18 protein-coding genes and 1 pseudogene are annotated in these 57,671 nt (G+C 73.8%); 3 read left to right on the top strand and 16 right to left on the bottom strand.

Translation table 11 applies throughout. From position 1 onward, the window contains the following. Positions 1–131 precede the first annotated feature (131 nt). The gene (locus ACFWZH_RS32645; RefSeq protein WP_384439554.1) at positions 132–2,246 is read left to right on the top strand and encodes a DUF2075 domain-containing protein; all 2,115 of its coding nucleotides are present in this window, start codon (positions 132–134) and stop codon (positions 2,244–2,246) included. Between the two features lie 56 nt (positions 2,247–2,302). Here the strand turns inward: ACFWZH_RS32645 and ACFWZH_RS32640 are convergent, their stop codons facing one another. From ACFWZH_RS32640 to ACFWZH_RS32595, 10 genes and pseudogenes are all read right to left on the bottom strand, one after another. Then, a complete protein-coding gene (locus tag ACFWZH_RS32640; protein ID WP_384439552.1) occupies positions 2,303–2,431 on the bottom strand; it encodes a DUF6408 family protein in 129 nt (42 codons plus the stop codon). A 282-nt stretch (positions 2,432–2,713) separates the two neighbouring features. Then, the gene (locus ACFWZH_RS32635) at positions 2,714–4,603 is read right to left on the bottom strand and encodes a DNA/RNA helicase domain-containing protein (protein ID WP_384439549.1); all 1,890 of its coding nucleotides are present in this window, start codon (positions 4,601–4,603) and stop codon (positions 2,714–2,716) included. Between the two features lie 335 nt (positions 4,604–4,938). Continuing rightward, entirely contained in the window at positions 4,939–6,318 is a 1,380-nt protein-coding gene (locus tag ACFWZH_RS32630; RefSeq protein WP_384439546.1) for a helix-turn-helix transcriptional regulator, read from the bottom strand. A gap of 712 nt (positions 6,319–7,030) precedes the next feature. Then, entirely contained in the window at positions 7,031–7,831 is an 801-nt protein-coding gene (locus tag ACFWZH_RS32625; RefSeq protein WP_384439543.1) for an oxidoreductase, read from the bottom strand. 71 nt (positions 7,832–7,902) lie between these two features. Then, entirely contained in the window at positions 7,903–8,367 is a 465-nt protein-coding gene (locus ACFWZH_RS32620; RefSeq protein WP_384439539.1) for a nuclear transport factor 2 family protein, read from the bottom strand. A 62-nt stretch (positions 8,368–8,429) separates the two neighbouring features. Continuing rightward, positions 8,430–9,650, bottom strand: a complete 1,221-nt coding sequence (locus tag ACFWZH_RS32615) for a cytochrome P450 (RefSeq protein ID WP_384439537.1) — start codon at positions 9,648–9,650, stop codon at positions 8,430–8,432. A gap of 56 nt (positions 9,651–9,706) precedes the next feature. Next, positions 9,707–15,895 carry a type I polyketide synthase gene (locus tag ACFWZH_RS32610; RefSeq protein ID WP_384439534.1) on the bottom strand — a complete coding sequence of 2,063 codons (6,189 nt, stop codon included), beginning with the start codon at positions 15,893–15,895 and terminating at the stop codon, positions 9,707–9,709. Between the two features lie 41 nt (positions 15,896–15,936). After that, a pseudogene (locus tag ACFWZH_RS32605) lies at positions 15,937–26,255 on the bottom strand (SDR family NAD(P)-dependent oxidoreductase); the annotation flags it as partial. A gap of 51 nt (positions 26,256–26,306) precedes the next feature. Further along, entirely contained in the window at positions 26,307–38,138 is an 11,832-nt protein-coding gene (locus tag ACFWZH_RS32600) for an SDR family NAD(P)-dependent oxidoreductase (protein WP_384439531.1), read from the bottom strand. 50 nt (positions 38,139–38,188) lie between these two features. Further along, complete coding sequence (locus ACFWZH_RS32595) at positions 38,189–45,958, bottom strand: type I polyketide synthase (RefSeq protein WP_384439528.1); 7,770 nt, start codon at positions 45,956–45,958, stop codon at positions 38,189–38,191. 545 nt (positions 45,959–46,503) lie between these two features. Between ACFWZH_RS32595 and ACFWZH_RS32590 the strand changes: the two genes are divergently transcribed. Next, entirely contained in the window at positions 46,504–47,331 is an 828-nt protein-coding gene (locus tag ACFWZH_RS32590; protein ID WP_384439525.1) for an SAM-dependent methyltransferase, read from the top strand. Between the two features lie 58 nt (positions 47,332–47,389). Here ACFWZH_RS32590 and ACFWZH_RS32585 read toward each other — a convergent pair whose 3' ends face one another. From ACFWZH_RS32585 to nadC, 6 genes are all read right to left on the bottom strand, one after another. Beyond that, positions 47,390–47,809, bottom strand: a complete 420-nt coding sequence (locus tag ACFWZH_RS32585) for a MarR family winged helix-turn-helix transcriptional regulator (RefSeq protein WP_384439522.1) — start codon at positions 47,807–47,809, stop codon at positions 47,390–47,392. 115 nt (positions 47,810–47,924) lie between these two features. After that, positions 47,925–49,013, bottom strand: coding sequence for a 3-deoxy-7-phosphoheptulonate synthase (locus ACFWZH_RS32580; protein WP_384439519.1), 1,089 nt, complete (start codon positions 49,011–49,013; stop codon positions 47,925–47,927). Further along, positions 49,010–50,971: an FAD/NAD(P)-binding protein gene (locus tag ACFWZH_RS32575; RefSeq protein ID WP_384439516.1), complete on the bottom strand. Its 1,962-nt coding sequence runs from the start codon at positions 50,969–50,971 to the stop codon at positions 49,010–49,012. Before ACFWZH_RS32575 ends, ACFWZH_RS32580 begins: the two co-directional genes overlap by 4 nt. Before the next feature lie 50 nt (positions 50,972–51,021). Beyond that, a complete protein-coding gene (locus ACFWZH_RS32570) occupies positions 51,022–53,247 on the bottom strand; it encodes an anthranilate synthase component I (protein WP_384439513.1) in 2,226 nt (741 codons plus the stop codon). A gap of 76 nt (positions 53,248–53,323) precedes the next feature. After that, on the bottom strand, positions 53,324–54,952 hold the full coding sequence (locus ACFWZH_RS32565) for an AMP-binding protein (protein WP_384439510.1): 1,629 nt from the start codon (positions 54,950–54,952) through the stop codon (positions 53,324–53,326). 268 nt (positions 54,953–55,220) lie between these two features. Continuing rightward, positions 55,221–56,150, bottom strand: a complete 930-nt coding sequence (gene nadC, locus ACFWZH_RS32560) for a carboxylating nicotinate-nucleotide diphosphorylase (protein WP_384439507.1) — start codon at positions 56,148–56,150, stop codon at positions 55,221–55,223. A gap of 386 nt (positions 56,151–56,536) precedes the next feature. Between nadC and ACFWZH_RS32555 the strand changes: the two genes are divergently transcribed. Continuing rightward, complete coding sequence (locus tag ACFWZH_RS32555) at positions 56,537–57,607, top strand: LLM class flavin-dependent oxidoreductase (protein WP_384439504.1); 1,071 nt, start codon at positions 56,537–56,539, stop codon at positions 57,605–57,607. Positions 57,608–57,671 lie beyond the last annotated feature (64 nt).

Raw genomic sequence — 57,671 nt, 5'->3', positions numbered from 1 at the left:
GCTGCAGTTTCTCGGTGAGCGGCCCTGTCCCTAAGATCTTCGTTATCGGTTGCGGCCCGACGGGCTTCCCCATGAGGACATGCCCCCACCCGCACGAGTCACTCGTGCCCAGGGGGAACTACGTCGTGTCCATGCTTCTGCTGAAGTTGGCAGCTCAGGATCTTCTTGACCTGAATTCGAGGCGTCGTATGGTGCCGCACCTCGCGGCCAGATGGCGACACTTCCGAGGAGCTGACGCATCGCTGACGGAACGTTCCGCATGGGCGGAAAGCCTGGTCAGCCTTGCAAACGACCTGGTTGCCGCCGATCGCGGGAACGTGGAGATGATCGTCGAGTGCGCCGCCACCCTCGACGAGACCGACCGGCCGGGTGACCCCAGACTCATCGATGTCGTTCTCGTGGGTCATCATCCGCAGGGGCGCCGATTGTCCGTCCAGCTCGTCGAGTTGAAGCGCTGGTCGACGGTGACCAGGGTGGAACGGGCAACCGCGGAGCTGGTGCACGTAGCGGGGATGGACAGCAAGAAGCACCCGGCTCTGCAACTACGCGACTACTACGAGGCGTTCACGAGCAGCAGGGGCCCGCTTCACGGGCTCGACTTCGAATGCGGTGGATTCGCCTACCTGCACAACGCCACCGAGGCGTCGGTGCAGGCGCTCATCGACGTGGACAGTCCGACGGGGCCGTACGCCCATGTGTACACGAACGACCGGCGCGAAAGGCTGCTGTCCGACCTCCGGCAGCATTTCACCGATGAAGGTGGCGCTTCAGCCGCCGAGATACTCCTGCGAAGCATGGGCTTGCGCAATACGCCGCTGCTCGACGCCATGATTTGGTCCCGCGGAGACGACACCGTCTTTACCCTGCGCGGCCGGCAGAAGGTGGTCGCCGACCAGATTCTGGAAACGGCTTCCAAGATCCTCCCGGATCCCCGGCGTCCTGCCCTTGTCCCGGACGAGCGGCGGGTGATCTTCCTGGTGACCGGTGGCGCCGGCACCGGCAAGAGCGCCATCGGCCTCCAGATCAAGGCGGAGCTGGAGGCCCAGGGCCGGACGGTCAAGTACGCCAGCGGTAGTCGGGCGTTCAACGGCGCTGTTCAGGAGCATGTCGGTTACGGGGACCGTGAGTTCCGGGAGACCTTCACCTATTTCAGCAGTTTCGTGACCCCGCCGGACCCACCGCTGGACGTGCTGATATGCGACGAGGCGCACCGCATTCGTGACCGCTCGACCAGCCGCTTCTGGAAGCCCGAACAGCAGGGCACACAGCCTCAGGTGGATGAGCTCCTCGACGCGTCCCGCCTGACGGTGTTCTTCCTCGACGAGGGGCAGTCCGTACGGCCGAACGAGGTGGGTACCGTCAGCCTGATCGAGGACGCAGCCAGGCGGCGCGAGGCCCATATCGCGCGATACGGCCTCCGGGAGCAGTTCCGGTGCGGCGGCAGCGACGCATACATCCGCTGGGTCCGCGCTGTGCTCGGCGTGACGGATGAGGCGCCGGAGCAGTGGACACCGGACGGACTCATGCACGTCGAGGTGGCGGACAATCCGGAGGAGCTCGAACGGATCATCCGCACCGAAGCCCTCGCCGGTGCATCCGCGCGCATGGTTGCGGGCTACTGCTGGCCATGGACCAAGCCACTGGGCAAGGACAAGCGGCTGGAGGCAGACGTCCGCATCGGCGACTGGCACAGGCCGTGGAACGCGGACAGCGAGACTTTCTGTGAGAACGAGGCGCCACCGTCGAAGATCTGGTCCGTGCACGAGAACGGCCTCGGCCAGATCGGCTGCGTATACACGGCGCAGGGTCTCGAATGGGACTGGTGCGGCGTGATCATGGGTGAGGACATGGTGCGCCGCGACGGCCGATGGGTGTTCCGTCGGGGCAAGGACCGCCAAGGCCCGGAGGCGGGCGTCAAGCGTGTGGCCGTCCCCGGATCGTTCGACCCGAAGGTGAAGGCCGGCAGCGTCGACGACGAGGAGTTCGCACGGCTCGTCCGCCATGCCTACCACGTGTTGATGACCCGGGCGAGCCGGGCGACGGTGCTCTACTCCGTGGACGAGGAGACGCGGGACTACCTGAAAGAGCAGGTCGGAGAGGTTCAGATCCACGGCCTGCGCCCCACCTGGGAGAACCTGCCGCAAGAGGCACGGGTACCGCACCTGCCCCGGCCCAGGCGAGGAAAGCGTCCCCGCCGGAACCGGAAGAGGCCTGATGCACAGGGGCCGGATCTGCGGCTCTTCTGACCGGCACTGCTGAACAAGGGGAGTGGCGGGCTCTCCGGGCCCGCCACATGCCTGCGTCAGAAGAGCAGGCGCGCTGCCGCGGTCAGCGCCGCCACCACGACATTGGCGGTGACGCCGATGGCGACGTCGACCAGGATCTCGCGAAGCCGGTTACGACGTGCAGGCTTGAACTCGACGGGGTTCATGCGTGACCACTCCTCGGTATGAGCTGGAAGTGGCAGGGATCGCCCTACCGGGCATCCGCACTCACACCACGTGCAGCACGCGATGGAAACCACTCGTCAGTCACAGCCGAGGACCGGCACTGAACTCCGCTGACGTACCCTCCGGGAAGATGCGCAGCGTCAACCACACTAGTACACCCCTGAGTTGGGCGTGTTCGACTTCCGGTCGCCGGGCTCAAGTCGTGTTGGCTGTTCAGGGGCCTGACCGTGCGGCGAGAAGCGTGCCGTTCCGCCGAGCGGACCTCATCCTCGGGCCGCACCGTCGCCGGTCGGTGGGATCAGGGAGCGGAGTTTCGCGCGGGTCTCCGGGTCCGTCGAGTAGACGATGGTCCCGATCATGCCCCGGGTCAGCAGCACCTTGTAGGTGTTGCGGACCAGCCGGTCGACGTCCTCGTCCGGGGTGGTCTTGGTGAAGGAAGGGTCCTTGGACGCGGTGCGATCCACGACCCAGCGGTCGGTCCGCCAGACGAGGTCCGGACCCATGATCACGCCCGACCAGTCGTACTCGAAGCCCTGCGCCGTGTACACACACCCGATCTGGCCGAACCCCGCGGGGTCGGTGGCCCAGAGCGGCGCCGGCGGCGCACCGAGGAGGGCGCGGTCGCCGTAGAGGTTCCACGGCCTCGCCCAGTCCCCGATGGTCACGTCGGTGGGCAGTGCGGTCATGCTCGGAGTGAGCTTCGTCGTCCACTTCCAGCAGTAGCCGGCGGACATGCGAGCGCCGAAGTCCTCGGCCCGACGCGCGGCCAGGAAGTCCTCCAACTCCTGGGGGGTGTCGGCGGTCAGCAGGTGCACCTTGGAGTCCGGCTCCCACAGCACGGGTCCGTCGCCTTCCAGCCCCAGCAGGCTGGTCACCCACCGCAGATAGGCGTCACTGCCACCGCACCGGAACTGGCTGTCCAGTTCCACCACCGTGCACTCCAGACCCTGCTCGGCCGCGGCCTGCCGGATCTGGTCCACCGTTCCCATCTCGCCGGGACGCACCACCTGGTGCTGGTCCAGCAGGAACACCGGTACCCGGGCGGCGTCGATCAGCTCGGCCACCTGCGGTCGTCCGGTGCGCAGCGCTGCCTTGGTGTAGCGATTGGCGGAGGTCTTGCGGAGGCGATGCGCCTCGTCGCAGACCAGCACGTCGAGATCGTTGGGCTCGGCCTCCATGAAGCTGTTGAAATACCGGAAGAGCTTTTGGACTTCGGGCTTGCGGGCGCCCGCGACCTTGCGCATCGTCTTGGTGAACGACTGCGATCCGGTGGCGTGCAGGGTCGGCACCCCGCGCCGGTAGAGATCGCCCAGCAGGGACAGGGCGATCACGCTCTTTCCGGAGCCCGGGCCGCCGGCCACGACCACGACCTGCTTGTGGTTGGATCGGCGCGCCTGCCGGACCGCGGACATCACCGTCTCGTAGGCGAGCCGCTGCTCGTCCAGCAGCACGAACTGCTCCCGGCCGCGGACCTCTTCGGCAGCAACGGCCATGAGCTGCTTGGACGGCCGGACCTTGCCCTGGAGCAGGGCGTCGGCGGCTTCGGCGCCGGGCTTGGCCGCCAGCCTCGAACGCAGATAGCTCAGGAAGGCGCCGCGCTGGTCACCCGTGAACATCCTGCCCCGATGGTCCTCGGTGACAGCCCGCAACCCCGCCACCCCGAACTCGGTCGCGTTGTGCAGGTAGGCCACCCCGGCGATCGACTCAGGGCTGTGCTCCAACGCCCCGTTGAACGACACCAGGTAGTCGCAGTAGCCACGTACCTGCTCGATCGGGTTCAGGACCGGCCCCGGGTAGGCGGGGATGCGGCAGCGCAGCGGGTCGTCGTCCTCCGGGTAGGCCTCGCTCCACTGCTTGAGTTCGACCACGACGTACGACGGCGCGCCAGTGGCGGGGTGTATGCCGGCGAGTATCACGTCCGCGCGCTTGCTGGTCAGTGGCAGCCCGTACTCCAGCAGCATCTCGACCTCGCCGAGTCCCGCTTCCACCAGCGCGTTGGTCAGCGCGGGGATACTGCGCTCCCAGGAACGGACCTCCGCCGGCTGGGGCCGATGGTGGTGTCTGTGCAGGAAGTTCTCGGTCAGGAGTTCCGCCAGCCGTCCTTCGAGGTAGGTGCGGTCGGCCAACGATGCCGCGGACTCACGGAACAGCAAGAAAATGCCCCCAGGCAGCACGAAGTGACTCGTGCGGGTGGGGGCATGTCCTTCTGTTCCGCGGAGGCGGAGCGGAAGCCCGTCGGGCCGCTGAGATGGTGCCAGCCATCCTAGAACAGGGGGTGGATCACGGTCCGGGCTGTGGATACCGCCGTCTGGCACGAGGACCCGTCGGGCTGAGGCCGTCGGCCGACAACGATTGCGTGCGTCGGGCCTGTGCCGTCTGACCCGCGATTCGAGTTCGGTATGTGCGGGGGCACCGTCGAGGCAGGCAGCCGTCGAAAGCCGCTTCGTTCAGTGGGAAAGGGGCGGCCTGTTCTGCGTCGGCGCAGCGGTCAGTTCGGCATGTCCCTCAGCAGTCTGAGGATTTTCGGGTGGTCGAAGGCGTTGCCGAGGGGGTCGGTGGGGGGGACCTGGTCGGGGTGTTGTTCGGTGAGTTCTTTTCGGATTTCGGTGAGGTGCTCTATTCGGGCCAGGTAGTCCGGGAGGAGGGTGTCGATGTGCTTTGCGGCTTCTTTTGGGTCGCTGGGCATCAGGGCGCGGACCAGGTGTTTGTATTCCTCGGGGGCTTCGAGGGGGGCGCGGCGGCGGGGGAGTTTTTTGATGACCGTGTACGGGTCGACTTCCTCGAAGGCCCAGGTTTCGTCGCTCTGTTCCGTGGCCCAGACGACGGTGCCCCGTTCGCGGGAGAGGGTCAGCTGGTGGCGCGGGCCGGCGAGGCGGCTGAGGAGGGGGAGCGGAACGGCGTGCGGGCCGGCCAGTTTGGCCGCATCCCGCAGGGAGGGGACGGAGAAGTACGCGCCGGCGGTGGGGTGCGGCTGGGAGGCGCCGCTTGCCGGCGCTGTGTCGTAGGGGGTGCTGAGGGTCGCGTCGTCGGTGGACTTCGGCTCGCATTCGTCCTTGAGCCAGGTGACGACGACCAGACGGGAGTTGGGGAGGCCCGCCGGGTAGAGGACGTTGCTCACCACGTGGATGATCTCGTAGTCGTGCCGGGGCAGGGCCTGGAAGAAGTGGCGGCCCTCACCGCTCTTGCGCACCTCGGAGCTCGCGTGCCACAGCCGTTCGCAGTCGGGGTCCTGGAGGATGTAGGCGAGCAGCTTTTGCAGTTCGGGGTTGTGGGGGTGCTCGGCGAGGGCGAAGCGGAGCTGTTCCAGGTAGATGGCGGCGTGGTGCTCCCAGTTGATGAACTGGCGGCGGGCTTCCTTGCTGCGCAGGGCCCAGCGCATCAGGTTCGCGCCCCGCTCCCGTACCCAGGGGTACCACTCGGCCATGGCGGTGTTGTAGCCGATGATGTCCCAGCTGAGGTCGCTGATGTACGCCGGGCTGGGCATCTGCTGGTCGAGCAGGAGCTGCAGCAGGGTCGCCGCTTCGGAGCTGAGGGCCGGGATGGTGGTGGTGACGGCGCCGCCCAGGGCGTAGAGGTGGAGGGTCGTCTCCTGGTCGGGGCCGAGCATCAGTTCCCGGGCGAGCGCGTCGAGGATGGCGCGCTCCAGGCGGGGCGTGGCGCCGCCTTCGAGGTCGATGTACCAGCGCACGCTGCGGCCGATGGCCTGGGCCACCTCTTTCTGGGTGAGCGGCCTGCCGAGTCCCCGCTTCTCGCCGGCGGCCGCGCGCCAGGCCCGTAGCAGACCGGCCAGGCCCATGAGTTCGAGGGGAGTGAGCGCCGCTTCCCGGTCGCCCGAGGAGTCGTGGGGTAGGGGTGCGGACTCGGGCATGCTCCTGTCCTCCGTAATTGGGAACGGGCCCCAGGGTGCGAAGTGGGGTCGGTAACCGCCTCCGCGGACTCGTTCTCCAGCGACGAATGCCAGGCCAACGCCTTCGAGGCGGGACAAGAGGTTGAAGCAAAAACCGGCCTGCCGGTCGGTAGATGCTCAATGGAGCGGGGGGCGCAACACTTTGTACACCGTTTTGCCGCAGCTGTAAAAAATTGCACCTCGGTGGCACCGGTAAGAATCCTCACCTTCCGCCCGGCGGGGTGAGTAATTTCGGCCAGTGAGGGGGCCGGGGAGATTGTCGGTCATGTTTTGGGAAAGTCCGCGGTGTGGTGGGGGTGGGGTGTGGTGGGGGTGCTCGGGGTGGTGGGGTGGGGTGCGGAAAGTGGGGCAAAGGGGGGTGAGTGGGGTGGGGAGGGGGGAGTTGGGCGGTGGAGAGGGGGGAGTTGGGTGGTCGGGTGTGGGGCGGAATCTTTGGTGGTGTGGGGGTGGGGGTGGTGTCGGGAGGGGTGGAATCCGGCCTGTTGTTCGATCGGGGGGTGCTCAGTGGTTCGGGCCGGCGTCAGGAATGAGACGCCGGCCCGAACGGTCCGTCAGGGGGAGGGGATGTCTGGTAGGGGGTGAGGGGAGAGGGGTGGGGTGGTGGGGAGGGGTGGTGGGGTGCGAAGGGTGTCCGGGCTGAGGTGGTGGCTTGTGTGGGGGGTGGGGGTGGGGTTTACACCTGCGGGAGGGCGCCGGCGTCGATCACGTAGCCGGCGCCGGTGATGCGCCGGGCGCGGTCCGAGGCCAGGAAGGCCACGAGGTCGGCCACGTCGGTCGGCTCGGTGATGCCCTCCATCGGGGCGCCTTCGGCCTCGACGATCATGTGGACGGCCGCATCGCCGTCCTGGCCGGTGGCCCCCATGATGTTCTCCGCGACCATGTCCATGGCGGGCGTTTTGACCAGGCCGGGGAGCACGCTGTTGACGCGTACGTTGTGCGGGGCGACCTCGGTCGCCAGCCCCTTGGCGTAGTTGATGAGCGCCGCCTTCGCCGCCCCGTAGTGCAGCAGGGCGCCGGCCGGACGGCGGGCGACGGTCGAGGCCACCTCGATGATCACCCCGCTGCGCCGTTCGATCATCGACGGCAGGACGGCCCGGTCCAGCCGTACCGCGGCGAGGTAGTTCGTCATCAGCGCCTCGACCCAGTCCTCGTCGGGGATCGAGGCGGAGCCGCCGAAGTGCGGCATGCCGCCGCTGCTCGCGCCGCCCGCGTTGTTGACGAGTATGTCGACCCCGCCGAGCAGTTCGAAGGCGGCGTCGGCCAGGTGCTCGACGCCTTCCCGGGTGCTCACGTCGGCGGTGACCAGCCGTACCGCATCCGGAAGTCCCGGCGCCTCTTTGCGCGCCGAGGTCACCACCGTCGCGCCCTCCTCGACCAGGCGCGAAACGATTGCCAGGCCGATACCGCGGGTGCCGCCCGTGACGAGTGCGCGCTTTCCCCGCAGGCCTGTCGATGTGCTGTTCCCCTGGGCCATGATGTGCTCCTGTCTTCGTAGCGGTGTGGTGGTGAAGGGGCCGGTGGGCTACGGGCGCGGGCTCGGCGCGCTCAGTTCGCTGCCTTTGCCCGTTGCCGTTCCGCGGCGATATCCGCGATGTTCTTGTTTCCTTCCGCCCAGAGAATCGACATCGCCAGCTCGTCGATCTTCCAGCTGCCGCCGGATCGCACGAGATGGAAGCGGTAGGTTCCGCCGATGCGCCACAAAGGGGAGCCCAGCGGGTTTTCCAGCCGGTGGGTCGCCTGGAAGGAGGCGGTGCACTCCGCGGTGTCGCCGTCCAGGGTCACCAGATGATTGGTCATCAGGTGCTGGGAGGCGTCGTAGCCGCCCAGCACCGCGACCCAGGAGTCGATGAGCTCCGTGGCCGTCAGCGTGACCGGCGTGCCGCCGAGCAGGCTGGTGTAGTCCAGGAGAACTTTGTGGGTGAACAGGGCGGTGGCCTTGTCCCATTCGTGGCGGTCGGTGTGCCAGCCCATGCGATCGCAGGTCTCGATGATCGCGTAGCGGTCGTCCATGCGTGCTTCCTTACCGGGAACGAGATGCGGGCGGAGGGAGGGGGCGCCTTGCGGGGTGGCCCCTACCAGGTGACGGGGAGGTCGTGCAGGCCCTCCAGCGTCATGCCGACCTTCATGGAGACCTGGTCCATCGGGACGGCCAGCCGGAGCGTGGGAATCCGCTTGAACAGGGTGCCGAAGAGGATCTCCAGCTCGGCCCTGGCCAGGTTCTCGCCCAGGCACCGGTGGGGTCCGTGGCCGAACGCCAGATGGCCCTGGGTGGAGCGGCGGATGTCGAAGGTGTCGGGGGCCTCGAAGGCGCTGGGGTCGCGGTTGGCCGCGGCGGTCGAGAGGATGACGCCGTCGCCCTCCTTGATCACCTGCCCGGCCACCTCCACGTCGGTGGTGGCGACGCGCAGCGTGGTCAGGTCGGCGATGGACAGAAAGCGCATCAGCTCCTCCACCGCGCCGGGCAGCAGCTCGGGGTCCTCGCGCAGCATCGCCAGCTGGTCCGGGTGCTCCAGCAGCGTCAGGGTGCCCAGACCGATCATGCTCGTGGTCGTCTCCTGACCGCCGATCAGCAGGGCGACCATGAGCTTCGACACCTCGATCGAGGTCAGCTCACCGGTGTTCAGCCGTTCCGTGATGAGCGTGCTGAGCAGGTCGTCGCCCAGGTTGGTCTGCTTGGCCTGTACGACCTTGACCAGGTAGTCGAGCAGCTCGCGGCCGGCCTCGACGGCCTTCTCCAGATCGGGGGCCTGCATGATGCCCTGGGCGTGCACCTCGAAGAGCTCGTGCTCCTCGTAGGAGATGCCGAGCATCTTGCAGATCACCCGCGAGGGCAGCGGCCGGCCCAGCACCGAGACCAGGTCGACCGGCCCCCCGTGCCGCAGCAGTTCGTCGATGAGCTCGTCGGCCACCTGCTGGATCATCGGCCGGAGCCGCTCCACCTGCTTGGCGGTGAAGCGCGGCAGCAGCATGCGCCGACGGGACTTGTGCGGCTCCCCGTCCAGGCCGAACAGCTCCTGGGTGAACTCGGGGAAGTTCTTCTCCCGTTCGGCCAGGATCGGGAAGGCCGGGTTGTCGTGGTCGGAGGAGAAGAGCTTGGCGTCGGCGAACATCTCGCGCGTCTCCTTGTGCTGGGTGACCAGCCACGCGGTCCGGCCGTCGTACAGCCGTACCTGGGAGAGCGGGCCCTCCTCGGCGAGTTCGGTGTACTCCGTCGGCGGGTGGTAGGGGCAGCCCCGCCGCATCGGGTACTCGTGCAGTTCCTCGCCGGTCGTCGCCGTCGATGTCTCGGTCATTTCGGTTCTCCTTCGTTCGGAGTGGACGGAGCGTTGGTCTCGGGGGCCGTGGTCTGTCACGGGCCGGGACGGTGGGAGGGGGCGGCGGTGAGCCAGGCGTGCACCGACCGTGCGACCGCTTCGGCGTCGTCCTCCACGATCGTGAAGTGGTCGCCGGGTACGCGCTCGACCGCCATGGGGAACGCCAGGGCGCGCTCCGTGGCCTGGGGCGCCGTCGCCGTGTCGCCGTCGGCGGGCATCGGGTCGGTGGCCTGGATCATGACGGTGGGTGCCTGGGTGGCGGCCGGCGTGAAGTCGGCGAACATCCGCAGATAGGCACCCATCGCGGTCCAGCGGACGTGGTCGATCCGGCCGAAGGTCTCCTCCCGGTCGAACATGCCCCGGGTCAGCGCCGGTTGGACCGACGGCAGGTTGTCGTCGACGAAGTAGGTGTCCAGCAGCACCACGGCCGACGGGCCGCGGCCGCGCCGCTCCAGACATCCGGCCACGGCGTTGGCGAGCCAGCCGCCGGAGGAGTATCCGGCCAGGGCGTACGGGGCGTCGCCCGCACAGCGCAGGACCGCATCGGCCTGGGTCTCCACCATGGTGGCGAAGTCGGCGGGCAGTAGCTCGCCCGCCACGAAGCCCGGCACCGGCAGCACCGACACCTCGCGGAGCCCGTCGAGAGCCGAGGCGAAGCGCGCGTACTGCAGCGGGCTCGACGACGCCCCGACGCTGGGGAAGCAGATCAGGGCGGGGCGCTCGGGGCCCTCGGACAACCGGAGCGGTTCCGCGGCGGCGCCCTCCTGGCCGGCCGTGAACGTCGGCCGCAGCCTGGAGGCGGCTGCCAGGAACTCGTTCGCCTCGCTGATCCTGTCCTCCCCGCAGGCCTGCCGGTACAGGGCGTCGATGGTGTCCTCCGGCTGGGCGCCGCCGCCCTGACCGGGCCGGTCGGCGGCCAGCAGTTCGCCCAGCCGTACGGCGAGCGCCGCCGGCGTGCCGCTGTCGAACACGACCGTGGCGGGCAGTCGCAGGCCGGTCGCCTCGCCGAGCGCGTTGCGCAGCTCCACCGCGGTCAGCGAGTCGAACCCCGACTCCAGGAACGGCCGGGAGTCGTCGAACTCCTCCGCCGCGGTGTGCCCCAGCACGCCGGCCGCCCGCGCGCGCACCAACTCGCGCAGCGCCGTGGCCAGTTCCTCCTCGCCGAGTTCGGTCAGCGGCCGGGCCGCCGGGGCCGGCTTCGGACGTGCCGCGGGGAGCAGTCCGCGCAGCGCGGCCGGTACGCCCGACCGGTCCGCCGTGCCGCGCAGCACCGCGGTGTCCAGGCGCATCGGGACGAGCAGCGGGTCGTCGCCCGCCCAGGCCGCGTCGAACAGGGCCAGGCCCTCCGCGGAGGTCAGCGCGACCACACCGGTGCGCGCGAGCCGGGCCAGGTCGTTGCGGTCCAGCGTGCCGGTCATGCCGCCCTGCCGCTGTTCCCACGGCCCCCAGGCCAGCGAGAGAGCGGGCAGCCCCTGGGCGGCCCGGTGCTGCGCCAGCGCGTCGAGGAAGGCGTTCGCCGCGGCGTAGTTGCCCTGGCCCGCGGCGCCCAGGACGCCGGCCGCCGAGGAGAACAGCACGAACGCCGACAGGTCGGCGTCGCGGGTCAGTTCGTGCAGGTGCGCCGCCGAGTCCATCTTGGCCCGCAGGACCGCGTCCACCCGCTGCGGTGTCAGCGACGTGAGCACGCCGTCGTCGATCACACCGGCCGTGTGCACCACGGCGGACAGCGGATGCGCGGCGGGGACGGCCGCCAGCAGCTCCGCCAGCGCGTCCCGGTCGGCCACGTCGCAGGCGGCGACGGTGACCTGGGCGCCGAGCCCGGCCAGTTCGGCGGTCAGCTCCGGGGCGCCGTCGGCCGCCCGGCCGCGGCGGCTCGCCAGGACCAGGTGCCGTACGCCGTGCCGTTCGACCAGCCATCGGGCGACCTGCGCACCGAGGCCTCCGGTGCCGCCGGTCACCAGTACGGTGCCGTCGGGGTCCAGCGAGAGGTCCTGCCGCCCGCCGGGCACCGCCACCCGGGCGAGCCGGGGGGCGAGGAGCTCGCCGGCCCGTATCGCCAGCTGCGGTTCGCCGGTGCCGAGCGCCGCGGCCAGTGCGCGCCGCGACTCCTGTGCCCCGTCGGTGTCGATCAGGACGAAGCGGTCCGGGTTCTCGGTCTGCGCGGAGCGGATCAGGCCCCACACGGGCGCCTGGGCGAGTGCCGGGCCGTCCTCGTCGGGGCCGGTGGCCACCGCGCCCCGGGTCACGAAGGCCAGCCGGGTTCCGGCGAAGCGCGGGTCGGCCAGCCACGACCGGGCCGCCGCCAGCGCCTCGTGGACGGCGCCGCGACCCGCCGCCGCGGCATCCGCGCCGTCGGCGGGCGCGCCGATGGCCAGCACCACCGCGTCCGGTACCGGCGCGCCCGCGGCGACCGCCTCGCCCAGTTCCGCCAGACCGGTGCCGCGCACGACCCGGACTCCGGCGGACGCAAGGCCCAGGGCCGGGTCGGCGCCGTCCGCGCCCACCACGGCGCATGTGCGCACCGGCGCCGCCTCGGGCACCTCGACCCGGGGCCAGTCGACGCGGAAGAGCGCATCGCGCCGGACGCCGCCCGCGGCCCGGATCTGCTCGCGGGTGACCGGCCGCAGCACGAGGGACCGCACCGAGGCCACCGGCCGGCCGTCCTCGTCCGCGGCCGCCACCGCCACGCTGTCGGGCCCGGCCGGCGCGAGCCTGACGCGCAGGGCCGAAGCCCCGGTGCGGTGCAGTGCCACGCCGTTCCAGGAGAACGGCACCCGGGCCCCGTCCTCGATCAGACCGCCCAGGCCGACGCCGTGCAGCGCGGCGTCCAGCAGCGCGGGGTGCACGCCGAAGTCGCCGGCCCCGCCCGTGTCCTGCTGCGGCAGCGCCACTTCGGCGAACAGTTCCGTGCCGCGCCGCCAGGCTGCCCCAAGGCCGCGGAACACCGGGCCGTAGCCCAGGCCCGCGGCGGCGAGATCGTCGTAGAGGTCCGACACCGCGACCTCGGTGGCGCCTTCGGGGGGCCACACCGCGAGCCGCTCGGGCTCCTGGCCGGCCGGGGCGCCCAGGAGGCCGGTGGCGTGCCGGGTCGGCTCCTCCTGCGGTGGTGCGTCCTCGGGCCGGGAGTGGATGCTCACCGGACGGCGTCCTGCGTCGTCCGCGGCGCCGACGAGGACCTGGACGTGCACGGCGCCGTGCTCGGCGAGCACCAGCGGCGCCTCCAGGGTGAGTTCCTCGACCTCGGGCAGGCCGGTCTCCCGGCCGGCGGCCAGGGCCAGGTCCACCAGCGCGGTTCCGGGCAGCAGCGGGCTGCCGAGCACCGTGTGGTCGGCGAGCCAGGGGTGGTCCGCCGACGACAGCCGGCCGGTGAAGAGGGTGGTGTCCCCCGTCGGCAGGTCGAGGGCGCCGCCGAGCAGCGGATGGCCGACACCGCGCAGTCCCGCCAGGTGCGCCTGCCCCGCGCCCGGTCCTTCCTGTTCCGCGTCGAGCCAGAAGCGCCGGCGCTGGAACGGATAGGTCGGCAGGTCGACCGGCCGGGCCCCGGTGCCCGAGAAGTACGTCGTCCAGTCCACTGGGGTGCCGTGGGCGTACAGCCGGGACACGGCCGCGACCAGCGTCTCCTCCTCGGACCGGTCGGCCCGCGCGGTCGCGGCCAGCACCGCGGCGCCGTCGTCCGCGAGCGCGCTCTGCGCCATGGGCGTGAGCACGCCGTCCGGTCCCAGTTCCAAGAACCGGCCGGCGCCGCGGGCTTCGAGGGTGCGGACCGCGTCGAGGAACCGCACCGCCTGGCGTGCGTGGCGTACCCAGTAGTCGGGCGAAGCCAGCTGCTGCGCCGTCGCCACGTCCCCGGTCAGGGTGGACACCAGCGGGATCCGCGGTGCCCGGAAGTCCAACTCCGCGGCCACCGCGCGGAACGCCTCCAGCATCCCGTCCATGTGGGGGGAGTGGAAGGCGTGGCTCACCGTCAGCCGCCGGGTCTTGCGCCCGCGTGCGGCGAACGCCCGCGCGCTCTCCTCCACCGCGGCCTCGTCGCCGCTGAGGACGAGCGAGGACGGCCCGTTGACCGCCGCGACGGCGACCCTGCCGTGGAAGTCCTCCAGGAACGGCAGCACCTCCTCCTCGGTGGCCTGGACGGCGACCATCGCCCCGCCGGAGGGCATCTGCTGCATCAGCCGGCCCCGCTGCGCCACCAGAAGCGCGGCATCCGGCAGGGACAGCACGCCGGCCGCGTGCGCCGCGGCCAGCTCGCCGATCGAATGGCCCGCGACGAAGTCCGGACGCAGGCCCCAGCGCTCCAGCAGCCGGAACAGCGCCACCTCGAAGGCGAACAGCGCCGGTTGGGCGTAGGCGGTGTGGTCCAGCAGGCCCTCGGCGCCCGCGTCGCCGGAGACCACCTCCTTGAGCGGGCGGTCCAGATGGGCGTCCAGCTGCTCGTAGACCGTGTCCAGCGCGTCGGCGAACGCCGGGAACGCGGCGTACAGCTCCCGCCCCATCTCCCGGCGCTGGCTGCCCTGACCGGTGAACAGGAACGCCAGCGGGGACGTGCCGGACACGCCGCGGACCAGGCCGGGCGCGGCGCCTGCGTCGGCCAGGGCGCCGAGCGCCCGGCGCACCTGGTCGCGGTCCCGGGCCACCACGACCGCGCGGTGGTCGAGCGCCGGGCGCCGGCTCAGCGACCAGGCCGTGTCGACCGGCCGCTCGCCGGGCCGCTCGTCGAGGTGCGCCACCAGCCCGCGGGCCTGCGCCCGCAGCGCCTCGGCGCTCTTCGCCGACAGCAGCCAGGGCAGCACCACGCCGTCGTCGTCGAAGCCCTCCGCGGCCTCGCCGCCCGTCTCCTCCCGGGGCGCCTGCTCCAGGACGACGTGTGCGTTGGTGCCGCTGACCCCGAAGGACGAGACGCCCGCCCGGCGCGGACCGGTGCCCTCGGGCCAGGCGCGTTGCCGGGTCAGCAGCTCGACGCCGCCGGCCGACCACTCCACGTGCGGCGTCGGCTCGTCGATGTGCAGACTCGCCGGCAGCACGCCGTGCCGCATCGCCATCACCATCTTGATCACCCCGGCGACGCCGGCGGCGGCCTGGGTGTGCCCGATGTTGGACTTCACCGAACCCAGCCACAGCGGGCGGTCCGCGGGGCGGTCCTGGCCGTACGTCGCCAGGAGGGCCTGCGCCTCGATCGGGTCGCCGAGGCGGGTGCCGGTCCCGTGCGCCTCGACGGCGTCCACGTCGGACGGCGACAGCCGGGCCTGGGCCAGCGCCTGGCGGATCACCCGCGCTTGCGAGGGGCCGTTCGGCGCGGTCAGCCCGCTGCTGGCGCCGTCCTGGTTGACGGCGGAGCCGCGGATGACGGCCAGCACCGGGTGGCCGTTGGCCTGCGCGTCCGAGAGCCGCTCCAGCACCAGGACGCCGGCGCCCTCGCCCCAGCCGGTGCCGTCGGCCGCCGCGGCGAAGGACTTGCACCGGCCGTCGGAGGCCAGCCCGCCCTGGCGGCTGAACTCCACGAACACGCCCGGGGTGGACATCACCGTCACGCCGCCGGCCAGGGCCAGGGAGCACTCCCCGGAGCGCAGCGCGCTGCTCGCCAGATGCAGCGCCACCAGCGACGACGAGCACGCGGTGTCCACCGTCACCGCGGGACCCTCCAGCCCGAAGGTGTACGACAGGCGGCCGGAGGCGACGCTGCCGGCGCTGCCGTTGCCGAGGTAGCCCTCCAGCGCCTCCGGGGCGTGGGTGAAGCGGCCGCCGTAGTCGCTGTACATCACGCCGAGGAAGACACCGGTCCGGCTGCCGCGCAGGGAGTCCGGGGCGATCCGCGCCCGCTCCAGGACCTCCCAGGTCAGCTCCAGCATCAGGCGCTGCTGGGGGTCCATCGCCAGCGCCTCGCGCGGACTGATCCCGAAGAACTCCGGGTCGAACTCCGCGGAGTCGTACAGGAAACCGCCCACCCCGGCGTGCGACCTGCCCGGTCCCTCGGCGTCGGGGTCCAGCAGCCGGTCGAGGTCCCAGCCCCGGTCGGTCGGCAGCCCGGAGAGGGTGTCGCGGCCGTCGGCGACCAGCCGCCACAGGTCCTCGGGGCTGGTGGCGCCGCCGGGGAACCGGCAGGCCATGGAGACCACGGCGATCGGCTCCCGGGCCCGGGCCTCCACCTCGTCCAGGCGCTGCCGCGTCTGCTGCCCCTCCGCGATCGCCCGCTTGAGGTATGCGCGGAGCTTGTTCTCATCCGCCATGCGTTCCCCACCTTTCCGACAGCCGGCACGACGGCTGGTCAATTGGCATTGCTGAACCGGTTGTCCACCAGGTCGAACAGTTCCTCGTCACTCGCCGCGTCGAGTCCCAGGTCCGTGTCGTCGTCGCGCCCGGTCAGCTCGGTCAGCAGCTCCGACAGCAGCTCCAGGGCCCGCTCGCGCACCTCGTCCCCCTGCTGCGTGGCGCGCAGCCCGGCCGCCAGCCGGTCGACGCCGGCGAGGACGTCGGCGGCGGACCGGTCCCCGTCCGGGGCCAGCAGCGCGCCGAGGTGCCGGGCGACGGCCTGTGGCGTGGGGTGGTCGAAGACCAGGGTGGTCGGCAGGCGGCGCCCGATCGCGGCGGCGAGCCGGTTGCGCAGCTCGACGGCGGTCAGCGAGTCGAAGCCCAGCTCCAAAAAGCCCCGGGTGTCCGCGATCTCGTCCGGGGAGCGGTGTCCCAGCACCGTCGCCACCGTGGTGCGCACGAGTTCCAGCAGCACCCGCTCCCGCTCGTCCTCGGGCAGCGCCTCCAGGCCCTCGACCGCCGTCGGCTCCGACGGGCCCACGGCGCCGCGCCCGGGGGCCGCGGCTCTGCGCACGGCGGGGCCCGCCAGGGTGCGCAGCACCGGCGGGACCGCACCGGAGGCGGCCCGCGCCCGCAGCGCCGCCGCGTCGATCCGCAGCGCCGCCAGCACCGCGTCCCCGTCCGCCAGCGCCCGGTCGAACAGCTCCAGGCCCTCCTGCGAGGACAGCGGCCGCATTCCCGAGCGCGCGATCCGGGCCAGGTCCACCTCGCCGAGGTGGCCGGTCATCGCGCTCTGCTGCTCCCAGAAGCCCCAGACCAGCGACGTGGCGGGCAGGCCGGCGGCCCGGCGGCGCTGCGCCAGCGCGTCCAGGGCGGCGTTCGCCGAAGCGTACGCCGCCTGCGCGGCCGTCCCCAGGACGCCCGAGGCCGACGAGAACAGCACGAAGGCCGACAGGTCCGCCCCGCGGGTCAGTTCGTCCAGGTGCGCCGCCGCGTCGGTCTTCGGGCGGGCGACACGGCCGAGCCGCTCCGGTGTCACATCGGTCACCATCGCGTCGTCCAGCACACCGGCCGCGTGGATCACGGCGGTCAGCGGGGCGTTGCCGGGGATCCGCGCCAGCAGCGCGGCCAGGGCGTCGCGGTCGGCCACGTCGCACGCGGCCACCTCCGCCGTGGCGCCCAGCTCGGCCAGCTCCGCCACCAGCTCCTCGGCTCCCGGAGCCGCCGGGCCCTGACGGCCCACCAGCAGCAGGCGGGTGGCGCCGTGCCCGGTCACCAGATGACGGGCCAGCAGCCTGCCGAGCAGACCGGTACCACCGGTGATCAGGACGGTCCCCTCGGCGAACGGCCGCTGCCGCTCCCGCGGTTGCGCCGGTTCGCCGGCCTTGGCCAGCCGCGGCACCAGGGCCTCGCCGGCGCGCACGGCGACCTGGGGTTCGCCGGTGGCCAGCGCCGTGGCCAGCTGCTCGGCGGGCGGGGCGGCGCCGTCGAGGTCGACCAGGACGAACCGGTCGGGATGCTCGGTCTGTGCCGATCGCACCAGCCCCCAGACCGCCGCCTGCGCGGAGTCCGGGACGTCGTCGGGGTGCGCCGCCACCGCGCCCCGGGTCAGGAACACCAGCGGCAAGTCCGCGAGCCGGTCGTCGGCGAGGTGGGCCTGCAGCAGCTCCAGTGCCCGCAGCGTCGTCGGCCGCACGGCGTCCATGCCGTCGCCGTTCGACGGGTCCGCGGCGCAGGACACCACCACGACGTCGGGCTCCGGCCCGCCCGAGCCGAGGCTCTCGCCCAGCGCGGCCAGATCGGGGTGGGCCGCCACCGCGGCCGGTGCGTCCGGGCTCTCCTCGAAGCCGGGAGTGGAGCCCACCAGCGCCCAACTGCCGGGCGGTGCCTGCCGCGCGGTCGGGGCGGCCGGCCAGGTGAGCCGGTACAGCCCGTCGTTCCGGGGCCGGTGCGCGGGAGCCAGCCGGGCGGGGTCGACCGGCCGCAGGGCCAGCGAGTCCACCGTGGCCACCGGGTTGCCGGCCGGGTCGGTGAGGGTGACCGTCACGGCGTCCGTGCCCGCCGGCGACAGCGCCACCCGCAGCGCGGACGCCCCGACGGCGTGCAGCGAGACGTTGCTCCACGAGAACGGCAGCAGCAGGGGCCGCTCCTTTGCCGGCCCCGCGCCGTCCTCGCCGGCGGTCAGCCCGACGGCGTGCAGCGCCGCGTCCAGCAGCGCCGGATGCAGGCCGAAGGCCTCGGCGTCGGCGAGGTGTTCCTCGTCCAGCCGCACCTCGGCGAGGACCGATGCGCCCTGCCGCCAGGCGGAGCGCAGTCCCTGGAAGGCCGGCCCGTAGGCGTAGCCCCGGTCGGCCAGCCCGGTGTAGTGGTCGCCGACGTCGAGTGCGACCGCGTCCGCCGGGGGCCAGGCCGCGCCCTGGGGCGCGGGCGCCGGTCCGTCCTCGACCAGGACACCGGCCGCGTGCTGCGTCCAGGGCTCCTCGTCCCCGCTCCTGGAGTGCACGCTGACGCTCCACCCCTCGGCGTCGGCCCGGTCGGCGGCGACCACCTGCAGCGTCACCTCGCCGTCCTCGGGCAGCGCCAGCGGGGCCTGGATCGTCAGCTCCTGCACCCGGCCGGCGCCGAGCAACCGACCGGCGTGCAGGGCCAGTTCGAGGAACGCCGTGCCGGGCAGCAGCACCGTGCCGTGTACCGCGTGGTCGGCGAGCCACGGATGGGACCGGGCCGAGACCCGCCCGCTGAGCACCAGCCCGTCCCCGGTCGCGGTGGCGACGACCGCCCCGACCAGCGGGTGGTCGCCCGCCGCGAGGCCGGTCGCGGTGACGTCCGCGCCGGTGTCCCGGTCGTCCAGCCAGTAGCTCTGCCGCTGGAAGGCGTACGTCGGCAGGTCCACCCGCGCGGCCTCGCGGCCCGCGAACACCGGCGCCCAGTCGACGTCGACGCCGTGCGCGTACAGCCCGCCGGCCGCGCGCAGGAAGCCGTCCAGCCCTCCGTCGTCCCGGCGCAGCGACCCGGTCACCAGCGCGCCGGTCACCTCGGCGTGCTCCATCGTCTCCTGCATCGGCACGGTCAGCACCGGATGCGGGCTGATCTCCAGGAAGGTGTCGTATCCGCTGGTCGCCAGCTCCCGGGTGACCTCCGCCAGCCGGACCGGCTGCCGCAGGTTGCGGTACCAGTAGTCGGCCCGCAGGTCGTCCGCCTGGAGGAAGGTGCCGGTGACCGTCGAACAGAACGCCACCCGCGGCGCGTTCGGGGTGATCCCGGCCAGCGCCCGGTGCAGGTCCTCGCGGACCGCCTCGACGTGCGGGGAGTGCGAGGCGTAGTCCACCGGGATGCGGCGCGCCCGCACACCGTCCTCGTCGCACCGCGCCATCAGCTCGTCCAGCGCCTCGCCGTCGCCGGACACCACGACCGAGGAAGGGCTGTTGACCGCAGCCACCGACAGCCGCTCGCCCCAGGGCGCGAGCAGCGCTGCGGCCTCGTCCTCGCCCAGCGCGACGGTGACCATGCCACCGCGGCCGGCCAGTGCCCGCAGCGCCTTGCTGCGGACGGCCACCACCCGGGCCGCGTCCGCCAGCGACAGCGCGCCCGCCACGCACGCGGCGGCGATCTCGCCCTGCGAATGGCCCACCACCGCGTCCGGTTCCACGCCCACCGAGCGCCACAGCGCGGCCAGCGACACCATCACCGCGAACAGCGCCGGCTGCACGATGTCGACCCGCTCCAGCCAGTCGTCGTCCGCCTCGCCGCGCAGCACCTGGAGCAGCGACCAGTCCACATGCGGTGCCAGCGCCGCGGCGCACTCCTCGACGGCCTCCCGGAAGACCGGTGAGGTCTGCAGCAGTCCGGCGGCCATGCCGGCGAACTGCGAGCCCTGGCCGGGGAAGACGAACACGGTCTTCGCCCGCTCCGCCGGCGCCGTGGCACCCTCCCCGTCGCCCGTGACGACCGCCGGCGACTCCTCGCCGCGGGACAGCGCCACCAGGCCCTTGACCAGTTCGCTCCGGTCGGCGGCGACCACGACCGCACGGTGCGCGAAGACCGACCGGGTCGTCGCCAGCGCGTGGCCGATGTCCGCCGCGGCCACCTCGGGCCGGGCGTCGGCGTACGCGCCCAGCCGCGCCGCCTGCGCCCGCAGCGCCTGGCGGCTCACCCCGGACACCACCCACGGCAGCGCCGAGGGGCCGGCCGCCGCGGGGGCGGTGTCCGGCACGGCGGCCTCGGCGGCGACGTCGTCGGGGGAGGCCTGCTCCAGGACGACGTGTGCGTTGGTGCCGCTGACCCCGAAGGACGAGACGGCCGCCCGGCGCGGCCGGTCGTTCGCCGGCCACGGCCGCTCCTCGGTCAGCAGCCGCACCGCGCCCGCCGACCAGTCCACATGCGTCGTGGGCGCGTCCACGTGCAGCGTCCGCGGCAGGACGCCGTGCCGCATCGCCATCACCATCTTGATCACTCCGGCCACACCGGAGGCCGCCTGCGTGTGCGCGATGTTGGACTTCACCGACCCCAGCCACAGCGGACGGTCCGCCGCCCGGCCCTGGCCGTAGGTCGCCAGCAGCGCCCGGGCCTCGATCGGATCGCCCAGGGTGGTCCCCGTGCCGTGTGCCTCGACCGCGTCGACGTCGGCGGGCGAGAGCCGGGCGTCGGCCAGCGCCTCCTCGATCAGCCGCTGCTGGGACGGGCCGTTGGGGGCGGTCAGACCGTTGCCGGCGCCACCGTGGTTGACGGCGGAGCCGCGGATGACGGCCAGCACCGGGTGGCCGTTGCGCCGCGCGTCGGAGAGCCGCTCCAGCACCAGCGCGCCGGCGCCCTCGCCCCAGCCGGTGCCGTCGGCGGCCTCGGCGAAGGACTTGCACCGGCCGTCGGAGGCCAGCCCGCGCTGCCGGCTGAACTCCACGAAGGCGTTCGGGGTGGCCATCACGGTCACCCCGCCGGCCAGGGCCAGGGAGCACTCCCCGGAGCGCAGCGCGTGGCACGCCTGGTGCAGCGCCACCAGCGAGGACGAGCACGCGGTGTCGATGGTCACCGCGGGACCGGTCAGCCCGAGGACGTAGGACGTCCGCCCGGCCGCCACGGCCGCGGTGGAGCCGGTCAGCCGGTAGCCGGCCGCCTCGTCGTTCGTGCTGACCCGCGACGGGAAGGCGTACCCCTGGTGCGTCAGCCCGACGAAGACCCCCGAGCGGCTGCCCCGCAGGGACACCGGGTCGATGCCGGCCCGCTCCAGCGCCTCCCAGACGACCTCCAGCCACAGCCGCTGCTGGGGGTCCATCGCCAGCGCCTCGCGCGGGTTGATCCCGAAGAACTCGGCGTCGAATCCCGCCGCGTCGTCGAGGAAGGCGCCGGTACGGACGTAGCTCTTGCCCGGCCGGCCCGGCTCCGGGTCGTAGAGCGCCTCCAGGTCCCAGTTCCGGTCCTCCGGAAGCCCCGAGACGGTGTCGGCGCCGTCGGCGACCAGGCGCCACAGCTCCTCCGGGGACGCGACGTCCCCGGGGAAGCGGCACCCCATGGCGACGATCGCGACGGGCTCGTGCTCCCGCTGCTCGGCCTGGTCGAGACGGGCGCGGGTCTGCCGGAGCTCGGTGGTGACCAGCTTCAGATACTGGCGAAGTTTGTCCTCTGAGGTCGTCACGAGATTCCAAGCTCCTTGTTGACGATGTCGAATATCTCCTCGTCGGTGGCGAGCGTCAGCGCGTCGTCCCCGGCCGCCTCGGTGGTGCCGCCTTCGCGCTGGTCCCACTTCCACAGCAGCGACCGCAGCCGGGCGACGACCCGGCCGCGCGCGTCGTCGTCGGGCGCCAACGCCTCGACGGCCGCCTCCCACCGGTCCACTTCGGCGAGCACCGCGGTGATCCGCCCGCCGTCGGGCCGCAGTTGCTCGCGCAGGTGCCGGGCCAGCGCGGCCGGAGTGGCGTGGTCGAAGACCACCGTGGTCGGCAGGGCGAGACCGGTGGCCTCGTTGAGCCGATTGCGCAGCTTCAGCGAGGCCATCGAGTCGAACCCGAGGTCCCGGAACGCCGGCGCGGCCCGGACGTGGTCGGGTGTGCGGTGCCCCAGGGCGTCGGCCGCGTGCGTGCGCACCAGGTCCAGCAGCAGCCGCTCCTGGTCGTCCTCGCCCAGCGCCGCGAGCCGCTCTTGCAGGGCGTCGGCCCGGCCGGGCCCCGCGGTGCCCTGGACGGCGCGCCGCGCGTCGGGCAGGTCGTTCAGCAACGCGCGGGAGCGGGACATGCTGTACGCGGGGGCGAACCGGTCCCAGTCGATGGCGGCGAAGGCCGTGTGGGTCTCGTCGCGGTCGAGGGCCGCGCGCAGACCCGCCAGGGCCGTCTCCGGGGCCATCAGCGGTACGCCGCGCTCGCGCAGGCGCTCGCCCGCGCCGTCGGCGGCGGCCATCCCCCCGCCGTCCCACGCGCCCCACGCCACCGAGGTCGCGGCCTGGCCCCTGGCCCGGCGGGCACCGGCCAGCCCGTCCAGGAACGCGTTGCCCGCCGCGTACGCCGCCTGCCCGACGTTGCCCCACAGGCCGGCGCCGGAGGAGAAGAGCACGAACGCGTCGGGGGACCGGCCGGGGGACCCGTCGAAGACGGCGTCCAGGTTCCTGGCGCCCTCGACCTTGCCGGACAGCACCTCGGCGATCTCCGCCAGACCGCACTCGGCCAGCGGCTTCTCGGCCTGGACCGCGCCGGCCGTGTGCACGACGGTGCCGACCGGATGCTGCCGGGGCACCGACTCGACCACCCGCCGCAGTGCGTCCCGGTCGCCGAGGTCGCAGGCGGCGACGGTCACCTCGCTGCCCAGCCCCTTCAGCTCGGCGGTCAGCTCGGCCACCCCTGGGGCGTCGGGGCCGCGGCGGCTGAGCAGCACCAGATGCGGTACGCCCTGACCGGCCAGCCAGCGGGCCACCTGCGCGCCGAGCGCGCCCGTTCCGCCGGTCACCAGCGCGCTGCCCGTGGGCTGCCAGGCGCGCCGCACCGGCGCCTGCGCCAGCGGCGAGCGCACCAGCCGGCACCCGTGCACCCCGTCGGCCCGGACGGCCAGTTGGCCCTCGTCGCCCGGGTCGGCGAGGACGCCGACGAGGCGGGACAGGGCGGAGTCCGCCAGCGGCTCGGGCAGATCGATCAGGCCGCCGCGGCGCTCGGGCCGTTCGAGCGCCGCCACTCTGCCCAGCCCCCACACGGCCGCCTGCGCCGGATGCCGCACCGGCGCGTCGTCGGTGGCCACCGCGCCCTGGGTGAGGCACCACAGGGGGGCCTCGATCCCGGAGTCGCCGAGCGCCTGCGTCAGCACCGCCGTCGCCGCCAGTCCCCGGGTCAGCGCGGGCAGATCCGGCATCGGCCGTTCGTCCGCGGCCAGTACGGACAGCACACCCGCCAACGGCCCCTCTCCGGCGGCCTCCCGCAGCCGGCGGGCGAGCGCCGCCCGGTCGGTCCCGGCCGCGTCGAGGCCGAGGCGGAGCACCTCGCCGGCCCCGGCGCGCTCGCACGCCGCCAGCACCTCGGCCGCCGGGCCGTCCGCACCGTCGGAGGAGACCAGCAGCCACCGGCCGGTCAGCCGGTCCGGGCCGGCGTCGGGCAGCGCCGCCCAGTCGACGCGGTAGCGGTGGTCGTCCACCCGGGCCGGGTCCGCCTCCGCCGCGTCCGCCGCCAGCCAGAACCGCTCACGCTGGAAGGCGTACGTCGGCAGCTCCACCGGGCGGGCGCCGCTCCCGGCGAACACCTGGGGCCAGTCCACCGCGACGCCGCGCACATACACCTGGCCCAGCGCCGCCAGCAGTGCGCGCTGCTCGGGCTCGTCGCGGTGCGCCGCCGCGGCGAAGACCACGTCACCGGTGGCGGCGCACTCCTGGCCCATCGCCGCGAGCACCGCGTCCGGGCCGAGTTCCAGGAACGTGGTGGCGCCCTCGGCCTGAAGCGTCCGCACCGCGTCGAGGAACCTGACCGTCTCGCGGGCGTGCCGCGCCCAGTACTCCGGCGCGCACAGCTCGTCGGCGCTCGCCACGGCGCCGGTCAGCGCGGAGACGACCGGAATCCGCGGGGGGTCGAGGGTCACCCCCCGCACCACGGCGGTGAACTCCGCCACCATGGCGTCCATGCGGTGCGAGTGGAACGCATGGCTGACCCGCAGCCGCTTGGTGTTGCGGCCCTGGTCGGCGAAGTGCGCGGCCACCTCGGCGACGGCGTCCTCGTCACCGGCGACCACCACGGAGGTGGGGCCGTTGACCGCCGCGAGAGCGGCCCGGCCGGCCCGCTCCGCCAGCAGCGGCGCGACCTCGTCCGGTGTCGCCTGCACCGCGGTCATCGCCCCGCCCGGCGGGAGCGCCTGCATCAGCCGGCCCCGGGCGGCGGCCAGGGTGGCCGCGTCCGCGAGCGACAGCACCCCGGCGACATGCGCCGCGGCCAGCTCGCCGATGGAGTGGCCGGAGACGAAGTCCGCCCGCACCCCCCACGACTCCACCAGCCGGTACAGCGCGACCTCGACCGCGAACAGCGCCGGCTGGGTCCATCCGGTCTCGTCGAGCAGCCCCTCGGTTCCGGGCCGGCCGAAGACCACGTCGCGCAGCGGCCGGTCCAGATGCCGGTCCAGCTCGGCGCAGACCGCGTCGAAGGCCTCCGCGAACACCGGGTAGCGGGCGTACCACTCACGCCCCATGCCCACCCGCTGCGCGCCCTGGCCGGTGAACAGGAGGGCCAGCTTGCCGTCGGACACCTCACCGCGCGCACCGGCGGCGGGCTGCTCGCCACCGGCGAGCCGGCGAAGGCCGTCCGCCAGCTCGGCGCGGTCCGCCGCCACGACGACCGCCCGACGGTCGAACGCCGAACGCGTCGTGGCCAGGGAGTACGCCACGTCGGCGAGGTGCGCGGCCCGGTCGCCCCCGAGATGCCGGCGCAGCCGCTCGGCCTGGGCCCGCAGCGCGCCCTCGTCCCGGCCCGACACCAGCCACGGCAGCGCGAGTTCGGCCGCCTGGGGCGGGCGCGCGGCGTCCTCGTCGCGGTCGGCCGCGGGGGCCGCCTCGACGATCACATGGGCGTTGGTGCCGCTGATGCCGAAGGACGACACCCCGGCGCGCCGCGGCCGCCCCGGGTCCGGCCACTGCCGGGTGTCCGTCAGCAGCTCGACCGCGCCGGCCGACCAGTCCACATGGGTCGAGGGCCGGTCGACGTGCAGGGTCTTGGGGAGCACGCCGTGCCGCAGCGCCATCACCATCTTGATGACGCCGGCGACGCCCGCGGCCGCCTGGGCGTGCCCGATGTTCGACTTCACCGAGCCGAGCCACAGCGGGCGTTCGCGCTCACCGCCGAACGTCGCCAGGATCGCCTGGGCCTCCATCGGGTCGCCGAGCGGTGTGCCGGTGCCGTGCCCCTCGATCGCGTCGACGTCCGCGGTCGACAGGCCCGCGTCGTCCAGCGCCTGCCGGATCACCCGCTCCTGCGACGGCCCGTTCGGCGCGGTCAGCCCGCTGCTCGCGCCGTCCTGGTTCACCGCGGTGCCGCGCACCACCGCCAGGATGCGGCGGCCGTTGCGGCGGGCGTCGGACAGCCGCTCCAGCAGCAGCACCCCGGCGCCCTCGCTCCAGCCGGCCCCGTCCGCGGCGTCGGCGAAGGACTTGCAGCGGCCGTCGGGGGCCAGCCCCCGCTGCCGGCTGAACTCCACGAACGTCGACGGGGTCGACATCACCGTCACCCCGCCGGCCAGCGCCAGCGAGCACTCGCCGCGGCGCAGTGCCGAGGCCGCCAGGTGCAGTGCCACCAGCGATGACGAGCACGCGGTGTCCACCGTCACCGCCGGGCCCTCCAGGCCCAGGGTGTAGGAGATCCTGCCCGAGGCGACGCTGCCGGCGCTCCCCGTGCCGAGGTACCCCTCCACCTCCTCGGTCGCCACGCCGGGCCGGGCGCCGTAGTCGTGGTACATCACCCCGGCGAAGACACCGGTCCGGCTGCCCCGCAGCGCCAGCGGGTCGATACCGGCCCGCTCGACCGCCTCCCAGGACGTCTCCAGCAGCAGCCGCTGCTGCGGGTCCATGGCGAGCGCCTCGCGCGGCGAGACGCCGAAGAACCCGGCGTCGAACTCCGCCGCGTCGTAGAGGAACCCGCCCTCCCGCGTGTACGAGGTACCGGGCCGGTCGGGGTCGGCGGAGAACAGCGACGTCAGATCCCAGCCCCGGTCGGTGGGGAAGCCCGAGACGGCGTCCTTGCCGTCCAGGACCAGCTCCCACAGGTCCTCGGGGGAGCGCACGCCGGCTGGGTACCGACAGCCCATCCCGACGATCGCGATCGGCTCGACCGCGGCCCGCGCCGCGGTCCTGAGCCGCTCGTTCTCCTTCAGCGAAGCCCGTAGTGCTTCGACCACCGCTTCAGACGATGTGGCCATGACCCCTCCCGCAATTCGCATCCAAGATCAGGACTTGTCCCCGCCGAAGGCCGTGCGCACGAGATCCTCGACGTCCATGTCGTCGATCCCGGCCGCCTCGCCCGCCTGTGCCGGCTCCGCGGCCGCCTCGCCGCCGGCGAGCCGGAGCACGTCCGCCAGCAGACCGGCCTGCCGGAAGCGGGCCAGCGGAATCGAGGCCAGCGCCTCGCGGAACCTCTTCTCCTCCGCCTCGGACTCGGTCAGCTCCCGGCTCTCGGGGAAGAGCCGGTCACGCAGGTAGCGGGCCGCGTCGGCCGGTGTGGCCTGGTCGAAGACGAGCGTGGCCGGCAGCCGCAGGCCGGTGGCCGCGCCCAGCCGGCTGCGCAGCTCGACCGCGGTCAGCGAGTCGAAGCCCATCTGCAAAAAGCCCCGGGTGTCCTGGACGGCGTCGGGCGAGGCGAGCCCCAGCACCGTTGCCGCCTGCTCCCGCACCAGGCTCAGGAGCGCCGGCTCCCGCTCCTCGGCGGGGAGTTCGGCCACCCGCGCCGCGAACGACCCGTCCGCTCCGCCCGCCGTCCCGGCGCCACCGCGGCGCCGCCCGGCCCTCACCACCGTGCGCAGCACCGACGGCACCAGCCCGGGTTCGCCCGCGGCCAGCATCGCCGCGGGGTCCAGCCTCATCGGCACCAGCACGGCGTGCGGCGCCGCCAGCGCCGCGTCGAACAGCGCCAGGCCCTCCTCGGTGGGCAGTTGTCCGACCCCGGACCTCGCCATGCGCCGCAGGTCCGCCTCGGACAGCTCGCCGGTCAGACCGCTGCGCTGCTCCCACATTCCCCACGCCAGTGAGCTGCCCGGCAGACCGGCGGCCCGCCGGCTGCGCGCGAGCGCGTCCAGGAAGGCGTTCGCCGCCGCGTAACCGCTCTGCCCCGCGGTGCCCAGCACCCCGGCGGCCGAGGAGAACAGCACGAAGGCCGACAGCGGTGCGTCCCGGGTGAGTTCGTGCAGGTTCAGCGCGCCGTCCACCTTGGGCCGCAGCACCCGGTCGATCCGCTCCGGCGTCTGCGCGGTGAGCACCCCGTCGTCCAGCACACCGGCGGCGTGCACCACGGCGGTCAGCGGATGCTCCGCCGGGATCCGGCCGAGCACCGCCGCCAGGGCGTCCCGGTCGGCCACGTCGCAGGCCGCCACCGTGACGTGGGCTCCCTGCCCGGCCAGGTCCGCCTCCAGCTCGGCCGCGCCGGCCGCCGCGGGACCGCTGCGGCTGGTGAGCAGCAGCCTGGTGACGCCGTGCCGCGCCACCAGGTGACGGGCGATCAACTCGCCCAGTCCGCTGGTGCCGCCGGTGATCAGTACCGTGCCGTCCGCCGCGAGCGCCGGCTGCCCGGCCGGCTCCTCGGCGGCCGCCGGGACCCGGGCGAGGCGCACCGCGCGCAGCACGCCGCCGCGGAGGACCAGTTGGGGCTCCTCGGACGCCAGGGCCGCCGGCAGGGCGCGGCGGGAGGCGGCGTCCTCGTCGGTGTCCAGCAGGCCGAACCGGCCGGGGTGCTCCGACTGCGCCGAGCGCACCAGACCCCACAACGGCACCTGCCGCAGGTCGTGTCCGCTGCCCTCGTCGTCGACGTCCATCGCGTGACGGGTGACGAAGACCAGCCGCGAGCCGGCGAACCGCTCGTCGGCGACCCAGGCCTGCGCCTGGGCCAGCGCCCGGTGGGTCGCCTCGCGAGCGGCCCGGGCCGGGCCCGCGTCCTCCTGCGGGTCGCACAGGCAGGGCACCACGACCACGTCGGGCAGGGGCGCTCCGGAGCCGACCGCCGAGCCCAGCGCGTCCAGGTCCTCGTACCCGTCGAGCCGTGCCCCGGCGGCCTCCATGACGGCCCCCAGCTGGAGGTCGTCCGGCCCCAGCACCGCCCAGGTGCCGGTGACCGGGGCGGGCGCCGCAGGCGGCGCGAGCTGCTCACCGGTGATCCGGAACAGCGAACGGTGCGACACCCGGCGGGCGTTGCCGAGGGACCCCGGCGGTACCGGCCGCACCCTCAGCGACCCGACCGAGAGCACCGGTTCGCCGGACGCGTCGACCGCCGTCAGCGACACCGCGTCCGGGCCCGCCGGGGACAGCCGTACGCGCAGCGTCGACGCCCCCGTGGTGTGCAGGTACACGTCGTTCCAGGCGTACGGCAGCCGCGGCTCGGTGGCGTCGGCCACCAGCCCGCCCAGCACGATCGCGTGCAGGGCCGCGTCGAAGAGCGCCGGATGCAGGCCGTACTGCCCGGCCTGCGCCTCGTCGGGGAGTTGGACCTCGGCGAAGACGTCCGGGCCCTGCCGCCAGACCCCGCGCAGCCCCTGGAAGGCCGGGCCGTAGTCGAGTCCGGCCGCCGCCAGCACCGCGTACCCGTCGTCCAGCGCCACCGGCTCCGCGTCCGACGGCGGCCACTGGGGCGACCGGTCCGGCGGTGCGGGGCTGCGGGTGGCCAGCACACCGACGGCGTGCTGGAGCCACGGCGCGTCCGCGGGCGCGTCCTCCGGCCGGGAGTGCACCTCCACCGGGCACCGCCCGGTGTCGTCCACTTCGCCGGCCATCACCCGCAGCTGGACCGCGCCGTCCGCGTCGACGACCAGCGGTGCGAGGAGGGTGAGCTCCTCGATCGTGTCGCAGCCGCTCTCCTCGCAGGCGCGCAGCACCAGTTCGACCAGCCCCGTGCCGGGGAAGAGCACCGTGTCCAGCACCGCGTGGTCGGCGAGCCAGGGCTGGGCCTTGACCGACAGCCGTCCGGCCAGCACCGTGCCGGCCGAGCCGGGCAGGGCGACCAGGGCGCCGAGCAGCGGATGGCGGGTCGTGCCCAGGCCGGCCGAGGTCACCTCGCCCGATCCGCCGACCCGCTCCAGCCAGTACCGCTCACCCCCGAAGGGGTAGGTCGGCAGCTCGGCGCGGCCGGTGCGGCGGCCGGCGAACGCCGCGGCCCAGTCCAGCGTCACGCCGCTGGTGTGCAGCTGCGCGGCCGAGGCCAAGAAGCGCGCCGGACCACCGTCGTCGCGGCGCAGCGAGCCCACCGTGATGCCGTGGGCGACGTCCGCGGCGTCCATCGTCTCCTGGATCGCCATGGTCAGTACGGGGTGCGGACTGGCCTCGACGAAGACGTCGTAGCCCTGCTCCAGCAGCAGGCGGGTCACCCGCTCCAGGTGGACGGTCTGCCGCAGGTTGCGGAACCAGTACTCGGCGTCCAGCGCCGTGGTGTCCAGCTCCGTGCCGGTGACCGTCGAGTAGAAGGGGATCTGCGAGCGCCGGGGCGTCAGGGGGGCCAGCTCCGCCAGCAGCCGGTCGCGGACCTGCTCGACCTGCGGGGAGTGCGAGGCGTAGTCCACCGGGAGGGTTCGGGTCCGTACCCCGTCCTGCTTGCAGTGCGCCAGCAACTCCTCCAGCGCGTCCAGGTCCCCGGAGACGACCGTGGACGACGCGCCGTTCACCGAGGCGACGGAGAGCCGACCGTCCCACCGCGCCACCAGGTGGGACGCCGCCTCCTCGCCCAGCGCGACGGACACCATGCCGCCCTGGCCCGACATCGCGGCCAGCGCCTTGCTGCGCAGGGCCACCGCTCGGGCCGCGTCGTCCAGCGACAGCGCGCCGGCCACGCAGGCGGCGGCGATCTCGCCCTGGCTGTGGCCCATCACCGCGTGCGGCTGCACCCCGAAGGACTGCCACAGCCGGGCCAGTGACACCATCACCGAGAACAGCGCGGGCTGGACGACGTCGACCCGGTCCAGCGACGGCGCGTCGGGGGCGCCGCGCAGCAGGTCCGTCAGGGACCAGTCCACGAAGGGGGCCAGGGCGGCCTCGCACTCCCGGATCCGCTCGGCGAACACCTCGTCGGCGTCGAGCAGTTCGGCGGCCATCCCCGGCCACTGCGACCCCTGGCCGGAGAAGACGAACACCGTCCTGCCGCGGTTGCGGGCCGCGCCCTGGACGACCGAGTCCGCCTCGCGGCCCTCGGCCAGCGCGGTGAGCCCCTCCAGCAGGGCCTGCTGCCCGTCCGCGACCACCACGGCGCGGTGGTCGAGCGTGGCGCGGGTGGTGGCCAGGGAGTGGCCGATGGCCACCGGGTCGGGGTCGGCGGTGCCGGCGAGGTGGGTCAGCAGCCGGCGCGCCTGTGCGCGCAGCGCCTCCTCGGTCTTGCCGGACAGCGCCCACGGCAGGGCCGTGAGCGGGGCGGCGGCGTCCGGCTCAGCGGTGCTCGCCGCCGGCTCGCCGGTCGCGGCCGGGGACTGCTCGATGATCACATGGGCGTTGGTGCCGCTGATGCCGAAGGAGGAGACCGCGGCCCGGCGCGGCCGCCCGGTCTCGGGCCACGGCGTGGCCTCGGTCAGCAGCGCCAGCCCGCTCCCGGACCAGTCGATCTCCGGCGTGGGCCGGTCGACGTGCAGCGTCCGGGGCAGTACCCCGTGCCGCATCGCCGCGACCATCTTGATCACGCCGGCCAGTCCCGCGGCGGCCTGGGTGTGCCCGATGTTGGACTTCACCGAGCCCAGCCACAGCGGCCGGTCCTCGGCGCGCTCGCGCCCGTACGTCGCCGACAGGGCCTGGGCCTCGATCGGGTCGCCGAGCCTGGTGCCCGTGCCGTGCGCCTCCACCGCGTCGACGTCGTCGGCCGACAGCCGGGCGTTGGCCAGCGCCTGTCGGATCACCCGCTGCTGGGAGGGGCCGTTCGGTGCGGTCAGGCCGTTGCTGGCACCGTCGGAGTTGATCGCCGAGCCGCGGACCAGGGCCAGCACCGGGTGGCCGTTGCGGCGCGCGTCCGACAGCCGCTCCAGCAGCAGCGTGCCGACGCCCTCGCCCCAGCCGGTGCCGTCCGCGGCCGCCGCGAAGGCCTTGCAGCGGCCGTCCGGGGACAGCCCGCGCTGGCGGCTGAACTCCAGGAAGATGTCGGGCGACGCCATGACGGCGGCCGCCCCGGCCACGGCCAGCGAGCACTCGTTGCGCTCCAGGGCCTGTACGGCCATGTGCAGCGCCACCAGGGACGAGGAGCAGGCGGTGTCGAGGGTCACCGCCGGCCCCTCCACACCGAAGGCGTAGGCGATCCGGCCGGACATGACGCTGGAGGTGCTGCCGGTCAGCAGATAGCCGCCCAGGTCCTCGGGAGCCTGGCGCGGGTCCGAGGGGTAGCCCTGGTTCGCGGCCCCGACGAACACCCCGACCTGCTCGCCCTTCAGCGACAGCGGGTCGATCCCGGCCCGCTCCAGCGCCTCCCAGGAGGTCTCCAGCAGCAGCCGCTGCTGCGGGTCCATCGCCAGCGCCTCGCGCGGGCTGATCCCGAACAGCCCCGCGTCGAACCGCGCGGCGTCGTCGAGGAATCCGCCCACCCGCACATACGTCGTGCCCGGCCGGCTCCCGTCCGGGTCGTAGAGGGCCGCCACGTCCCAGCCGCGGTCGGACGGGAACGGCGAGACCGTGTCCGACTCGTCGGTGACCAGCTGCCACAGGTCCTCCGGCGTCGCGATGCCGCCGGGGTAGCGGCAGCTCATCGAGACGATCGCGATCGGGTCGTCGTCCACGACCACCGCCTGCGCGGCGGCGGTCGACCGGTCGACCTCGGCGCCCAGCAGCTCGGTCCGCAGATGGCGCGCCAGCAGGGCCGGCGTCGGATGATCGAAGATCAGGGTGGAGGACAGCTGCGTGCCGACGGCACCGCCCAGGCGGTTGCGCAGTTCCACCGCGGTCAGCGAGTCGAAGCCCAGCTCCTTGAACGCGAGGTCGGCCGCGACCGTCGCACCGTCGGCGTGACCGAGCACCGTCGCGGCGTGCAGCCGCACCAGGTCGAGCAGCAGCTGCTCGCCCTCGGCCTCGGAGGCGGCGGCCAGTCGGCTCTGCAGCGCCGCGGCCGCGGCGGGCCGGTGCGCCGCACCGCCGGCCCGGCGCCCGGGCTTCCTGGTGAGCCCGCGCAGCATGTGCGGCATCTCGTCCGCCGGCGTCTGGCGCAGCATCGCGGCGTCGACCCTGGCCGGGATGACGGCGGCCTCGCCGCTCGCGACGGCGGCGTCGAAGAGGTCCAGGCCCTCCTCGTCGGCGAGCGGCACCAGACCGGTGCGGCCGAGCCGCACCAGGTCCACCTCGCCCAGCCCGCCGAGCATGCTGCCGGAGTCCTCCCACGGGCCCCACGCCAGCGACACCGCGGGCAGACCCGCGGCCTTGCGGTGGCCGGCCAGGGAGTCCAGCAGGACGTTGGCCGCGGCGTAGTTCGCCTGCCCCGGTCCGCCGAGCACACCGGCGGTCGAGGAGAACAGCACGAACGCGGCGAGGTCCGCGTCCCGGGTGAACTCGTCCAGGAGCAGTGCCGCGTCCGCCTTGGGGCGCAGCACGGTGTCCAGCCGCTCGGGGGTGAGCGAGGCCAGCACCCCGTCGTCCAGCACCCCGGCCGTGTGCACCACGGCGGTCAGCGGGTGCTCGGCCGGCACCGAGGCGAGCAGGTGCCGCACCGCGGCACGGTCGGCGACGTCGCAGGCCGCGAGCGTCACCACGGCGCCCCGCTCGGTGAGTTCGGCCACCAGGGCGTCCGCTCCGGGGGCCTTCGCGCCCCGGCGGCTGACGAGCGTCAGATGCCGTACCCCGTGCCGGTCCACCAGCCGGCGGGCGAGGGCGCCGCCGAGCGCGCCGGTGCCGCCGGTGATCAGGACCGTGCCCTGCGGATCGAGCCCGGACGGCACGGTGAGCACCACCTTGCCGATGTGGCGTGCCTGGCTGATGAACCGGAAGGCGTCGGCCGCGTGCCGGACGTCCCACGGGGTCACCGGCGGCAGCCGCAGCGCGCCGTCCGCGAACAGGCCGAGCAGCGCGTCCAGCATCGCCTCGGTGCGCTCGGGTCCCGCGTCGACGAGGTCGAACGCCTGGTAGGAGGCGCCGTCGTGGGCGTCCGCGACGGTCTGGGGGTCCCGGACGTCGGTCTTGCCCATCTCCAGGAACCGGCCGTCCGCGCCGAGCAGCCGCAGCGAGGCGTCCACGAACTCCCCGGCCAGGGAGTTCAGCACGACGTCCACGCCCCGGCCCTGGCTGGTCCGCCGGAACTTCTCCTCGAACTCCAGGGTCCGGGAGGAGGCGATGTGCGCGTCGTCCAGCCCCATCGACCGCAGGGTCTCCCACTTCGCCGGGCTCGCGGTCGCGTACACCTCCGCTCCCAGGTGCCTGGCCAGCTGTACGGCGGCCATGCCGACGCCGCCGGTCCCGGCGTGCACCAGCACCGACTCGCCGGGCCGCAGGTCCGCCAGGTCGATCAGCGCGTAGGAGGCGGTGAGGAACACCGCGGGGACGGCCGCCGCCTGCGCGAACGACCAGCCGTCGGGGATCTTGGCGACCATCCGGTGGTCGGTCACGGCGACCGGGCCGATCCCGCCGAAGATCATGCCCAGGACCCGGTCGCCGGGCGCCACCGACGCGACGCCGGGGCCCACTTCGAGCACGACACCGGCGCCCTCCACGCCGAGCGGTCCGGCCTCGCCGGGGTACATGCCCAGGGCGCTCAGCGCATCGCGGAAGTTCAGCCCGGCCGCCCGCACGCCCACCCGTATCTGACCGGGGGCCAGCGGCGCACCGGCCTCGGGGTGGTCGAGCAGGGCGAGGCTCTCCAGCGTCCCGCCGCCGTCGACGCCCAGCCGCCAGGTCGGCGTCGCCGGGGCGGACAGCGCCCGCTCGGGGCGCAGCCGCGTCATCCGGGGCGCCCTCAACTCACCGACCCGCACCGCCAGTTGCGGCTCCCGCGAGGCGAGGGCGTCGGCCAGCCGGTCGTGGGAGTCCACATGGCCGTCGAGGTCGAGCAGGGCGATGCGGCCCGGGTTCTCCGACTGGGCCGTGCGCACCAGGCCCCATACGGCGCTGTGCGCGAGGTCGGTGACGTCCTCGGCGCCCACGGCGACGGCACGGTGGGTCACCACCACCAGCCGGCTGCCGGCGAAGCGCTCCTCGGCCAGCCAGCGGTGCACCAGGTCGAGCGCCCGGTGGGCGGCGGCCCGCACCGCGTCGGCGCGATCGGCCACCGGGCCCGCGTCGGCGCGGCAGGACACCAGCACCGTGTCGGGGGCCTGCCCGCCCGCGTCCAGCGTCCGGGCCAGCGAGGCCAGGTCCGGGTGGGTGCCGACGGGCCGGTCGGCGAGGTACGGCGCCAGATCGCCGGCGCCGGTGCCCACCACCGCCCAGGTCGCGGCCGCATCCCGGGCCGCGGTGGGGGCGAGGGTCTCCCAGCCCACCTGGAAGAGCCGGTCGCGGGTGGCGGTGCCGGCCGCCTCGATCCGGTCGCGCGAGGCCGGGCGCAGCACCAGCGCGTCGGCCGACAGCACGGGCCGGCCCGTGTCGTCGGCGGCCACCACGGACACCGCGTCCGTACCGACCGGCGCCAGGCGCACCCGCAGCCGAGGTGCGCCGGTGGCGTACCGGGTCACCCCGCGCCAGGAGAACGGCAGCCGGGCCTGGTCCCACTCGGGCAGCACGACGTTCAGCGCGACCCCGTGCAGCGCCGAGTCCAGCAGCGCGGGATGCACGCCGAACTCCTCGGCGCCGGAGCCCTCCGGCAGCACGGTCTCCACGAACAGTTCGTCACCGCGTTGCCAGGCGGCCCGCAGCCCCTGGAACACCGGCCCATAGTCCAGGCCGGTCTCGGCCATCAGCGGGTAGAGCCCGGCGACGTCCACCGGCTCCGCGCCGCGCGGCGGCCACACGGCCAGTTCCTCCTGGTCGGCGGGCGCCCCGGCCCGCGCGAGCAGACCGGTGGCGTGCAGGGTCCACGGCTCGTCGTCGGCCGCGCCGTCCGGCCGGGAGTGCAGGCTCAGCGACCGCCGGCCGGACTCGTTCGCACCGCCCACCCGCACCTGCAGGGTGACCGCGTCGCGTTCGGGGAGCACCAGCGGGGTGTGGAAGGTCAACTCCTCCACGAGGTCGAGACCGACCCGTTCGCCCGCGTGCAGGGCCAGTTCGAGGAACCCCGTGCCGGGCAGCAGCGCCTGGCCGAACACCGCGTGGTCGGTGATCCAGCCGTGCGCGCCGGTCGAGAGCCGTCCGGTGAAGAGCAGTTCGTCGTCGTCGGCCAGCGACACCACCGCGCCGAGCAGCGGGTGGTCGGCCGTGGACAGGCCGGCGGAGCCCACGGCCGCCGAGGACGCGGGCGCGGGCAGCCAGTAGCGGGTGCCCTGGAAGGGGTAGACGGGCAGCTCGGCCGCCCGCGCGCCGGACCCGGCGTAGAACGCCCGCCAGTCCACCGGCACGCCGCGGGTGTGCAGCCGGGCCAGTGCGGTGGTCGCCGCGAGCTCCTCGCCGCGGTCCGCCCGCAGCGCCGGGGCCAGGTCGGCGTCCGCCGAGGTGAGGCTCTCCCGCCCCATCGCCGACAGCACTCCGTCGGGGCCCAGCTCCAGGAAGGTGCGTACGCCCTCGGCTTCCATGACGCGGACCGCGTCGGCGAACCGTACGGTCCCGCGGGCGTGCCGCACCCAGTACTCCGGCGTCCGGATCTCCTCCGGCGTGATCTCCCGGCCGGTCAGGGTGGACACCACCGGGATCTCGGGGGAGTGGAACGACAGTTGGGAGACCACCTGGCGGAACTCCGGCAGCATGGCGTCGATCAGTGGCGAGTGGAAGGCGTGGGAGACCGTCAGCTGCTTGGTCTTGCGTCCCTGTGCCGCGAAGTGCGCGGCGACCTCCTGCACCGCCTGCTCCGCACCGGCGACCACCACGGAGGACGGCCCGTTCACCGCGGCCAGGTCGATCAGCGCCGCACGCTCCGCCACCAGCGGCCGCACCTCGTCCTCGGTGGCCTGCACGGCGACCATCGCGCCGCCCTCCGGAAGGGCCTGCATCAGCCGGCCGCGCGCCGCCACCAGTGCCGCCGCGTCCGGCAGTGAGAGCACCCCGGCCACATGCGCGGCGCTCACCTCCCCGATGGAGTGGCCGGCCACCTGGTCCGGGACGACGCCCCAGTGCGCGAAGAGCCGGAACAGCGCCACTTCCAGGGCGAACAGCGCCGGCTGGGTGTACCCGGTGCGGTCCAGCAGCCCGTCGTCGCCGGCGGCCCCGAACACCACGTCGCGCAGCGGCAGTTCCAGATGCCGGTCCAGCTCCGCGCACACCGCGTCGAACGCCTCGGCGAACACCGGCGACGCCTCGTACAGCTCGCGTCCCATGCCCACGCGCTGGCTGCCCTGGCCGGTGAAGAGGAACCCGAGCTTGCCGCGCACCGCCGTACCGAGCGTCAGCCCCGGATCGGGGCGGTCCTCGGCCAGCGCGGCCAGGCCCCGTGTGAGCTCCGCACCGCTCGCCGCGACCAGCGCGGCCCGGTGCGCGAAGGCCGACCGCGTGGTCGCCAGCGCGTACCCGACGTCCACCGCGGCCGGCTCGTCGCCCTCGTCCAGCCGGGCCAGCAGATTGCGGGCCTGCTCCCGTACGGCGTCGGCGCTGCGCGCGGACAGCACCCAGGGCACCACCCGCGGCGGGGTGCCGCCGGCGGCCTCGGCGGTGGGCCCGTCCGCCGCGGGCGCCTGCTCCAGCACCACATGGGCGTTGGTGCCGCTGATGCCGAACGACGACACACCGGCGCGGCGGGGACGGTCGGTCCGCGGCCAGTCCACCGCCTCGGTCAGCAGCTCCAGCCGCCCCGACGACCAGTCCACATGCGGCGTCGGTTCGTCGACGTGCAGGGTCGGCGGCAGTACGCCGTGCTGCATCGCCAGCACCATCTTCATGACGCCGACGACGCCGGCCGCCGCCTGGGTGTGCCCGATGTTGGACTTCACCGAGCCCAGCCACACCGGGTCGGTGCGGTCCTGGCCGTAGGTGGCCAGCAGCGCCTGCGCCTCGATCGGGTCGCCCAGCGTGGTGGCGGTGCCGTGCGCCTCCACCGCGTCCACCTCGGCGGCGGTCAGCCGGGCGTCGGCCAGCGCCTGGCGGATCACCCGCTGTTGCGAGGGGCCGTTGGGCGCGGCCAGCCCGTTGCTCGCCCCGTCCTGGTTGGTGGCGCTGCCGCGCACCACGGCCAGGACCTGGTGGCCGAGCCGCTGGGCGTCGGACAGCCGCTCCAGCAGCAGCACGCCGACGCCTTCGGACAGGCCCGTGCCGTCCGCCGCCGCCGCGAAGGACCGGCACCGCCCGTCCGGGGACAGCCCGCGCTGCCGGCTGAACCCCTGCAGCTGATGGGGGGTGGTCATCACGGTGACGCCACCGGCCAGCGCGAGGGTGCACTCGGCGCGGCGCAGCGCCTGGCACGCGGCGTGGATCGCCACCAGCGACGCCGAGCAGGCGGTGTCGACGGTGACCGCCGGGCCTTCGAGGCCGAGCGTGTACGCGATGCGGCCCGAGAGCACGCTCGCCGCCCCCGCGGTCAGGAAATACCCCTCGTATTCACCGAGTTCGGCCGGCTTGGCGCGCGTCGCGTAATCCTGGAAGGCGGTTCCCAGATACACACCGGTGCGACTGCCCTGCAGCGTCGTCGGATCGATTCCGGCGCGCTCCAGCGTTTCCCAGGAGGTCTCCAGCAGCAGCCGCTGCTGCGGGTCCATCGCGGTCGCCTCGCGCGGGCTGATCCCGAAGAACTCGGCGTCGAATTCGGCGATATCGCCGAGAAATCCGCCGTGGCGCGTGTACACGGTGCCCGAGCGGTCCGCGTCCGGGTCGAACAAAGCCTCCAGATCCCAGCCCCGGTCCGTCGGCAACCCCGAGATCGCGTCGCCGCCCGAGGCGATGAGCTGCCAGAACTGCTCCGGGCTGCGGACGTCGCCGGGCAGCCGGCAGCCCATGCCGACGATGGCGATCGGCTCGTGCGCGGCGGAGAGCAGATCCTCGTTCTCCTGCCGCAGCCGCTCCGTCTCCTTCATTGACGCGCGCAGGGCATCGACGATTTTATCCGGCGACGTGGCCATGGTTCCTCACAGATCGGTTGCCTTGGAACGGAGTTCTCTTCGGTGCGTTGCTACTCTTCGCCGAGCATGAGCCGCACCAGGTCGTCGGCGTCCATCTCGTTTATCCGTGCTTCCGCGTCAAGCAGTTCCTTCTTGCGCTGTAGTTCCTTCTCGCTGACCGGCTCCGGGATTTCCGTGTCGGGTGCCCGGTCGTCCCCGATCGCCGCAGCCAGCAGGAAATCCACCAGCCGCGCCGGTGTGGGGTGGTCGAACACCACGGTGACCGGCAGCCGCAGCCCGGTGTCGGCCTGGATCCGGTTGCGCAGCTCCACCGCGATCACCGAGTCGACGCCCAGGTCCTTGAAGGGCGCACGGTCACCGACCGCGTCCGCGTCGGCGTAGCCCAGTACGGCCGCCACCTGTCCGCGCACGAGCCGGGAGGCGGTCTCCCGGCGGCGCGCCGGCGCCAGCTCCGCGAGCCGTGTCGCCCATGTCGCGGCGGCGTCGGCGTCGGCGCCCTCCGGCCCCGGCGCCGCCGACTCCTCGGCCGCCCGCCGCACTTCGGGCACCTCGGCGAAGAGCAGGCTCGGGCTCTTCGCGGTGAACGCCGGGAAGAACGCGGCCCAGTCCACGTCGACGACGACCGGCGCCGAGGCGTCGGCGTCAAGGCACTGCCCGAGCGTCTCGACCGCCCGTTCCGGGTCCAGCAGCCGGATCCCGTGGCGGACCACCGTCTCGTCCATACCGTCGCGGGCCATCATCCCGTCGCCGGCCCACGGGCCCCAGATCACCGAAGTGGCCGGCAGGCCCTGCGACCTGCGGTACTCCGCGAGGGCGTCCTGGAAGGCGTTCGCCGCCGCGTAACCGCCGTTGCCCGCGCTGCCCCACATCCCGGAGACGGAGGAGAACAGCACGAAGGCGTCCAGGTCCCGGTCGCGGGTGAGCTCGTGCAGATGCAGCGCGGCGTCGGCCTTGGCCCGTACCACCTCCGCGAAGCGCTGCGGGGTCAGCGAGTCGAGCGGGGTGTTCTCGATCAGGCCCGCCGTGTGGACGACGGTGCGCACCGGGCTGCCGTCCGCCTCCAGCCCGGCCAGCAGCCGGGCCAGCGCGTCACGGTCGCCGACGTCGCAGGCGAGGACGGTGACCCGCGCGCCGAGGGCCGTCAGCTGTTCCTCCAGCGCGGCGACGCCCGCCGCCTGTGGCCCGCTGCGGCTGACCAGTACGAGGTGCTCGGCGCCCCGCTCGGCCAGCCAGCGCGCGGCGTGCGCGCCGAGCGCGCCGGTGCCGCCGGTGACCAGCGCGGTGCCGCGCGGCTCCCAGCGCCGCCCAGGGGCGCTGTCGGGTCGCGGTGCGCGCACCAGCCTGCGGGCGAACACCCCCGCCGCGCGCAGCGCCACCTGGTTCTCGCCCTGCGCGGCCGACGGACCGGCCAGCACGGCCGGCAGCCGCCCGACGACGGCGCTGCCCGCCTCCGCAGGCAGATCGACCAGTCCGCCCCAGCGCTCGGGGAACTCCACGGCGGCGACCCGGCCCAGACCCCATACCTGCGCCTGGTCGGGCGAGGCCACCGTGTCACCGGCGCCCACGGCCACCGCGCCCTGGGTCACCCACCACAGCCGTGCCGGGATCTCGGCGTCGCCGAGCGCCTGGACCAGCGTCAAAGCGTCGGCCCACTGCTCCGAGCCCGAGGGGAGCACCGGCCCGGCGGGCGCCGACGGTGCCAGCAGCGACAGCACACCGGCCGGCTGAGGCCCCTCGCCGGCCGCGGCACGCAGCCGCTGCGCCAGGTCGCTCCGCCCGATGCCGGGCCGCACCGCCAGCGTGACCACCTGTGCGCCGCTGCGGCCCAGGGCGTCCACGGCGGCCGCCGCGGACTGCTGCCGCTCGGCGCCCTCGCGCAGCAGCACCAGCCACCGGCCGGTCAAAGTGCCCACCGGCATCTGCGGCAACGGCTGCCATGTGACCTGGTAGCGCCAGGAGTCGACCAGGGCCCGCTCGCTCTGTCGACGGCGCCACGCGGACAGCGTCGGGAGCAACGCGCGCAGGGCGTCCGGGTCCTGGAGGCCGATCTCGGCGGCCAGCCCCTCCGCGTCGCCGCGCTCCACCACCTGCCAGAACCGCGCCTGTGCCCCGTCGCCCCGCGCCACGGCGGCCTCGGGCTCGGGCGGCGTCAGCCAGTACCGCTGGTGCTGGAAGGAGTAGGTGGGCAGCTGCGTCCGCGTCGCGCCGGAGCCGGCGAAGACGGCCGTCCAGTCCACCGGGGCGCCGAGCACATGGGCCTGCGCGAGCGAGGTCAGGAACCGCCGGGGGCCGCCCTCGCCGCGGCGCAGCGAGCCCACGACCGCGCCGGACCCGCCGAGTGCGTCGATGGCCTCCTGGGCGCCGACGCCGAGCACCGGGTGCGGGCTGACCTCGACCAGCAGCGTGTGGCCCTTCTTCAGGACCGTGCCCATGGCCCGCTCGAACTGGACCGGTTCGCGCAGGTTGCGGTACCAGTACTCGGCGTCGAGCGTGCCGGTGTCGAGCAGTTCCCCGGTCACCGTCGAGTAGAAGGGGACCTCGCCCGCGCGGGGCTCGACCTCGCTCAGCGCGTCCAGCAGCCGCTCGCGAATGGCCTCGACCTGCGCGGAGTGCGCCGCGTAGCTCACCGGTATCTGCTTGGCGCGGATGTCGCGGGCGGCGCACACCGCCAGCAGCTCCTCCAGCGCGGCCGGCTCTCCGGAGACCACCACCGACGAGGGGCCGTTGACCACGGCGAGGTCGAGACGCTCGTCCCAGCAGGGCAGTCGGCGCACCCGCTCGGCCGACAGCGACACCGACACCATCCCGCCGCGCCCGGAGATCGCGGTCAGCGCCTGGCTGCGCAGCGCCACGATCCGCGCGGCGTCCGCCAGGGTCAGCCCGCCCGCGACGCAGGCCGCGGCGATCTCGCCCTGGCTGTGCCCGATCACCGCGGTCGGCCGCACACCGTAGGACTCCCACAGCCGGGCCAGCGACACCATCATCGCGAACAGCACCGGTTGTACGACGTCGACCCGCTCCAGGGTCGGCGCGCCGGGGGCACCGCGCAGCACGTCCAGCAGCGACCAGTCCACGACCTCGCCGAGCGCCGCCGCGCACTCCTCCATCCGCTCGCGGAACACCGCCGAGGAGTCCAGGAGTTCGACCGCCATCCGGTCCCACTGCGCGCCCTGCCCCGGGAAGACGAACACCCTTTCCGCGCCGGGGACGGCCAGGCCCCGGACCACCGTCTCCGACGGGGCGTCCTGCGCCAGCGTGTCCAGGGCGGCGGCCAGTTGCCGCCGGTCGTCGCCGATCAGCACGGCGCGGTGCTCGAACGCGGCCCGGGTGGTCGCCAGGGAGTAGCCCACGTCGGCGGCGTCGAGCCCGTCACAGTCGTCCAGGTGCGTCCGCAGAACGGCGGCCTGGCCGCGCAGCGCCTGCGGGGTCTTCGCCGACAGCGGCCAGGCCACCGGGCCCGTCGGTGCGGCGGGCCGGTCGGCGGGCCCGGACGCGGGCCCGTCGTCGGCGGGGGCCTCCTCCAAGATGGCGTGGACGTTGGTGCCGCTGATGCCGAACGAGGAGACGCCCGCCCGGCGCACCCGTTCGCCCGCCGGCCACGGCACGCCGTCGGTCAGCAGCGCCACCGAGCCCGCGGACCAGTCCACATGCGGGGTCGGCCGGTCGATGTGCAGGCTGGCGGGCAGCCGGCCGTGCTGCAGCGCCATCACCATCTTGATCACCGCGGCCACCCCGGCGGCCGCCTGGGTGTGCCCGATGTTCGACTTCACCGATCCCAGCCGCAGCGGCTCGCCGTCGGCCCGGTCCCGGCCGTAGGTGGCCACCAGCGCCTGCGCCTCGATCGGATCGCCCAGCCTCGTGCCCGTGCCGTGCGCCTCCACCGCGTCGACGTCCCGTGCGGACACCCGGGCGTCGGCCAGCGCCTGGCGGATCACCCGCTCCTGCGACGGTCCGTTCGGCGCCGTCAGGCCGTTGCTGGCGCCGTCCTGGTTGACCGCCGAGCCGCGCACCAGCGCGAGCACCCGGTGGCCGTGGCGCCGGGCGTCCGACAGCCGCTCCAGGACCACCATGCCCACGCCCTCGCTCCAGCCGGTGCCGTCGGCGGCGGCCGCGAACGGCTTGCAGCGGCCGTCGGGCGCCAGACCGCGCTGCTGGGCGAACTCCACGAACATGCCCGGCGTCGCCATCACCGTCACCCCGCCGGCCAGCGCCATCGTGCACTCGCCCTGCCGGAGGGACCGGCTCGCCATGTGCAGCGCCGCCAGCGACGACGAGCAGGCCGTGTCCACGGTGACCGCCGGGCCCTCCAGGCCGAGGGTGTAGGCCACCCGGCCGGAGATGACGCTGGCGGTGTTGCCGGTCAGCAGATAGCCCTGCGCGCCCTCGGCCGGCTCGCCCAGCCTGGGGCCGTAGTCCTGCGCGGTCGCGCCGGCGAACACCCCGACCTGGCTGCCGCGCAGCGCCGTGGGGTCGATGCCCGCCCGCTCCAGCGCCTCCCAGGCCGTCTCCAGCACCAGCCGCTGCTGGGGGTCCATGGCGAGCGCCTCGCGCGGGCTGATCCCGAAGAAGCCCGCGTCGAAGGCGGCCGCGTCGTAGAGGAACCCGCCCTCCCGGGAGTACCGGACGTCCGGGTTCTCCGGGTCGCGGAGTGCGTCGGTGGGCCAGCCGCGGTCGGTGGGGAACGCGGAGACGGCGTCCTCGCCGTCGGCCACGAGCCGCCACAGGTCCTCCGGCGACCGCACCCCGCCGGGGAAGCGGCAGCCCATGCCCACGATGGCGATCGGCTCGTCGTGACCGGCCGCCGCCGGCCGCGGGTCCTCGGCGGTCGGCTGCTCGCCCGACAGCTCGGCCCGCAGATGGCGCACCAGTTCGGCCGGTGTCGGGTAGTTGTAGATCAGGGTGGGGGCCAGCTGCGCCAGACCGGTCGCCTCGGCCACCCGGTCGCGGAACTCGACCGCGGTGAGCGAGTCGAAGCCCAGCTCCTTGAACGTCCTGCCGGTGTCGACGGTGTCGGACGAGAGGTGCCCGAGCACCGTCGCCACACTCGCCCGCACCAGCTCCGCCACGTCCGCCCCGGCGACGGCCGCGACCGGCTCGGACCGCTCCTGCGCCGCGGGCGGAGCCGGCACGGCACCGGCCGTGGCATCCGCGCGCGCCGCGGTGTGCGCCTCGTCCGCCCCGCCGATCCAGTACGGCCGCCGCTGGAAGGCGTACGTCGGCAGCTCGACCCGCGCCCCGAAGGACCCGGTGAGCGGCGTGAAGTCCACCGCGGCCCCGCGCACGAACGCCTCGGCGAGCGCGGCGGCCACCGTGCGGTCCTCCGGCCGGCCGTCGCGCAGCAGGGGGACGACCGCGGCGCCGGGCCGCCCGCCGTCCGCGGCCAGGCTCTCCCGGGTCATCGCGGTCAGCCCGCCGGGACCGAGCTCCAGATAGCTCGTGACGCCCTCGGACCGCAGCAGGCGGACACCGTCGTGGTAGCGCACGGCCTCCCGGATGTGCCGCGTCCAGTACTCCGGCGAGCCGAGTTCGTCCGCCGTGGCCGGCCGCCCGGTGACGTTGGAGACCAGCGGGATGTCCGGGGCGTGGTAGCTCAACTGCCGGGCCACGTCCCGGAACTCGTCCAGTACGCCGTCCATGTGCGGCGAGTGGAAGGCGTGGCTGACCCGCAGCCGCTTGGTCTTGCGGCCGTCGGCCGCGAACCCGGCGGCGACGGCCCCGGCCGCCTCCCGGTCGCCGGATACCACCGTGGTGTGCGGGCCGTTGAGGGCGGCGACCGAGACCAGCCGCTCGTGGCCGGCCAGCGCGGCGCGGACCTCCCGCTCGTCGGCCTGCAGCGCGAACATGGCGCCGCCCGCGGTGGCCTGCTGCATCAGCCGGCCCCTGGCGGCGACCAGGGTGCAGGCGTCGGCGAGGGAGAGCACCCCGGCGACATGGGCGGCGGTGAGCTCGCCGATGGAGTGGCCGAGCAGGAAGTCCGGGCGCAGCCCGCACCGCCGCATCAGGCGGTAGAGCGCGACCTCCACCGCGAACAGCGCGGCCTGGGTGAACCGCGTCTCGTCCAGCAGGGCCGCCTCGGGCGTACCGGGCTCGGCGAAGAGCAGGTCCTTGAGCCGGTGGGGCAGCTCGGTGTCCAGCTGGGCGCACACCTCGTCTAGCGCGTCGGCGAACGCCGGAACCGTCGCGTGGAGGTGGCGTCCCATCCCGGGGCGCTGGCTGCCCTGCCCGGTGAACAGGAACGCGGTCCGGCCCGCGCCCCGGGTGGTGCCGCGCACCAGGTTCGGCGCGGGCGCGTCGCGTACGAGGGCGTCCAGGCCGCCGAGGTGGTCGCCGCGCTCACCGCCCAGGACGACGGCGCGCTCCTCGAAGGCGGTGCGGTGGGCGGCGAGGGAGAACCCGACGTCCGCCGGGTCCAGTTCGGGGTGGGCGGCGACATGGTCGCGCAGTCGCTCCGCCTGGGCGCGCAGCGCGGCCGCGGACCGCCCCGAGAGCACCCACGGCAGCAGCGGCGAGGCCCCGGTGGGACGGCCGGCGGATGCCCGGCCGTGGCCGCTGGGGGCGTCCGCGGCCCTGGTGTGGGCGTCCGAGAGCACCACATGGCAGTTGGTGCCGCCCATGCCGAAGGAGCTGACGCCCGCCAGCAGCGGGGCCTTACCGCGCGGCCATCCGCTCAGCTCCGTCTGCACCCGCAGGTTCCACTCGTCGAAGGGGATCTGGGGGCTGGGGGTGCGGAAGTTGAGGCTCGGCGGGATCTGTCGGTGCCTGATGCTCAGTGCCGTCTTGATGAGTCCGGCGATACCCGCGGCGGCTTCCAGATGCCCGATGTTGGTCTTCACCGACCCGACGCGCAGCGGTGCGCCCTGGCTCCGGTCCGCGCCGAACACCGCGCCGAGCGCGGCGGACTCCAGCGGGTCGCCCTTCTTCGTCCCGGTGCCGTGCAGCTCCACGTACTGCACGTCGGACAGGTCGGCGACGCCGGCCTTGCGGTACGCCTCGCGCAGCACCTCCTCCTGCGCCCGGGAACTGGGGACGGTGAGCCCCTCGCTCGCACCGTCGTTGTTCATCGCGGTGCCCTCGATCACGCAGTGGATGCGGTCGTTGTCGGCGAGGGCCCGGGAGAGGGGTTTGAGCACGACGAGTCCGGCGCCCTCGCCGCGGACGTAGCCGTTGGCGCGGGCGTCGAAGGTGAAGCAGCGGCCGTCCGGGGACAGCCCGCCGAACTTCTCGGAGTACCGGGTGCTCTCCGGCGCGAGGTTGAGGTTCACCCCGCCCGCCAGCGCGAGCGCGGCCTCGCCCCGGCGCAGGCTCTCGCAGGCCGTGTGCACCGCGACCAGCGAGGACGACTGCCCGGTGTCCAGCACCATGCTGGGCCCGCGCAGATCGAAGGTGTACGACACCCGGTTGGCGATGATGCTGCGATGCAGACCGGTCATGCTGTGCTGGGTGGCCGCGCCCTCGCCGCGCCGGTGCAGCACGGCGGCGTAGTCGTCCCACATGGCTCCCACGAAGACGCCGACCCGGTGGCCTTTCAGGTCCGCGGAGACGATCCCGGCGTCCTCGAATGCCTCCCAGCTCAATTCGAGAGCCAGCCGCTGCTGCGGGTCCATGGCGGCCGCTTCACGGGGCGAGATGTCGAAGAATTCGGGATCGAACCGGTCGACGTGGTCCAGGAAGCCACCCGGGCGGTTACCGGTCGGGCGGTCGGGACGGGATTCGGATACGGCGTCGGTGCCGGTGCTCAGCAGCTTCCAGTAGGCATCCGGGTTCGGCGCCCCGGGAAATCGACAGGCCAGGCCGACGACGGCGATGGGATCGTTCTCCACGCTGGTGCTGTCCTGCGGGAAAACTTGAGCGGTGCGCATGAAACTCCCCCAAAGACCGACGGCGGGCGAATGTCAGGTGACAGTCACGAACCAGGATTTCAATGGACCGAGATATGGGGACCGGGCCCTGGTGGTGTGAAGCTGCTCACGCCGGTCGCGCCTGCGCCCGCTGGCCCGTCTGTTGTCAGTTCCCACCAGCCCTGCTCGATGGCCGGGCCCGGTTCGCTCGCAGGGTCTGCGACTTTGCAGAGTCCCTGATGTGATCACGCGTTAATCAGTACACCCGACGCCTGCTGTACTGTCCAATAACTCGGCCGATGAGGCTGATAACTTCTGCTATGCAGGCCGCCGGGCGGTGCGAGCGGTGATTTGCCGAGGAAAAACAAAACGCCCGGCCCAAAATTCAGGTAAATGCGGTGAATAATTCGGGGAAAGTCGCCGTGGGTAGGTGAAGTGATCCGTTGACAAACGGACTTGGCTGTTTGTAGCGTCCGTCCGGCGGTGCGGGCGCACCGGCCGGGGAATGAGGGAAAGGCATATCAGGGATGGCCGAACAGCAAATACCCACCGCGGCGGACGTGGGCAGCATGTACGACCAGTCGACCGATCTCCTCTCCGAAGTGATGGGGGGAAATATTCATCTGGGCTACTGGCGAAGCGAGGACGACGACGCGTCGGTCGCCCAGGCCACCGACACGCTGACCGACATGGTCGCCGACCGGCTCGACCTCTCACCGGGCCTGCGCGTGCTGGACATCGGCTGCGGCAGCGGCAAGCCCGCCGTCCACATCGCGGGCGGGCGCGATGTGCATGTCACCGGTGTCACGATCAGCGCCCAGCAGGCGGAAGTGGCCGCCGCCCGGCCCGAGGCCGGCGAGAACAGCGGCCAGGTGTCCTTCCGGCAGGCCGACGGCATGGACCTGCCCTTCGCCGACGGCCACTTCGACCGCGTCTACGCCATCGAGTCCTTCCTGCACATGTCCGACCGCGCCAAGGCCATCGCCGAGGCGACGCGAGTGCTGCGCCCCGGCGGCACGCTGGTGACGGCGAACCCGTACCAGCAGGGTGAACTGGACGCCCGGGAGACCGAGATCGTGGCGGCCAACCGCAGGCTGTTCCAGATCCCCCCGATCGGCGACGCCGACGAGTACGTCGCCCACATGGAGAAGGCCGGCCTGGAGGTCGTCGAGGTACTGGACATCGGCGAGAACGTACGGCGCAGCCACACGCTGGCCGCGGCCGCCATCCGGCAGACCAAGGAGACGTTCGACGACGCGTTCAGCGAGCAGCTCTCCGAGGCCGCCGACATCATCGAGCGCTTCGGGGACCTGCCGCAGATCGGCTACGGCATCATCGCCGCCCGCAAGCCCTGACGCCCGTGTGCGTGCGCGGAGCCGGGTCGTCCCGGGCCACCCGGCTCCGCGCGTCCGGTCAGGCCAGTATCCGGCGCAGCAGATCCCGCAGGGTCGCGCGGTCCTGGTCCGGCAGTGCGGCCAGCGGCTCGCGGGCGAAGTCCAGTGAGCGGCGCAGGAGGTCGGCGGTGCGGCGGCCCGCGTCGGTGGCGGCGACCAGCTTGACGCGGCGGTCGGCGGGGTCGGGGCGGCGCTGTACCAGGCCGCGGGCTTCGAGGCGGTCGGCGAGGCCGGTCACGTTGGACGGTTCGCACTTGAGCTGCTCGGCGATCCTGCGCATCGGCAGCGGCCCGTGGGAGAGCAGTGCCAGCAGGCGGGCCTGGGCGCCGGTGAGCCGGTGTTCGGCCGCGGCCGCTTCGTACTCGTCGTGGAAGCGGGACACCATCGTGCCGATGAGGTCGATGACCTCCAGGGTCAGCGGGGAAGCCGATAAGTTCATTGCTTGAGTTTAACCATCGAGGTGATGAAACAACCGCGGTGCGCAACTGCGGTGCCCACAGCCCGCGTTCGGGCCCGCACGCGCTCCGCCGCGCCCCGGTCGACGCGCCCGTAGGTCACCGGCCTGCGTACCACCCGGCGATCGCGAAGGCGAGGTCGAGTGCCTGGTCCGGGCTCAGGAGCGGACCGCCCGCGGTCGGCTCCACGTCTCCGGTCAACTCCAGCCGGACGCCGCCCGGATGGGTGCCCAGTGCCCGGTGCACCTCGAAGAAGGCGCCGACCTCCTCCAGGACGTCGTGCAGCGGGTCGCACACCCAGCCCACCTGGGCGCCGCTCGCGCCGACCTTCGTCACCAGTTCGGGCAGCCGGTCGTATACCGCCGCAGCGCCCATGCGGACGAGGAACGTCAGCAGCCCCGGAGCGAGTTCGGGGTCGAGGCGGTCGATCAGCGCCAGCGCCTCGTCGGCCGTCGCGGCGGGACCGAGCACGACCCCGAGCGGATTGCGGATGCCCGCGGCGAACTCCACCTGCGCACCGTCGGGCCGCCGGGCGCCCCCGCCGATCCAGACCAGGTGGCCCGACAGGCCGTACGCCGGTCCGCTGCGTTCGTCGACCCGGGTCAGCGCGGACTCGTACTCCAGCGGGTGCGCCGCGTGGCCGGCGAAGAACTCCGTGGCGTGCGGCGTGTTCCCGGTGGCTCCGGAGGCCTCCATGAAGCGGATCGCCGCGCCGAGTCCCCGGGTCAGACGGCCATGGCGGGCCCGCGCGGGGGAGCGCGCCACGAAGTCCTCGATGGCGCGGTGCGTGCGTCGCAGATCGGCGTGGTGGCCGGCGGTGAGGCCGCCGCGCAGCAGGTTCAGGGCGGCCGCCGCGGCGCGGTACGTCCGCCGCAGCCGCTCCGCGTCCGGGGTGTGCGGACCCGGCGTGCCGGCCGGCCCGTCGCCCCCGGCCGTCCCGGCCACCTTCACCACCGGGACCGAACCCGCGTAGGACAGCACGACGGCCATCCGCAGCAGGGTCGTCAGCATCCCGCCGGACGGCGCACCGCCGCCGCCCAGCAGCGCGAACGCCTCGCCGCGGGCGACCGCCGCGAGGCGTGCACGCAGCCGGTCGCACTCGTCGGGGAACACCAGCGGTGGCAGGCTCCCAAGCTCCGCGACGGCCTGGCGCAGCGCCGACGCGGCGCGGGGATCGGCGGCGGTCATGACGCCTGGTGGGCGATGTCCGGGGCGGGCGCGGCAGCCGGCGGCAGGGCGAGGACGGCGCGGGCCATGGCATCGGAGTCGCCGAGGGTGACCGAGTCCACGCCGGGGCGTATCCCGGCGGCGGTGACCCAGTGCACGGCTTCGGTGGGGACCCCGTAGGCCAGCCGCCGCGGGTGCGCCCGCCCACGGGCGTCGACCAGGTGGTAGGGGCGGGCCGTGACCGCGAGGCCACCGGTCTCGTGGTCCGTGCCGTCGTCGGCGGCGATGCGGTAGGGGGCGCACTGGCCGGTCTCCAGCAGATGGCGCAGCAGGGGGTCGCCGGTGCGGCGCAGGTCCGGGTCCGGCAGCCGCGCCTCGATCAGCACCCGCGCGTCGATCTCGGGACCGGGCACCGAGGAGCGGGCGCGAAAGGCCCTCCGTTCGGCGTCGTGCCGCACCTGTATCCCGGGCCCCAGGACGTCGAGCACGCCCGCCTCCATCAGCGCGGTCATCTCCTCGATGCGGGAGGTGGGCGGGCCGATGGACAGATACGCGTTGAGCGGGGTGTACCAGCCCTGCAGGTCGTCCCGGTAGGAGGCGCCGTCCAGGCCGCCGTGGTCGACCACGAGCCGGATCTCGTTGCGCAGATCGCGCAGCACGTCCAGGGCGGCCTTGAGCGGTCCGCCGACGTTGCCGGCCCGGGCCTCGCGCGCATCGCGCCGCAGATGCGCAAGCAGCCAGCCGCGGAACTCCGCCCGGCCGGCGAACGACCGTCCGCCGTGGGGCGCGGCGATCCGCTCCCAGTCCCACCGCTCGGCGACGGGGACGGCGTAGGCGTCCAGCAGGCGCCGCCGGGACGCGGCGTCGGCGGCGGCCGGGTACTGCTCGCTGAAGCGCTCCCGCTCCGCGCCGCGGCCGTGCGCGGTCAGCCAGGTGCCGTAGTAGACGCACTCGACCTCCGTGGCGATCAGCGGCCACAGATCGGTGCGGAACCGCACCCGCTCACCGCGCTCCGCACGCCGGCGCAGCCCGTCGATCACGTCCGCGGTCAGCAGCAGCGGACGGTGCCTGCCGTGCGCCCCCTTCTCGTTCTCGCCGCGTGCGTGGTACGGGACGCCGCGCCGCGAGCCGGCGTACAGCCGCGGCTCGTGCCCCGAGCGGTGGTAGACCAGCCCGCGGTCGGTCCGCTCGAAGGAGCCCCCGCGGCCGATGGTGAACAGCGCCAGGTAGTCGAAGAAGGTGAGTCCCAGGCCCCGCAGCAGCACCGCCTCACCGGGCCGGATCTGCGTGACGTCCACATCGGCGGGGTTGGCCGGCGGTACGTGGCGCAGCCCCGAATCCCGCGCCGAGGCGGTGAACTGCTCCTCCTCGCGGGTGGGCCGGGCGGGGACGTGCCCCTGCGCGAGCACGACGGCGTCGAGCCCGGCCAGCTTGGTGCCGTCCGCCAGCGTCAGCAGCTGCGCACCGGCCCGCGTGCCGCCCTCGTCGTCGAGCGCGACCGCCCGGGTCCGGTGGACGCACACGGTGACATGGTCCGGTGCCCCGGCCACGATCCGGTGGTAGGCGGCCTCCAGGTAGCGGCCGTAGAAGGCGCGGGTGGGGTAGGCGTCCGGCCCCAGGTCCCGGGCCTCGGCGAGGGTCTCGTCGTCGTACGTGCCGAACGGCTCCTCCAGCGGCCCCGTCAGGGACAGCGAACGGGCCCAGTCGTACAGGCCGGGACCGGGTTCGACCGGGCCCGCCATGCTCACGCCGGCGTCGGTGTACACGGTGATCTGCGAGGCGACGGTGTTCATCAGCAGATGCCGGGACTGCGAGGTGCGCCAGACCTGACCCGCGCCCGGCCGGAACGGATCGACGAGGTGGACGACGACGGCGGGGTGCGCGGGCGCCGCGCGCTCGTTGGCGCACAGTCGCTCCAGCACCGACAGCCCTCGTGGCCCGGCACCGACGATGCCGATCCGAAGCGGCCGACCGACCATACGGGTTCTCCTTGTCGTGGATGTGCGGTGGGCCGGTCCGTGCCGCCGGCTCACGGCTGTGGCCCGTTCGCCCCGGCGCCCGCCCGGGGGCGGACCAGGGAGGTCACGGCGCCCTCGACCACCAGGTGGCCGATCCGCTCTCCGGCGGTCATGATCGACTCCGGGTGGAACTGGACGGCGGCCAGCGGCCGTTCACGGTGCTCGACGGCCATGACCACGCCGTCCGCGGTCTCGGCGGTCACCCGCAGCTCGGCGGGCAGCCGCGCCGCGGTGGCGTACAGCGAGTGGTAGCGCCCCACCTCGAACTCCCGGGGCAGGCCGGCCAGCAGGCGGCTGTCCCCGGCGGTCACCCTGACCCGGGACGGCTTGCCGTGCACCGGCCGCTCCAGCACGCCCAGCGTGCCGCCGAAGTGCTCGACGAGCCCCTGCAGACCCAGGCACACCCCGAAGACCGGCAGGCCCAGCCGCTCGGCCTCGGTGAGCGTCGCGCCCAGCCCGAAGTCCGCGGGGCGGCCCGGTCCCGGCGAGAGCACCAGCAGGTCGGGCCGCTCCCGGGCCAGCATCGGCAGATGGCCGGGGGCCCGGTAGGTCGCCACGCTCGCACCGGTCTGGCGCAGACAGTCGGCCAGGCAGTGGGCGAACGAGTCGCGGTGGTCGACCATCAGGATCCGCAGGCCCTCGCCCGGCCGGTCCCGGCCCGCGGCCGGCGGCCCGGCGGCCGGCACCGGTCCGTCCAGCACCCGGAGCAGCGCCTCGGCCTTGAGTTCGGTCTCGGCCTCCTCCGCCGCCGGCGAGGAGTCGTACAGCAGCGTCGCCCCGGCCCGTACCGTCGCCACGCCGTCGCGCACCTGGATGGTGCGCAGGGTCAGCACCGTGTCCAGGCTGCCGTCGAAGCCGAGGCACCCCACCGCCCCCGCGTACCAGCGGCGCGGTGAGCGCTCCTCGCGCTCGATGAACTCCACCGCCGCCATCTTGGGCGCCCCGGTGACGGTCACCGCCCACAGATGGGCGAGGAAGCCGTCGAGGGCGTCGCGCCCCGGCGCGAGCACGCCGCGCACCCGGTCCACGGTGTGGATGAGCGTCGCGTACTTCTCGATCCGACGCCGGGCGGTGACCTGGACGGAACCGGGCACGCAGACGCGGGCCTTGTCGTTGCGGTCGACGTCCGTGCACATGGTGAGCTCGGACTCCTCCTTGGCGGAGTTGAGCAGCCGGCGGATGTGCTCGGCGTCCTCCATGGCGTCGCGGCCCCGCCGGATGGTCCCGCTGATCGGCGAGGACTCCACCACCAGGTGGTCGCCCGCGCCGGCCGCGCCGGCCTCGTGCCGGACCCGTACGAACATCTCGGGCGAGGCACCGACCAGGTACTCCCGCTCCCCGAGGTTGGCCAGCAGGCTGTGCGGAGCGGGGTTGCTCTCCCGCAGCCGCCGGAAGAGCACGGAGGGCGGCTGTGCGCAGGGGCGGCGGAAGACCTGGCCGGGGACCACCTCGAACAGGTCGCCCGAGCGGAACAGTTCCCTGGCCCGGGAGACCACCCGGGCGTACTCGCCGGGCGCGTGGTCGCGCAGCCGGCGGGGGGCGCCGGGGGTGAACTCCGCGGCGCCGGTGGCGCGCGGCAGCCCTTCGGTGCGCTCCCGGCCGACGGTGAACTCGTAGGCGTGCCGGACCGCCTCGTCGCGGCGCAGGTCGAGCTCGTAGATCTCGTCCGGCAGGTGCAGCACCAGGTCGCGGTCGTCCGGATCGCGCCGCTGGCGCAGCTCGACGGGGTCCACCTGGAACAGCAGGTCGTAGCCGAAGGCGCCGTACAGCCCCAGCAGCCGGTCCTCGGACGCGGCCATGGCCCGCAGCAGCGCACGCACCGCCGCGAAGACGCCGGCGTGCGAGGTGCGCTCCTCCTCCGCGAAGATCCCGGTGCGCCCGGGAACCCGCCCAGAGACCTCGTCCGCGTCGGCCTGTCGTTCCGTCAGGACCGCGTCCAGCGCCCCGCGCAGCGCGGGGAGCAGCACCCGGCCACGGGAGTTGAGCGCGCGGACGCCGACCCGGTCGCCGCGCACACTCACCTCGACCGGGGGGTCGGCGTAGCCGATCACGACGTCGTCGCCGCGGAACCGCAGCATGCCGCGCCGGCGGTCGAGCGCGCTCTCCAGCCCGGCCCGCAGGAGCCGGGCGCTGCCGGCCGGGGTGATCGAGCGGTGCACGCTCACCCCGGCGGGAGTGGTCCACTGCGTCACCCGCCGCGCGGTCGAAGCGGCGCCGACGGCCTCCGTCAGCGACATCAGAACTCACCTGCCTGGAAGAAGAGGACGGCCGGTCGGCCAGGGGCCCGGACGAGACGAACACGCCGCCCACCGGTCATGCGCGGTCCGCCGCCAGAGCGGCCCGCAGCACATGGCGCTGCAGCTTTCCGGTGTCGCCGAACGGGAGCGCGGCGACGAACTCCACGAGCCGCGGGTACTTGTACGGCGCGATCTCGGACTTGACGAACTCCTTGATGTCCCGGGCGAGTTCCTCGCCCGCGTCGAAGCCGGGCGCGAGGACGACGAAGCCCTTGACGACCTGGCCGCGCTCCGGGTCGGGCACGCCGACCACCCCGCAGTCCAGGACGGCCGGGTGGCGGATCATCGCCTGCTCCACCTCGGGGGCGGCGACGTTGTAGCCGGCGGTGACGATCATGTCGTCGGCGCGGGCCTGGTAGCGGTAGTAGCCGTCGGCGTCGCGGACGTAGATGTCGCCGGTGATGTTCCAGCCGTTCTGCACCTGCGCCCGCTGCCGCTCGTCGCTGAGGTAGCGGCACCCGGTCGGCCCCTGTACGGCGAGCCGCCCCGGCACGCCGTCCGGGAGCGGGGCGCCCTCCTCGTCGACCACCCGGGCGCGGAACCCGGGCACCGGCCTGCCGGTCGCGCCGGGCCGGATGTCGTCGTCGGCGGCCGAGATGAAGACGTGCAGCATCTCCGTGGAGCCGATGCCCTCGATGATCCGTTGGCCGGTGGCCCGCTCGAAGGCGTGCCAGGTGTCCGCGGGCAGCGCTTCCCCGGCCGACACGCAACGCCGCAGCGACCGCAGATCGTAGGTCTCGATCCGCCGCAGCGCCGTGCGGTAGGCGGTGGGCGCGGTGAGCAGCACGGTGACCCCGTGCCGGCCCACCGCGCCGAACAGCTCCCCGGGGGAGGCGGCCGGCAGCAGCAGCGCCGACGCGCCGGCCCGCAGCGGGAAGACCAGCAGGCCGCCGAGGCCGAAGGTGAAGGCGAGCGGCGGGCTGCCGGCGAAGAGGTCGTCGGGCCGGGGCCGCAGGACGTGTGCCGAGAAGGTGTCGGCGATGGCGAGTACGTCGCGGTGGAAGTGCATCGTCGCCTTGGGCTGCCCGCTGGTGCCCGAGGTGAAGGCGATCAGCGCCACGTCGTCCGCGGCCGTGTCCACCGCGGTGAACCCGGCGGCCCCCCGCGCCGCCCGCCGGTTCAGCTCGCAGTCGGCGCCCCCGTAGGCGACGATGCGCAGCCCCGGCAGGCCGGCGCGCTGCAGTTCGCCGGTGAAGTGCTCGTCGCACAGCGCGAGGCCGACGCGGGCCTTGGTCGCCACGGCGTGCAGCTCCTTGGCCCGCAGCAGCGCCATGGTCGTCACCACGACCCCGCCGGCCTTCAGCACGGCCAGCCAGCAGGCGGCCATCCAGGGCGAATTGGGGCCGTGCAGCAGTACCCGGTTGCCCGGTACCAGACCGTAGTCCTCGGCCAGCACCCGGGCGATCTTGTCGACCCGCTCCTTGAGCCGCCCGTAGGACCAGACCCGGCCGGCATCGTCACGAAGGGCGGGCGGCCCGTCGCCGAACCGGGCGATGGTGGTGTCGAGCAGCTCCACGGCGCAGTTGAGCCGTGGGGGGTAGCGCAGTTCCGGCAGGTCGAAGACGAGCTCGGGCCACTCCTCGCGCGGTGGCAGGCTGTCGCGGGGGAAGGTGTCCTGGTGCGCAGAAGGTGACAGTGGTTCCATCGCTCCTCCGTCAGGGGCCCGGGACGCGGACGTCACGCCGTCCCTTGTCCTCCGGGCTCCGCTCGCCGGGGCATCCGGTGCGAGCCCATGCTGCGCGCGCACTGCGCGCCGCTTGTGGCCCTGGCACCTTCCTGCAGCCTCAAGGCGCGGCGGTGGCAGCTTGCTGCCTAGGGCCTGTCCGCTGGGTCAGGGCCGGGTCCGCCGACGGATCGGGAGGCGGGCGCCGGACCGCGCCTCCCGCGATGTGGTGCGGCCGCTCGCCGTCCGGTCAGTCCCGCGCCTTCAGGTCCAGGCCGATGTCCAGGGCCGGGACGGAGTGGGTGAGGGCGCCCACCGAGAGGAAGTCGACGCCGGTGTCGGCGTAGGCGCGGGCGGTGTCCAGGGTCAGGCGGCCGGAGGACTCCAGCAGGGCGCGGCCCGCGACGAGGGCGACGGCCTCCGCGGTCCGGGCGGGGGTGAAGTTGTCCAGCAGGATCAGGTCGGCCCCCGCGTCCAGCACCTCCCGCACCTGGGGCAGGGTGTCCACCTCGACCTCGACGGCCAGGCCGGGGAACTGCCGGCGCACGGCCCGGAACGCCTGGGCGACACCGCCCGCCGCGACGACGTGGTTGTCCTTGACCAGGGCCGCGTCGGACAGCGACATGCGGTGGTTGACGCCGCCGCCGCACCGCACCGCGTACTTCTCCAGCGCACGCAGGCCCGGCGTGGTCTTGCGGGTGTCGCGGACCTTGGCCTGGGTGCCTTCCAGGACATCGGCCCAGCGCCGGGTCGCGGTGGCGATCCCGGACAGCCGGCACAGCAGGTTCAGCGCGCTGCGCTCGGCGGTGAGCAGGTCGCGGGTGCGGGTGGTGACGCTCAGCAGGACCTGGCCCGCCTCGATCCGTTCGCCGTCCTCGGCGTGCCGCTCGACGATGAACTCCTCGGTGCACACCACCGACAGCACGGCCTCCGCGACCCGGAGCCCCGCGGCCACGCCCGCCTCGCGCGCGGTGAAGTCGCCCGAGCAGACGGCGTCTTCGGCGACCGTGGCGGCCGTCGTCACGTCCACGCCGTGGTCGAGGTCCTCCTCGACGGCGCGGCGGGCGAGGTCCTCGACGCCCAAGGGGTCCAGCCCGGCCCGGGTGAGCAGCGCCGCGAGATCCGGGTCGAGCCCGCTCTCCGGCCGGCTCGGCGCACAGGGAAGAATCAAGGTGCTCATGGCAGCGGCTCCGGGGTGAGTCTGGTGGCCGGCGCCGGCATAGGGGTGCCTTGGGCACATCCGGCGCCGCGGGGGGCCCCGACGCTATCAACTCACCACTTCCACCAGCGGAATTGGCGAAATTCCGCCCCGAGATCAGATCGGTTATCAAGCCGATAGCCCACGTTATTTGACGGCTCTGACGGCCGGTTGCCACAGTTACGCCATCCGAACATCGACTCCGAATGCCGTCGAATGCACCGGAGGTATGTGCGGCGAGTGCCGCGGCGACGTGTGATCACCCCTTGGGTACTCCTCAGGGCGCGCCGCGCAGGGTGTACGTCTTGGACACCTCGTCGCCGCACTCCTAGCCCATGCTGGCGCAATCTTTTCCTCAGGAGAGTTCCGTGGACTTCGGTCTGAACTTTTTCCCGGTCTTCACTCCCGATCACAAGCCCGCGTGGCAGTTCTATCGCGAGGCCATCGCACTGAGCCAGATCGCGGAGGAGTACGGGTTCGAGCATGTGCAGACGGTGGAGCACTACGGCACACCGTACGGCGGGTACAGCCCCGACCCGGTGACCCTGCTCTCCGCGATCGCCGCGCGCACCAAGACCATCCGGGTCGCCAGTGGCGCCGTCATCCCCGCGTTCACCCACCCGCTGCAGCTCGCGAGCAAGCTGGCGATGCTGGACAACATCTCCAACGGGCGGCTGGACGTCGGCTTCGGCCGTGCCTGGCTGCCCCAGGAGTTCGAATGGCTGGGTGTGTCGATCGACGAGAGCCGCCGCCGCTTCAGCGAGGGCATCGAGGCCTGCCGCAGGCTGTGGAGCGAGGAGGACGTCGTCTTCGAGGGCGAGTTCCACTCCTTCGGGCCGGTGACGCTCTCGCCCCGCCCGGTGCAGCAGTCCGGCCCGCCCGTGTTCGTCGCCTCCGCGTCCAGCCCCGAGTCCTGTGCCGCCGCCGGTACGGCCGGCTACCACCTGCAGGTCGTGCCGACGATCGTCAGTCATGACGTGGTGGTGGAGATGCTCGCCGCCTACCGCGAGGCGTGGGCGGAGGCCGGTCACGCCAAGGGCGCGGCCCGCATCCAGCTCAAGTACAACTGCTACCTGTCCGAGGACCGCGACGAGGCGCTGCGGCGGGGCGAGGAGATGGAGAACAACCACGTCGTGCTGATGTCCGAGGCGGCCGCGGGATGGCTGCGGACCAGCTCGGACCAGTACAAGGGGTACGACAAGCTCGTCGACAAGGCGCGCGAGTACGACTTCGGCAAGGCGCTGAGCGCGGGCAAGATCCTGGCCGGCACACCGGACGACGTGATCGGGCAGCTGGACGCCTCCCGGGAGAGCTACGGCGACGACCTGTGCGTCAGCATCCAGGTCAACCCGGGCTACACGGACTACCGCGACGCCGAGCGGACGCTGCGGCTGTTCGCCGAGAAGGTGGCCCCGCGGTTCAGGCCCCACGAGCGGTGAACCGGTGATTTGGCAGGCGCTGTTTCGCATGCGGTCCGCCGCTGCCGGGCGAGGGGGATTCCTC

The organism is Streptomyces sp. NPDC059008 (assembly GCF_042749045.1).
GTDB lineage: Bacteria > Actinomycetota > Actinomycetes > Streptomycetales > Streptomycetaceae > Streptomyces.
Note: the sequence above shows the minus strand (reverse complement) of the source record. Positions and strands in the feature narration are given on the sequence as shown.

Coding starts and splice junctions, on each gene's coding strand:
- ACFWZH_RS32610 (WP_384439534.1), bottom strand. CDS start 15,895: ATGGCGGATGAGAACAAGCTCCGCGCATACCTCAAGCGGGCGATCGCG.
- ACFWZH_RS32615 (WP_384439537.1), bottom strand. CDS start 9,650: ATGACCGAGACATCGACGGCGACGACCGGCGAGGAACTGCACGAGTAC.
- ACFWZH_RS32625 (WP_384439543.1), bottom strand. CDS start 7,831: ATGGCCCAGGGGAACAGCACATCGACAGGCCTGCGGGGAAAGCGCGCA.
- ACFWZH_RS32575 (WP_384439516.1), bottom strand. CDS start 50,971: ATGGTCGGTCGGCCGCTTCGGATCGGCATCGTCGGTGCCGGGCCACGA.
- ACFWZH_RS32570 (WP_384439513.1), bottom strand. CDS start 53,247: ATGTCGCTGACGGAGGCCGTCGGCGCCGCTTCGACCGCGCGGCGGGTG.
- ACFWZH_RS32640 (WP_384439552.1), bottom strand. CDS start 2,431: ATGAACCCCGTCGAGTTCAAGCCTGCACGTCGTAACCGGCTTCGCGAG.
- ACFWZH_RS32590 (WP_384439525.1), top strand. CDS start 46,504: ATGGCCGAACAGCAAATACCCACCGCGGCGGACGTGGGCAGCATGTAC.
- ACFWZH_RS32580 (WP_384439519.1), bottom strand. CDS start 49,013: ATGACCGCCGCCGATCCCCGCGCCGCGTCGGCGCTGCGCCAGGCCGTC.
- ACFWZH_RS32620 (WP_384439539.1), bottom strand. CDS start 8,367: ATGGACGACCGCTACGCGATCATCGAGACCTGCGATCGCATGGGCTGG.
- ACFWZH_RS32600 (WP_384439531.1), bottom strand. CDS start 38,138: ATGGCCACGTCGCCGGATAAAATCGTCGATGCCCTGCGCGCGTCAATG.
- ACFWZH_RS32645 (WP_384439554.1), top strand. CDS start 132: ATGCTTCTGCTGAAGTTGGCAGCTCAGGATCTTCTTGACCTGAATTCG.
- ACFWZH_RS32630 (WP_384439546.1), bottom strand. CDS start 6,318: ATGCCCGAGTCCGCACCCCTACCCCACGACTCCTCGGGCGACCGGGAA.
- ACFWZH_RS32585 (WP_384439522.1), bottom strand. CDS start 47,809: ATGAACTTATCGGCTTCCCCGCTGACCCTGGAGGTCATCGACCTCATC.
- ACFWZH_RS32565 (WP_384439510.1), bottom strand. CDS start 54,952: ATGGAACCACTGTCACCTTCTGCGCACCAGGACACCTTCCCCCGCGAC.
- nadC (WP_384439507.1), bottom strand. CDS start 56,150: ATGAGCACCTTGATTCTTCCCTGTGCGCCGAGCCGGCCGGAGAGCGGG.